Origin of the sequence: Pseudomonas sp. MF4836, from assembly GCF_002018875.1 — a bacterium.
Lineage (GTDB): Bacteria > Pseudomonadota > Gammaproteobacteria > Pseudomonadales > Pseudomonadaceae > Aquipseudomonas.
The window spans coordinates 55,146-108,948 of the sequence record NZ_MVOL01000012.1; the positions used below are offsets into that span (position 1 = coordinate 55,146).

At 64.9% G+C, this 53,803-nt stretch carries 60 protein-coding genes and 1 pseudogene (1 of these 61 running past the window's edge); 34 read left to right on the forward strand and 27 right to left on the reverse strand.

All coding sequences use genetic code 11. From position 1 onward, the window contains the following. Together MF4836_RS25160 and MF4836_RS25165 are read right to left on the reverse strand one after the other, a co-directional pair. Positions 1–1,428, reverse strand: the 5' portion of a protein-coding gene (locus MF4836_RS25160) for a TonB-dependent siderophore receptor (protein WP_078472563.1). Its footprint begins 693 nt before the window's first position; 1,428 of the gene's 2,121 nt are visible here — the first part of the coding sequence; its start codon is at positions 1,426–1,428; its stop codon lies beyond the left edge, outside the window. A 195-nt stretch (positions 1,429–1,623) separates the two neighbouring features. Next, positions 1,624–2,751: a saccharopine dehydrogenase family protein gene (locus MF4836_RS25165; protein ID WP_078472564.1), complete on the reverse strand. Its 1,128-nt coding sequence runs from the start codon at positions 2,749–2,751 to the stop codon at positions 1,624–1,626. Between the two features lie 453 nt (positions 2,752–3,204). On the opposite strand from MF4836_RS25165, the gene MF4836_RS25170 reads away from it, so the two are divergent. Further along, positions 3,205–4,074, forward strand: coding sequence for an isocitrate lyase/PEP mutase family protein (locus tag MF4836_RS25170; RefSeq protein ID WP_020298836.1), 870 nt, complete (start codon positions 3,205–3,207; stop codon positions 4,072–4,074). Here the strand turns inward: MF4836_RS25170 and MF4836_RS25175 are convergent, their stop codons facing one another. Then, positions 4,075–4,482 carry a response regulator gene (locus tag MF4836_RS25175; protein WP_078472565.1) on the reverse strand — a complete coding sequence of 136 codons (408 nt, stop codon included), beginning with the start codon at positions 4,480–4,482 and terminating at the stop codon, positions 4,075–4,077. Positions 4,483–4,885: 403 nt separating this feature from the next. Here MF4836_RS25175 and ppnN point away from each other — a divergent pair, with 403 nt between their 5' ends. Together ppnN and MF4836_RS25185 are read left to right on the forward strand one after the other, a co-directional pair. Next, positions 4,886–6,259, forward strand: a complete 1,374-nt coding sequence (gene ppnN / locus MF4836_RS25180) for a nucleotide 5'-monophosphate nucleosidase PpnN (RefSeq protein WP_078472566.1) — start codon at positions 4,886–4,888, stop codon at positions 6,257–6,259. Positions 6,260–6,469: 210 nt separating this feature from the next. Continuing rightward, a complete protein-coding gene (locus MF4836_RS25185; RefSeq protein WP_078472567.1) occupies positions 6,470–6,844 on the forward strand; it encodes a DUF2784 domain-containing protein in 375 nt (124 codons plus the stop codon). Here the strand turns inward: MF4836_RS25185 and MF4836_RS25190 are convergent. After that, positions 6,841–7,665, reverse strand: coding sequence for a helix-turn-helix domain-containing protein (locus tag MF4836_RS25190; protein WP_078472568.1), 825 nt, complete (start codon positions 7,663–7,665; stop codon positions 6,841–6,843). The two genes, MF4836_RS25185 and MF4836_RS25190, sit on opposite strands and share 4 nt — an antisense overlap. Positions 7,666–7,777: 112 nt before the next feature. Between MF4836_RS25190 and MF4836_RS25195 the strand changes: the two genes are divergently transcribed. From MF4836_RS25195 to MF4836_RS25210, 4 genes are all read left to right on the forward strand, one after another. Beyond that, positions 7,778–8,188, forward strand: coding sequence for a DUF6713 family protein (locus MF4836_RS25195; RefSeq protein ID WP_078472569.1), 411 nt, complete (start codon positions 7,778–7,780; stop codon positions 8,186–8,188). A gap of 1 nt (position 8,189) precedes the next feature. Continuing rightward, positions 8,190–8,498: a DUF2834 domain-containing protein gene (locus tag MF4836_RS25200; protein ID WP_078472570.1), complete on the forward strand. Its 309-nt coding sequence runs from the start codon at positions 8,190–8,192 to the stop codon at positions 8,496–8,498. A gap of 120 nt (positions 8,499–8,618) precedes the next feature. Then, complete coding sequence (locus tag MF4836_RS25205; RefSeq protein ID WP_078472730.1) at positions 8,619–9,557, forward strand: ankyrin repeat domain-containing protein; 939 nt, start codon at positions 8,619–8,621, stop codon at positions 9,555–9,557. A gap of 36 nt (positions 9,558–9,593) precedes the next feature. Then, positions 9,594–10,043 (forward strand): DUF7832 domain-containing protein, encoded by a 450-nt coding sequence (locus tag MF4836_RS25210; protein ID WP_078472571.1) that lies wholly within the window; start codon positions 9,594–9,596, stop codon positions 10,041–10,043. Positions 10,044–10,110: 67 nt separating this feature from the next. On the opposite strand, the gene mntP is transcribed toward MF4836_RS25210, so the two are convergent. Further along, the gene (gene mntP, locus MF4836_RS25215) at positions 10,111–10,680 is read right to left on the reverse strand and encodes a manganese efflux pump MntP (RefSeq protein WP_078472572.1); all 570 of its coding nucleotides are present in this window, start codon (positions 10,678–10,680) and stop codon (positions 10,111–10,113) included. A 273-nt stretch (positions 10,681–10,953) separates the two neighbouring features. Next, the gene (locus MF4836_RS25220; protein ID WP_078472573.1) at positions 10,954–11,676 is read right to left on the reverse strand and encodes a GNAT family N-acetyltransferase; all 723 of its coding nucleotides are present in this window, start codon (positions 11,674–11,676) and stop codon (positions 10,954–10,956) included. A 223-nt stretch (positions 11,677–11,899) separates the two neighbouring features. Between MF4836_RS25220 and MF4836_RS25225 the strand changes: the two genes are divergently transcribed. Next, positions 11,900–12,523 carry a LysE family translocator gene (locus MF4836_RS25225; protein WP_102047943.1) on the forward strand — a complete coding sequence of 208 codons (624 nt, stop codon included), beginning with the start codon at positions 11,900–11,902 and terminating at the stop codon, positions 12,521–12,523. A gap of 9 nt (positions 12,524–12,532) precedes the next feature. On the opposite strand, the gene MF4836_RS25230 is transcribed toward MF4836_RS25225, so the two are convergent. Next, positions 12,533–13,414 carry a LysR family transcriptional regulator gene (locus MF4836_RS25230; RefSeq protein ID WP_078472574.1) on the reverse strand — a complete coding sequence of 294 codons (882 nt, stop codon included), beginning with the start codon at positions 13,412–13,414 and terminating at the stop codon, positions 12,533–12,535. A 200-nt stretch (positions 13,415–13,614) separates the two neighbouring features. Here MF4836_RS25230 and MF4836_RS25235 point away from each other — a divergent pair, with 200 nt between their 5' ends. The 3 genes from MF4836_RS25235 (at position 13,615) to MF4836_RS25245 (ending at position 15,851) form a co-directional block, all read left to right on the forward strand. Next, positions 13,615–14,673 carry an NAD(P)-dependent alcohol dehydrogenase gene (locus MF4836_RS25235; RefSeq protein ID WP_078472575.1) on the forward strand — a complete coding sequence of 353 codons (1,059 nt, stop codon included), beginning with the start codon at positions 13,615–13,617 and terminating at the stop codon, positions 14,671–14,673. Between the two features lie 239 nt (positions 14,674–14,912). Beyond that, the gene (locus MF4836_RS25240; protein WP_020298850.1) at positions 14,913–15,203 is read left to right on the forward strand and encodes a hypothetical protein; all 291 of its coding nucleotides are present in this window, start codon (positions 14,913–14,915) and stop codon (positions 15,201–15,203) included. A 9-nt stretch (positions 15,204–15,212) separates the two neighbouring features. Then, positions 15,213–15,851 (forward strand): hypothetical protein, encoded by a 639-nt coding sequence (locus tag MF4836_RS25245; RefSeq protein ID WP_078472576.1) that lies wholly within the window; start codon positions 15,213–15,215, stop codon positions 15,849–15,851. Positions 15,852–15,910: 59 nt separating this feature from the next. Here the strand turns inward: MF4836_RS25245 and MF4836_RS25250 are convergent, their stop codons facing one another. Together MF4836_RS25250 and MF4836_RS34765 are read right to left on the reverse strand one after the other, a co-directional pair. Beyond that, positions 15,911–16,876, reverse strand: a complete 966-nt coding sequence (locus MF4836_RS25250; protein WP_078472732.1) for a bifunctional helix-turn-helix transcriptional regulator/GNAT family N-acetyltransferase — start codon at positions 16,874–16,876, stop codon at positions 15,911–15,913. A gap of 87 nt (positions 16,877–16,963) precedes the next feature. Next, positions 16,964–17,089: pseudogene (locus MF4836_RS34765) on the reverse strand (LysR family transcriptional regulator); the annotation flags it as partial. 132 nt (positions 17,090–17,221) lie between these two features. Between MF4836_RS34765 and MF4836_RS25255 the strand changes: the two are divergent. Then, complete coding sequence (locus tag MF4836_RS25255) at positions 17,222–18,103, forward strand: alpha/beta fold hydrolase (protein ID WP_078472577.1); 882 nt, start codon at positions 17,222–17,224, stop codon at positions 18,101–18,103. A 21-nt stretch (positions 18,104–18,124) separates the two neighbouring features. Here the strand turns inward: MF4836_RS25255 and MF4836_RS25260 are convergent, their stop codons facing one another. From MF4836_RS25260 to MF4836_RS25275, 4 genes are all read right to left on the reverse strand, one after another. Beyond that, positions 18,125–19,066, reverse strand: coding sequence for a p-hydroxyphenylacetate 3-hydroxylase reductase component (locus tag MF4836_RS25260; protein ID WP_078472578.1), 942 nt, complete (start codon positions 19,064–19,066; stop codon positions 18,125–18,127). Positions 19,067–19,141: 75 nt separating this feature from the next. Further along, positions 19,142–20,311 (reverse strand): p-hydroxyphenylacetate 3-hydroxylase oxygenase component, encoded by a 1,170-nt coding sequence (locus MF4836_RS25265; RefSeq protein ID WP_078472579.1) that lies wholly within the window; start codon positions 20,309–20,311, stop codon positions 19,142–19,144. A 271-nt stretch (positions 20,312–20,582) separates the two neighbouring features. Further along, positions 20,583–21,365: a hypothetical protein gene (locus tag MF4836_RS25270; RefSeq protein ID WP_078472580.1), complete on the reverse strand. Its 783-nt coding sequence runs from the start codon at positions 21,363–21,365 to the stop codon at positions 20,583–20,585. Between the two features lie 61 nt (positions 21,366–21,426). Next, entirely contained in the window at positions 21,427–21,798 is a 372-nt protein-coding gene (locus MF4836_RS25275) for a hypothetical protein (protein ID WP_078472581.1), read from the reverse strand. A 141-nt stretch (positions 21,799–21,939) separates the two neighbouring features. On the opposite strand from MF4836_RS25275, the gene MF4836_RS25280 reads away from it, so the two are divergent. The 7 genes from MF4836_RS25280 to MF4836_RS25310 all read left to right on the forward strand — a co-directional run bounded on the left by MF4836_RS25280 (position 21,940) and on the right by MF4836_RS25310 (position 31,107). Next, on the forward strand, positions 21,940–22,446 hold the full coding sequence (locus tag MF4836_RS25280) for a sigma-70 family RNA polymerase sigma factor (RefSeq protein WP_020298861.1): 507 nt from the start codon (positions 21,940–21,942) through the stop codon (positions 22,444–22,446). Beyond that, complete coding sequence (locus MF4836_RS25285; RefSeq protein WP_078472582.1) at positions 22,443–23,411, forward strand: FecR family protein; 969 nt, start codon at positions 22,443–22,445, stop codon at positions 23,409–23,411. The genes MF4836_RS25280 and MF4836_RS25285 overlap by 4 nt, the downstream gene beginning before the upstream one ends. A gap of 98 nt (positions 23,412–23,509) precedes the next feature. Beyond that, positions 23,510–25,957 carry a TonB-dependent siderophore receptor gene (locus MF4836_RS25290; protein WP_078472583.1) on the forward strand — a complete coding sequence of 816 codons (2,448 nt, stop codon included), beginning with the start codon at positions 23,510–23,512 and terminating at the stop codon, positions 25,955–25,957. A 254-nt stretch (positions 25,958–26,211) separates the two neighbouring features. Beyond that, the gene (locus MF4836_RS25295) at positions 26,212–26,841 is read left to right on the forward strand and encodes a DUF6348 family protein (RefSeq protein ID WP_078472584.1); all 630 of its coding nucleotides are present in this window, start codon (positions 26,212–26,214) and stop codon (positions 26,839–26,841) included. Positions 26,842–27,072: 231 nt separating this feature from the next. Further along, on the forward strand, positions 27,073–27,606 hold the full coding sequence (locus MF4836_RS25300) for an RNA polymerase sigma factor (protein ID WP_078472585.1): 534 nt from the start codon (positions 27,073–27,075) through the stop codon (positions 27,604–27,606). Then, on the forward strand, positions 27,599–28,561 hold the full coding sequence (locus MF4836_RS25305) for a FecR family protein (RefSeq protein WP_078472586.1): 963 nt from the start codon (positions 27,599–27,601) through the stop codon (positions 28,559–28,561). The genes MF4836_RS25300 and MF4836_RS25305 overlap by 8 nt, the downstream gene beginning before the upstream one ends. 104 nt (positions 28,562–28,665) lie before the next feature. After that, on the forward strand, positions 28,666–31,107 hold the full coding sequence (locus MF4836_RS25310; protein WP_078472587.1) for a TonB-dependent siderophore receptor: 2,442 nt from the start codon (positions 28,666–28,668) through the stop codon (positions 31,105–31,107). Positions 31,108–31,122: 15 nt separating this feature from the next. Here the strand turns inward: MF4836_RS25310 and MF4836_RS25315 are convergent, their stop codons facing one another. The 3 genes from MF4836_RS25315 to MF4836_RS25325 form a co-directional block, all read right to left on the reverse strand. Beyond that, a complete protein-coding gene (locus MF4836_RS25315; RefSeq protein WP_078472588.1) occupies positions 31,123–31,641 on the reverse strand; it encodes a GNAT family N-acetyltransferase in 519 nt (172 codons plus the stop codon). A 118-nt stretch (positions 31,642–31,759) separates the two neighbouring features. Further along, on the reverse strand, positions 31,760–32,056 hold the full coding sequence (locus MF4836_RS25320; protein WP_078472589.1) for a hypothetical protein: 297 nt from the start codon (positions 32,054–32,056) through the stop codon (positions 31,760–31,762). Between the two features lie 37 nt (positions 32,057–32,093). Next, on the reverse strand, positions 32,094–33,572 hold the full coding sequence (locus MF4836_RS25325) for a hypothetical protein (RefSeq protein WP_078472590.1): 1,479 nt from the start codon (positions 33,570–33,572) through the stop codon (positions 32,094–32,096). A gap of 346 nt (positions 33,573–33,918) precedes the next feature. Between MF4836_RS25325 and MF4836_RS25330 the strand changes: the two genes are divergently transcribed. Beyond that, a complete protein-coding gene (locus MF4836_RS25330; RefSeq protein WP_078472591.1) occupies positions 33,919–34,413 on the forward strand; it encodes a PaaI family thioesterase in 495 nt (164 codons plus the stop codon). 18 nt (positions 34,414–34,431) lie between these two features. Here MF4836_RS25330 and MF4836_RS25335 read toward each other — a convergent pair whose 3' ends face one another. Together MF4836_RS25335 and MF4836_RS25340 are read right to left on the reverse strand one after the other, a co-directional pair. Further along, positions 34,432–34,770 carry a DUF5713 family protein gene (locus MF4836_RS25335; protein WP_078472592.1) on the reverse strand — a complete coding sequence of 113 codons (339 nt, stop codon included), beginning with the start codon at positions 34,768–34,770 and terminating at the stop codon, positions 34,432–34,434. A gap of 103 nt (positions 34,771–34,873) precedes the next feature. Then, positions 34,874–35,722 (reverse strand): LysR family transcriptional regulator, encoded by an 849-nt coding sequence (locus MF4836_RS25340; RefSeq protein WP_078472593.1) that lies wholly within the window; start codon positions 35,720–35,722, stop codon positions 34,874–34,876. Between the two features lie 96 nt (positions 35,723–35,818). Here MF4836_RS25340 and MF4836_RS25345 point away from each other — a divergent pair, with 96 nt between their 5' ends. Further along, on the forward strand, positions 35,819–36,481 hold the full coding sequence (locus MF4836_RS25345; protein WP_078472594.1) for a glutathione binding-like protein: 663 nt from the start codon (positions 35,819–35,821) through the stop codon (positions 36,479–36,481). A 52-nt stretch (positions 36,482–36,533) separates the two neighbouring features. Beyond that, a complete protein-coding gene (locus MF4836_RS25350) occupies positions 36,534–37,493 on the forward strand; it encodes a 2-hydroxyacid dehydrogenase (RefSeq protein WP_078472595.1) in 960 nt (319 codons plus the stop codon). Here the strand turns inward: MF4836_RS25350 and MF4836_RS25355 are convergent. Beyond that, the gene (locus MF4836_RS25355; protein WP_078472596.1) at positions 37,481–38,110 is read right to left on the reverse strand and encodes a DMP19 family protein; all 630 of its coding nucleotides are present in this window, start codon (positions 38,108–38,110) and stop codon (positions 37,481–37,483) included. The two genes, MF4836_RS25350 and MF4836_RS25355, sit on opposite strands and share 13 nt — an antisense overlap. Positions 38,111–38,279: 169 nt before the next feature. On the opposite strand from MF4836_RS25355, the gene MF4836_RS25360 reads away from it, so the two are divergent. Continuing rightward, the gene (locus MF4836_RS25360) at positions 38,280–38,984 is read left to right on the forward strand and encodes a hypothetical protein (protein ID WP_078472597.1); all 705 of its coding nucleotides are present in this window, start codon (positions 38,280–38,282) and stop codon (positions 38,982–38,984) included. A gap of 6 nt (positions 38,985–38,990) precedes the next feature. Here MF4836_RS25360 and MF4836_RS25365 read toward each other — a convergent pair whose 3' ends face one another. Beyond that, positions 38,991–39,875 carry a LysR family transcriptional regulator gene (locus MF4836_RS25365; protein WP_078472598.1) on the reverse strand — a complete coding sequence of 295 codons (885 nt, stop codon included), beginning with the start codon at positions 39,873–39,875 and terminating at the stop codon, positions 38,991–38,993. A gap of 112 nt (positions 39,876–39,987) precedes the next feature. Here MF4836_RS25365 and argC point away from each other — a divergent pair, with 112 nt between their 5' ends. The 4 genes from argC to MF4836_RS25385 all read left to right on the forward strand — a co-directional run bounded on the left by argC (position 39,988) and on the right by MF4836_RS25385 (position 42,586). Next, the gene (gene argC / locus MF4836_RS25370) at positions 39,988–40,917 is read left to right on the forward strand and encodes an N-acetyl-gamma-glutamyl-phosphate reductase (protein ID WP_078472599.1); all 930 of its coding nucleotides are present in this window, start codon (positions 39,988–39,990) and stop codon (positions 40,915–40,917) included. Positions 40,918–41,037: 120 nt separating this feature from the next. Then, a complete protein-coding gene (locus tag MF4836_RS25375; RefSeq protein WP_078472600.1) occupies positions 41,038–41,469 on the forward strand; it encodes a hypothetical protein in 432 nt (143 codons plus the stop codon). A 384-nt stretch (positions 41,470–41,853) separates the two neighbouring features. Then, positions 41,854–42,150: a cyclic-phosphate processing receiver domain-containing protein gene (locus MF4836_RS25380; protein ID WP_078472601.1), complete on the forward strand. Its 297-nt coding sequence runs from the start codon at positions 41,854–41,856 to the stop codon at positions 42,148–42,150. Positions 42,151–42,184: 34 nt separating this feature from the next. Beyond that, complete coding sequence (locus MF4836_RS25385; protein ID WP_078472602.1) at positions 42,185–42,586, forward strand: hypothetical protein; 402 nt, start codon at positions 42,185–42,187, stop codon at positions 42,584–42,586. Between the two features lie 23 nt (positions 42,587–42,609). On the opposite strand, the gene MF4836_RS25390 is transcribed toward MF4836_RS25385, so the two are convergent. Genes MF4836_RS25390 through MF4836_RS25400 form a run of 3 tightly spaced genes read right to left on the reverse strand, consistent with a single transcriptional unit; the run spans position 42,610 to position 44,558 of the window. After that, the gene (locus MF4836_RS25390) at positions 42,610–43,023 is read right to left on the reverse strand and encodes an NUDIX hydrolase (RefSeq protein WP_078472733.1); all 414 of its coding nucleotides are present in this window, start codon (positions 43,021–43,023) and stop codon (positions 42,610–42,612) included. Positions 43,024–43,030: 7 nt separating this feature from the next. Beyond that, on the reverse strand, positions 43,031–44,254 hold the full coding sequence (locus tag MF4836_RS25395; RefSeq protein WP_078472603.1) for an MFS transporter: 1,224 nt from the start codon (positions 44,252–44,254) through the stop codon (positions 43,031–43,033). Between the two features lie 34 nt (positions 44,255–44,288). Continuing rightward, positions 44,289–44,558, reverse strand: coding sequence for a hypothetical protein (locus tag MF4836_RS25400; RefSeq protein ID WP_078472604.1), 270 nt, complete (start codon positions 44,556–44,558; stop codon positions 44,289–44,291). Here MF4836_RS25400 and MF4836_RS25405 point away from each other — a divergent pair. From MF4836_RS25405 to MF4836_RS25420, 4 genes are all read left to right on the forward strand, one after another. Beyond that, a complete protein-coding gene (locus MF4836_RS25405; protein ID WP_078472605.1) occupies positions 44,557–44,979 on the forward strand; it encodes a YybH family protein in 423 nt (140 codons plus the stop codon). The two genes, MF4836_RS25400 and MF4836_RS25405, sit on opposite strands and share 2 nt — an antisense overlap. A gap of 232 nt (positions 44,980–45,211) precedes the next feature. After that, positions 45,212–45,586: a hypothetical protein gene (locus MF4836_RS25410; RefSeq protein WP_078472606.1), complete on the forward strand. Its 375-nt coding sequence runs from the start codon at positions 45,212–45,214 to the stop codon at positions 45,584–45,586. Continuing rightward, complete coding sequence (locus tag MF4836_RS25415) at positions 45,583–45,789, forward strand: helix-turn-helix transcriptional regulator (RefSeq protein WP_078472607.1); 207 nt, start codon at positions 45,583–45,585, stop codon at positions 45,787–45,789. Before MF4836_RS25410 ends, MF4836_RS25415 begins: the two co-directional genes overlap by 4 nt. Positions 45,790–45,882: 93 nt before the next feature. Then, positions 45,883–46,176, forward strand: coding sequence for a hypothetical protein (locus tag MF4836_RS25420; RefSeq protein ID WP_020298197.1), 294 nt, complete (start codon positions 45,883–45,885; stop codon positions 46,174–46,176). A gap of 138 nt (positions 46,177–46,314) precedes the next feature. On the opposite strand, the gene MF4836_RS25425 is transcribed toward MF4836_RS25420, so the two are convergent. Both MF4836_RS25425 and MF4836_RS25430 read right to left on the reverse strand, forming a co-directional pair. After that, the gene (locus tag MF4836_RS25425; RefSeq protein WP_078472608.1) at positions 46,315–47,250 is read right to left on the reverse strand and encodes a hypothetical protein; all 936 of its coding nucleotides are present in this window, start codon (positions 47,248–47,250) and stop codon (positions 46,315–46,317) included. Between the two features lie 37 nt (positions 47,251–47,287). After that, complete coding sequence (locus MF4836_RS25430) at positions 47,288–47,611, reverse strand: hypothetical protein (RefSeq protein WP_078472609.1); 324 nt, start codon at positions 47,609–47,611, stop codon at positions 47,288–47,290. 224 nt (positions 47,612–47,835) lie between these two features. Between MF4836_RS25430 and MF4836_RS25435 the strand changes: the two genes are divergently transcribed. The 3 genes from MF4836_RS25435 (at position 47,836) to MF4836_RS25445 (ending at position 51,859) form a co-directional block, all read left to right on the forward strand. Then, a complete protein-coding gene (locus tag MF4836_RS25435; protein ID WP_078472610.1) occupies positions 47,836–48,351 on the forward strand; it encodes a sigma-70 family RNA polymerase sigma factor in 516 nt (171 codons plus the stop codon). Beyond that, a complete protein-coding gene (locus MF4836_RS25440) occupies positions 48,338–49,306 on the forward strand; it encodes a FecR domain-containing protein (RefSeq protein ID WP_078472611.1) in 969 nt (322 codons plus the stop codon). The genes MF4836_RS25435 and MF4836_RS25440 overlap by 14 nt, the downstream gene beginning before the upstream one ends. A 93-nt stretch (positions 49,307–49,399) precedes the next feature. Continuing rightward, positions 49,400–51,859 (forward strand): TonB-dependent siderophore receptor, encoded by a 2,460-nt coding sequence (locus tag MF4836_RS25445; protein ID WP_078472612.1) that lies wholly within the window; start codon positions 49,400–49,402, stop codon positions 51,857–51,859. An 86-nt stretch (positions 51,860–51,945) separates the two neighbouring features. Here MF4836_RS25445 and MF4836_RS25450 read toward each other — a convergent pair whose 3' ends face one another. Both MF4836_RS25450 and MF4836_RS25455 read right to left on the reverse strand, forming a co-directional pair. After that, positions 51,946–52,788, reverse strand: coding sequence for an AraC family transcriptional regulator (locus tag MF4836_RS25450; protein WP_078472734.1), 843 nt, complete (start codon positions 52,786–52,788; stop codon positions 51,946–51,948). A 105-nt stretch (positions 52,789–52,893) separates the two neighbouring features. Continuing rightward, positions 52,894–53,799, reverse strand: coding sequence for a LysR substrate-binding domain-containing protein (locus MF4836_RS25455; protein WP_078472613.1), 906 nt, complete (start codon positions 53,797–53,799; stop codon positions 52,894–52,896). Positions 53,800–53,803: the final 4 nt, after the last annotated feature.

The window sequence follows — 53,803 nt, forward strand, 5'->3', positions numbered from 1 at the left end:
CAGGCCGGCGCGCGGGGTCACCGCGTTGTCGCTGTTGGTCCAGCTCGGCGTGCCGGCCAGGTAGCTGTCGTAGTCATGTTCGAAACGCTCGAAACGCGCCCCCACCAGCGCCTTGAGGTTCTCGGTCAGGCTCACTTGGTCCTGGACGAAAGCGGCGTAGGTCTTGAGGTTTTCCTGGTCATGGGTGGTGGTGCGAGTCAGCGTCGGACGGGCCTGGCCGTAGACCGGATCGAAGATATCGATCGGGTAACTGATGCCGCCCGCGGAGCGCTGGATGATCGACTGGTAATCGTAGTCTTCGTACTCGACGCCAGTGAGCAGGGTGTGCTCGAAACCCGCCAGGGAGAAATGCCCGGTGAGGTTCAACTGGTAGTCGCGGTCACGCCACTCCAGCTTGCGGTAGTTGAAGTTGCGCCCCAGGGTGCGCCCGTCGGCGGCAATGCCATTGGCCTCGATGCCGTTGCCGGCCAGCGAGCCGTCGAGGATCTGCGCACCGCCACCCAGGGTCCAGTCGTCGTTGAGAAAATGCTCGAAGCGCAGCTGGCCCATATTGTTGTCGTTGTGCAGCTTGCCGATGTCCTTCTCGCCAAAAAAAGTCTCGCGCGAGGCCACGCCGATCTGCGCCGGATAGCGGGTCACGCCGCGATCCAGGGGCGCATTGTTGCGCATGAAGTCCCCCTCGAAAGTGATCTTGGTACGGTCGTCGACCTGCCAGCTGAGCACCGGGGTCACGCCGTAACGCTCGGTCTCCACATGATCGCGGAAGGTGTCGCCGCCCTCGCCGATGACATTCAGGCGGTAGGCGAAACGCCCTTCCTGGTCCAGCGGCCCCGAGGCGTCCAGGGTGCCACGGCGCATGCCCTGGTCGCTGAGCTGGCTGCCCAGGGTCACCGCCGTCTCTTTCAGCGGCTGCTTGGACACCACATTGAAGGTGCCGCCCGGGTCGCCACGACCATAGAGCATGGTGGCCGGGCCGCGCAGCACTTCCAGGCGCTCGATGGTGTTGGCGTCGGGCATGTTCGGGTAGCCGCGGTTGATCGGGAAGCCGTTGCGGTAGAACTCGCCGGTGGTAAAGCCGCGCACAGTGAAGGTGGTCAGGCCCTGGCCGCCGAAATTGTTCGCCCGGCCCACGCCGCCGGCGTAGTCCAGGGCATCCTGCAGGCGCGTGGCGCCGAGGTCTTCCACGGCGTCGCGGGTGACCACGCTGATGGACTGCGGGGTTTCATGAATCGAGGTGTCGGTGCGGGTGGCGCTGGCGGAACGGGTGGCGCGATAACCCTGGACCGGACCCTGGGCCTGCTCTTCGGTGGTGCCGTTGATATCAATCGCCTGCAGCTCGATTGTCGACCTATCAGTGGCTGCCGATTCAGCCCAGGCGGCCTGGGAAATGGCTTGGATCACACACAGAGAAACCAGAGTTCGACGCATCAACGGACTGCCCTTAAAGAGATGCCGGGCACAACAGGAGCCCGACAAGAATTGGTATCGAATATTATCAATACTCATTCTCAGTTGATACTTTTTATGGTTACTTTGTCCTACAAAAATACCGTTGTGCCATCACTCGAACCCTGATATCGCGCGCCTGCCAAGACCGCTGGCGAGCGTGTCTTGCGCGGCGTCTCAGGCGTTCCCGGCAGAGAACCAGGCCTCGATTTTGAGGTTTTCCGGATCGTTGATGGCGGCCAGGTACTCGTCGAGGGTGACTTCACCGACACAGGCCCGGGCCCCGGGTTGCGGCACGTAGCCGTCGAGCAGTTTGCGGGTCAGGGCCACGGCGGCGCAGCTGGGAATCTGCGGCCCCTTGTCGTTGGCGGCGGTCAGTTGTGCGGTCATGGCCAGGGCTTGGCCGTCGACGCCCTGCCCCTGAACGTCGATATACATCGCGCTCTGGCCGTCGCCGAGTTTTTCGAACCACAGGCCGCACCGGTAGAGCCGGGCCGCCCAGGCTTGGGTCGAACGCACCAGCCCGAACCGCACCGCCTGGGCCAGCAGGGCATTGGCCAGGCCGGCGATCTTCAGCCCGGCGCCGGCCTTGAACACCAGGGTGTGGGCGCCGTAGCGCTCGGCGAACAGGTCCAGGTCCGGCACGTCGACGTTGGCCAGCAAGCGGCTGCCCAGGTACGGCATCTTGCGCAGGGTCAGGCCCTGCCAGGCGATCACCGGGTACGGTCGGCCGTCCTTGAGTTGCTGGATCGGCTTGCCGGCATAGGCCAACACGCCTTCGATGGTCGACAGGCCGGGCATTTTCGCCGAGGAGGAAATACCGTGTTCGATGCGTTCGATACGGGCAAAGCGCGCCCGATGCTGGTCGATGATCGCCGCCGCCAGGGTCGGCACCGAGCTGCAGCCGCTGAGCAGCGTGACCCCGGCCTCGCGCGCCGCCTGGTCCAGCACGCCGATGCCGCCGACAAAGGTCCGGCAGTCGGCCAGGTCGCAGTAATTGACCCCGGCCTCGATACAGGCCCGAGCCACGGTGTAGGGCTGGCCCTGGAAGGGCCCGCCGGTATGGATCACCAGCTTGATGCCCAGGCTGCCCAGGGCCGCCGTGAACTGGGGCCCCATCGCATCGCCGCACCAGCTGCTGCAATCCTGGGCGCCTTGCTGGCGCAGTTCGTCGAGCTGTTGCGCTAGCTTTTGCCGGTTGCGCCCCGCACTCACCAGGCTCACGCCCGGCATCTGGCCCAGATGACGGCAGACGATGCTGCCGAAATTTCCGTAACCACCGATCACCATTACCTTCAACGTCATCTATGACTTCCTTGCATCAGTGGCTCAGACGGTCCCTTTTCTGGCTTGGGGGCCGGCGCGCGGGAGCTTCCCCGATTTATCCGGCAGGGGCAAGCGCAGTCGCCCTCCCGGGCCGGAAAGTGCCCGTTTTTAGCTCGGAAAAATCAGACCGACCTACAAACCGAGAAAAAAATCCAATGCCGCTGCGGCATAATGCTATGCAAACTCGTCATCATCCCGACTTTAAGAGCGTGATAGCCTTCCGCTCCTCTGTGGCTTCGTACAACAAACCTGCCTGTTCGCTTCGAACACCCGCGCAGGATAAAGAAGCCTTGTACATGCTTGCTTCGATCTTCTCTGCCCAGCTCAGCGTTTCACTCTGGGTCTATCCACTACAGACCTTCAGGAAAACCGACAGCAAATATTGACTCGGCCCTAGTGTCGGCACCTTTTCGTTTCAAATTCGGAGCTGTTATGTCCAGGCTTTCCCATCAAGATCTGCGCCGCGCCTTCCGTGAACTCATGGCCTCCAACGCCTGCTACCACACCGCTTCAGTCTTCGACCCGATGTCCGCGCGAATCGCCGCCGACCTGGGTTTTGAAGTGGGGATTCTCGGTGGTTCGGTCGCCTCGCTGCAGGTCCTGGCCGCACCCGACTTTGCCCTGATCACCCTCAGCGAATTTGCCGAACAGGCCACCCGCATCGGCCGCGTCGCCCAACTGCCGGTACTCGCCGACGCCGACCACGGCTATGGCAACGCCCTCAACGTGATGCGCACCGTGGTGGAACTGGAGCGTGCCGGCATCGCCGCCCTGACCATCGAAGACACCCTGCTGCCGGCCCAATTCGGCCGCAAGTCCACCGACCTGATCTCGGTCGCCGAGGGCGTGGGCAAGATCCGTGCGGCACTGGAAGCCCGGGTCGACCCGGAGCTGTCGATCATTGCCCGGACCAACGCGGCGATCCTGCCGATCCAGGAAATCATCAGCCGCACCCAGCATTACCAACGCGCAGGCGCGGATGCCATCTGCATGGTCGGCGTGCGTGACTTCGAACAACTGGAGCAGATCAGTGAACACCTGACTGTGCCACTGATGCTGGTGACCTACGGCAACCCGGCCCTGCGCGACGACGCACGCCTGGCCGAACTCGGTGTGCGCATTGCAGTCGACGGCCACGCCGCCTACTTCGCCGCGATCAAGGCCACTTACGATTGCCTGCGCGAACAGCGCCAGATCTTCACCCAGGCCTCGGACCTGAGCGCAACGGAACTGGCGCACACCTACACCCAGCCCGAGGACTACATCGTCTGGGCCAAGGAGTACATGAGCGTCAAGGAGTAATCAGCGGGCCATTGCCTTGCCGAGTGCACCCTCGACACAATCGACAATCTGGCCAATGGTCCAGGGCTTGCGGATAAACGTCACCGGCTGACGAACCCCGGAACTCTCCGGCGTTTCGTAGCCGGACATCACCACCACCGGCATCGCCGGCCAGTGTTCCCCCACCAGGTTGGCCAGGCTCGCACCGTTGAGCCGGCCGGGCATGGTGATATCCGTCAGCAGCAGGCACACCTCATCGGCGTGCTGTTGAAGAAAATCCCACGCCAGGTCGGCACTGGCGCACGCCTGGGTGGCAAACCCTTCGTCCTGCAGAATCTCGCACAGGAACTCCAGCACCGTCGGCTCGTCCTCCACGATCAGGATCAATCGGCGGGCGGTATCGGCGCGGGTGGACGAGGCTGGATTCATGAGGTTGTTGCTCCCTGACTGCATGGACGACTGAGCGGATGAACGACGCTATCTGCTCTTATGAGCCACGACCGGCGCAGAAATTCATTCTTGATTGTCTGGATTGATACAGCACTGACCAGCGCCCAATGATGCCACTGTGCCATTTAGCCGGCAAAGGCTTCAGCACCCGCGCTTCGACGCCCTCTCTTCTGGCACACTGCGTGCCGCGGCGCATTTCCCTTCCCGGCGAAAAACGCTATACCGAAGTGAGATCCGCCGCGCGACAGATCCCGCGCCGAAGTTTGCTTTCGCGCACCGCCACCGGAGAAAATCCCCGGTGCACGCGGTCAGATTGGATGTGCAACTTTTTTCGCCATCGGCCCCAGCCGGCCCGGTGGCTCCGCTTTCAGGGAATTTTAGAATGCCCCCAAGACAAGTCATCAACGCCTCGGTCAGCCCCAAAGGCAGCCTGGAAACACTCTCCCAACGCGAAGTCCAGCAATTGAGCGCAGCGGGTTCAGGCAGTATCTACACCCTCTTTCGCCAGTGCGCCCTGGCCATCCTCAATACCGGCGCCCACGTCGACAACGCCAAGACCATCCTCGACGCCTATCACGATTTTGAAGTGCGTATTCACCAGCAGGATCGCGGTGTGCGCCTGGAGCTGCTGAACGCGCCCGCCGACGCATTCGTCGACGGCGAAATGATTGCCAGCACCCGGGAAATGCTGTTCAGCGCCCTGCGCGACATCGTCTACACCGAGAACGAACTGGACAGCCAGCGCATCGACCTGAGCGACTCCCAGGGCATCACCGACTACGTGTTCCACCTGCTGCGCAACGCGCGCACCCTGCGTCCCGGCGTCGAGCCGAAGATGGTGGTGTGCTGGGGCGGGCACTCGATCAATACCGACGAATACAAGTACACCAAGAAGGTCGGCCACGAACTGGGCCTGCGCAAACTGGACATCTGCACCGGCTGCGGCCCGGGCGTGATGAAGGGCCCGATGAAGGGCGCCACCATCGCCCACGCCAAGCAGCGCATGAGCGGCGGCCGCTACCTGGGCCTGACCGAGCCGGGCATCATCGCCGCCGAGGCACCGAACCCGATCGTCAATGAACTGGTGATCCTGCCGGATATCGAGAAGCGCCTGGAAGCCTTCGTCCGCGTCGGCCACGGCATCATCATCTTCCCCGGTGGCGCCGGCACCGCTGAAGAGTTCCTGTACCTGCTGGGCATCCTGATGCACCCGGACAACCGCGACCTGCCGTTCCCGGTCATCCTCACCGGCCCGAAAAGCGCCGCGGCCTACCTCGAACAACTGCACGCCTTCGTCGGCGCGACCCTGGGCGATGCCGCCCAGCGCCACTATGAAATCATCATCGACAACCCGGCCGAAGTGGCCCGGCAGATGACCGAAGGGCTCAAGCAGGTCAAACAGTTCCGTCGCGAGCGCAACGATGCGTTCCACTTCAACTGGTTGCTGAAGATCGACGAAAGCCTGCAACGTCCCTTCGACCCGACCCACGCCAACATGGCCGAACTGCAACTGAGCCTCGATCTGCCGCCCCATGAACTGGCAGCCAACCTGCGCCGCGCGTTTTCCGGGATTGTCGCCGGCAACGTCAAGGACAAAGGCATCCGCCTGATTGAGGAGCAAGGCCCGTACAGCATCCACGGCGACCCTGCGATCATGCAGCCGCTGGACAGACTGCTTAAAGCCTTCGTCGAGCAGCACCGGATGAAACTGCCGGGCGGCGCGGCGTATGTGCCGTGCTATCGAGTGGTGAGCTGAGACTGACTGCGCGCTGCCCCTGACCGGGCCAGCGAATAAACAGAGACGCCATGCCCTTTAAGCGGGACATGGCGTTTTTTACCTTGTGGCGAGGGGCAGTGCTGACCCGGTCCCCCTCTTTCACCTGCAACCTCCCGCACGCCCCGGCTCACCCTGTATATTCGCCGCGGCGCTGACGCCAGGGACCCGGATCAGAAAAAAGGAGTCACGATGTTCTACCGATTTGCCGCCGATGGGCTGGTGCTGTTTCACCTGCTGTTCATTCTGTTCGTGCTGTTCGGCGGGCTGCTGGTGCTCAAGTGGCGCGGCGTGATGTGGCTGCATCTGCCGGCGGCGGCCTGGGGGGTGGCGGTGGAGGTGTTTCACCTGACTTGCCCGCTGACCCGCTGGGAAAACCTGCTGCGCCATTACGCCGGGCAGGAGGGGTATGCCGATGGGTTTATCGAGCACTACCTGATCCCGCTGATTTACCCGGCCGGGCTGACCAATGGCATGCAGTTGGTGATGGGCAGCGTGGTGCTGCTGATCAACCTGCTGGTCTACCTGCGCCTGGCTCGCCAGTGGCAGCTGCACAGAGCGGCTTAGGCCTCGACAGTGACCTGGCCGGCACTGGCACGCTCGTAGGCTTCGCCCATGATGCGCCAGGTCGCCGGGTCGGCAGGAATCAGGTGCTCGATACGCAAGGAGGCCACGGTGATATCCAGCGGCATGCCAAAGGTGGTGAAGGTCGACAGAAAGCGCAACTCGCCCACTGTCGACGCCACTCGGGTCAGCAACAGCGGAGCCGACGGGCTGGCGCTCGAAGCCGGATCAACCTCGGCAGCCGAGGGCAGGCTCGCCAACAGCGCAGCCAGGGCCGGACATTTGAGCGCCTCGCGGGATGCACGCTGCCAGGCGACCTGACGGATCTCATCGGCATTGAGCAAGTGGTCACCCAGGCCACCGGGCTCAAGCAACGTGCGCAGCAGATTGAACTCACCCGGGGCCGCACTCGCGGGCAACCCCACCAACCCGAACAGCACCCCGGTCGCGGCATTCGCCGCCAGCACCTGCCAGGCGCTGTCGAGCACAATGGCCGGGGCCGGATTGTTGGCGTGCAGCAAGTGCATCAGCGCGCTGTGCACCGCCTGCATATTCGGATCAGCCAGGGGCAAGGCCTCGTAGCGCGGCGCATAGCCGGCGGCGAGAAAGGCCGCGTTGCACTCTTCCAGGGGCGTGTCCAGGGCGGTCAGCAGGGCATGCAGCATCGCCGGGCTGGGCTTGGCGCGGCCAGTTTCGACGCAGCTTAAATGCCGCTGGGAAATTCCCGATTGCAGGGCCAGCTCCAGCTGGCTGAGCCGCGCCCGCTGGCGCAGGCGGCGCAGTTGCGCACCGACCGGTTGCTGAGGATCAAGGAGTTTTAGCATGGCGCGACTCTGGCAGCTGGTCGCCGGCGTGTCTATGACCTGGGAGGTCATTGAGTGTCGGCGCGCACCCCGGCTAGCCTGTGCTCACCCTTCGCCACGCCAGCCTTGAACCATGAAGAACCTCGTATTCATCACCTGCCTGAGCCTGTTCTTCGGCCATGAACTGGACGCCGTCAGCCAGGCCGAATGGCGACTGTTGTATGGCTTGCGCGAGCTGCAGGCAGACAGCGCCCGGGCACTGTTCGTGGCGCTGCATGTGCCCTTGCTGGGCCTGGTGCTGTGGCTGGGCTGGCACCCGGCAAGGCGCTGGCGCGAATCCAGCCGCAGGCTGCTGGCCGGTTTTGCCGTGGTGCACGCTGGCCTGCACTTCAACCTGCGCCTGCACCCGCTCTACAGCTTCGATTCAGTGCTGTCGCAACTGCTGATTTTCGGCTGCGCGGCCGTGGCAGCGCTGTACCTGCTGCTGACTCTCATGGACCGCCACTCGACCCACCGCCGCCCCCTGACCGCACAAGGAAAGTGAAATGCGCCGCCCCACCCTCGCCCTCGTCACCCTGCTGGCCTTCAGCGCCTACACCCTCTTCACCCTGGCAACCGCCGAGCAGTCGCTGCTGCAATTCGGCCTGCAGCTGATGTCACGCCCCGACACCGCCCAAGTGGTGATCGACCTGTACCTGATGGCGCTGCTGGCCGGCATATGGATGCTGCGCGATGCCCGGGCCCGGGGCCGCTCAATGAGCAGCGTGCTGCCGTACCTGGCGCTGACGGCGCTGTTCGTGTCCATCGGCCCGTTGCTGTACCTGGTGGTCAATGGCGGGCACAAGGGACGCTGAAAACCCGGCGTGGCGAATCAAGGTGCTGCGCAGTTACCATGGGCGCCCTTACAGCGCCACGCACGGATGCAGCTTGTGCGGCAGGCGATTCATTGATTGATCTGCACGAGCGCCCCGACCTTGTCCCACCTATTGGCAAAAGCCGCCGAGAGCGGCAACCTTCCTGCCCTGCTGCGCCTGCTCGAGGGCGGCGCGGACCTTGAATGGACCCACAAGGGCACCGGCCGCACGGCCTTGCTCAGCGCAGTCATCGCCGAGCAATGGGAAGCGACCGTGGCCCTGCTCGATCGCGGCGCCCGTATCGACCATCAATGCACAGCCCTGGGCTACAGCGCCCTGGCCTGGGCCAGCCATGCAGGCAACGCCTCCCTGGCCACGCTGCTGATCGAACGCGGCGCCGCCCTCGACCTGGCGTCCCCGGAACTCAAACGCACGGCGCTGATGTGCGCCGCGCAGGCCGGCCATCCCGCCTTGGTCGCGCTGCTGCTGGATGCCGGCGCCAACGCGCAGCTGCTGGATTTCAAGCAGCAAAGCGCCTGGTCCCTGGCCCAGGACAAAGGCCACCAGGCGGTGCTGCAACGCCTGGAGCAAGCCGGGCTTGGCGCGCCGCCTGCGCCTGCGCCCACCCCGGTCCTGCCGTGGCCGGACCCGGTCGATGACCGCACCGACCCGATCAGCGTCGTGCGCGGCTACACCCTGGCCATGCACGCCTGGGAACAACGGGGCAACGCCCTGAGCGCAGCCGACCCCGGGCACGGCAGTGATGGCAGTTTCTGGGCCGAACAGGAGCAGATCGTCGAGCGTTTTTGCACCCAGCGCCAGCGTGTCTACAAACATCATTCCCACGGCTGGCCCACCACCTACGCGCCCGAGGATCAGTTGCTGGCGTGTGACCCGCTGTCGGCCAACCAGACGGCGGTCATCATCCGCGATCCGGCCGAACGCAGCCTGTGCTACGAGCACCGCTTCCTGCTCAAGCGCACGGCCGGGCAATGGCGCATCGACAGCGTGAAACGCCGCCTGGCCGGCACCGAGAAATGGCAATCGAGCATTCTGTAGCGCCCTGCGCGCCCCTCTCCCCCCAGGACCTGAAACATGAAATATGACGACGCCGCCTGGCACTACGAAGGCGATTATCCCAAGGACCTGCCGGACACCGCAGCGGCGACCCATATCGGTATGTTCCTGGCCTGGATGCTGCTCAACGGTTTGGCCAGCGAGGAATTGCTGGAGGATGCCGACAGTGACATCGACGACGTGCAGGCGCGGCGCATCAGCGGGCCGGCCTTTGTACGACGGGTATTGGACGAGAAGCTCACCGATCAGGAATTCAGCGAGCAAGGCAACGCCTTTACCCTGGCCTATTACAAGGGCCTGGATAACGACAGCCGCTACATCGACGACTACTTCCAGGTGTTCGAGGTCGACGAGGCGTCGCTGTATGGCGTCGAAGACAGTTGGGAAAACTACGAGCGCCTGGCACCGCTGATGGATGCCCGCTTCGCGGCCTGGAAGGCGCAAGGCCAGCCGCTGTATATCGTTTGAAAGCCCGTGTTCGAGTCAAGCCCCGGCGCCTTTGACAGCGTCGGGGCATCAACCCTGCGGCGGCGGGTCAGACCGCGCTCAAGTGCTCATAGAGAATGGTGCCGCCGACGATCATCAACACGATCCCGCCAAGGATCTCGGCGCGCTTGCCCACCAGGCTGCCCAGTACACGCCCGAGCAGGGTGCCCAGGGTCACCATCACCATGGTTGCCAGGCCGATGGCCGCAGCGGCCACCAGGATATTGACCTCGACAAAGGCCAGGCCCACGCCCACCGCCAATGCGTCGATGCTGGTGGCCACGGCGGTGACGGCCAGTACCCAGAACGAGTGCTGGGTCGACTTCTCGCTTTCCTGTTCGTCGTCGGGCTTGAGGCCGGCATAGATCATGTGCAGGCCCAGACCCAGCAGCAGGACGAAGGCGATCCAGTGATCCCACTCGGTGACATAGCTGCTGGCGGCCTGGCCGATGGCCCAGCCGATCACGGGGGTGATGGCTTCGATCACACCGAAGATCAGGCCGGTGCGCAGGGCTTCGCTGAAACGGGGTTTGTTGAGGCTGGAGCCTTTGCCGATGGCCGCCGCAAACGCGTCGGTGGACATGGCAAACGCCAGGAAGATAAGGGCTATTGCATTCACGGTTATGTACCAGTCGGGCCTGAGCAACGACATAGCCCTGCGCGCCCGACTTCAGCACAGGTATGTCGTTGGTCTCGCCAATCCCGACGGATGCTGTGGCCACGGCAGGTTGCCGAGAATGTCGACCAACAGCGCCATCACTCACGTGACGGCCGGCTACTCCCCAAAGAGGTTGCGGAGAATACCAGCCATGCGTGAAAAAAACGTGAAAGTGTTTTTCAGGCTGTTGCAGGCTCGCCCAGAGGGCTGGCGAACCGGGTCACCGGCCCTGCCCTACTGCAGGCGCGGCCCCTGCCCCGGGTTTGGGTCGGCGGCGAGGCCCCGGTGCTCCTGGACAAAACGGGCAGCCTGGCGGGTCATCTGATCCAGTTGCCGGTCGCGTTTTTTCTCGGCCTCGAGCATGGCCTTCCTGCCGTGCTGCGCCAGCAGGTAACTGTGAATCTGCCGCACCTCCAGCGAGCTGTAGATCGGCGCCACGTCCAGCACCGGCAGCAAGCCTTCAGTGCTGTGGTCGCGGGTATTCATCAACACCTGGGGGCCGCGGGCGCCCAGCATCTGAAACCCCAGCGCCTCGAAATACGGAACCTTGGCAACGCTACAGGCCAGCTCCGCGTGGGGGTAGCGCGCGAGCATCTGCGCCAGCATGGCCCGGGCAATGCCCTGGCGCCGATGGCGGGCATGCACGGCCATATAGGGCACTGCGCAAGCCTGAGGATCGTCCTTGACCGGCAGGCACAGCAGGAAGCCCAGCACCGTCTCGGGCTGCTCCGGATCCAGGGCCACGATCAGCTCGACGGCCATGCCGCGCGAGCCGTCCATGGCCGCCAGGTACAGGTGTACCTCGTAGCCGACGCCGTATTGATACAGGTTGTAGAGGGGGTTGCTGGGGGTGATGGCGAGCAGGCTGATATCGCTCAGGTAGTCCACCACCATTTGCAGGATCTGGCTGTTGACCGACTCGGGAGGCGGGGATTGGAAAAGGCTGATAGTGCACATCGAACGTCTGACTCCGGGGGTTGAGGCGTGCCCGCCGCCACAAGGGGCGGCGCCGGGCCGGCCCATCATAACCCGAGCGCGGCCCAGGGCATGCCGCGGCAATCGGTTCGCGGCTTGCAGGCATTTGTGCAAAAGCGCTTTGCATTCCTGGCGATAACCTCGGCCGCGAGGGCGTCTTAGACTGGCCGCCGGTGCAATTCGCACCGCCTCCCGGGAGCGACAGGTGCAGCACATTTTCGACATCAACTGGGCCCTTTGGCTTTCGACCATGGCCCCACTGACCCTCAGCGCCGGCCCCGGCAACCTGATGGTCGCGACCTCCGGCGCGCAGAGTGGCGCACGCCGTTCCCTGGGTTTTATCGCCGGGCTCGACCTGTGTTATTTCCTGCTGGCACTGCTGGTGGGGCTGGGGCTGTCCCACAGCCTGATGAACCAGCCGCAGTTGCTGTGGCTGCTGCGGGTCGCGGGCAGCCTGTACATCCTCTGGCTCGGCCTGCGCCTGTTGTGGCGTGCACTGCCCGCTCCGGGGGCCGAGGCCCGGCAACTGCGCTGGCGTGACGGAGTCATGGTGCAGTTGGGCAATGTGCAGGGCATGGTCATGCTGCTGGTGATGTTCTCGACCTTCATGCCCAGCGGTGACAGCCGCAGCATCGCCCTGGTGCTGGCCCTCAGCGCGGCGCTGATCAGCCTCAACTTCTGCGCGCACCTGATTTGGGTCTCCATGGGCTCGAGCGTGCAACGCCTGCTGCGCACCCGGCCGCGATTGCTGGTGGCCCAGAACAGGCTATTCGGCCTGATGCTGATGGCAGTGGCGGTCTGGATCTTTGTGCGCAGCGGCGCCCACTGAGGGGCGCGGTCAAGGCCGCGGCGCCAGGCTGCGCTGGAACTGCGCCACCAGGTGCTCCACCACCCGGTCCACACGCTCCAGGCCCTGGGTCGCCAGGTTGCGCAGCAACCAGATATCGGCGCCCTGGGGCGGCAGGTCATCCAATACCGGATACAAGCCCTCGCCCTGCCCGACATAGGCCGGCAACGCCGCGATGCCGAGGTTGGCCTGCACCGCCTTGAGCTGGGCCGTGAGGTTGGCGGTGCGCATCCAGGGTGTCTGCCCGCCGCTGATCTGCTCCAGCCATTGCGCCAGCGGCATATGGGCCATGGGCGTGCTCCAGCCGATCAGCGGGTGCTGCGCCAACTCGGCCGCCGAACCCGGCAACCCGTGCCGCGCGGCATAGGCCGGGGAACAGAACAGCCCCTGGGCCAGCCACCCCACCCGGCGCAGGGTGAAGTTGCCCTGGTCCGGACGGTGCAGGCGCACGATGACATCGCTGTGGCTTTGCGTGAGTTTTGCCGAGGACGCGCTGTTGCTGAAGTCGAAACTGATCTGCGGGTACTGCTGACGAAACTCATCGAGCCCCGGAATGATCAGGTGGGTACCCATCAACTCCGGACAATCGATACGCACCTGCCCGGCCAGGCCCGCGCCGGGCTGCGCCAGCTGGCGCTCGATCAGGCGAAAACGCTCCTCGGTCTCCAGGGCCAGGGGCACCAGCGCCGCCCCGGCTTCGCTGAGGAAATAACCATTGGTTTTCTTCACGAACAGCGTGCGGCCCAAGGCCTGTTCGAGGGCGGCGATCCTGCGCGCAACGGTCGAGGCCGAGACCTTGAGCACCGCTCCCGCGTCGGTGAGGCTGCCGGATTGTGCAACGGCAATGAAACACTTCAGATCATCCCAGTTCACTGTTTTACACGCCCCAAAACCCATCCTGTGGCGGGCGATCTTATGCGAATTCACCCAATGACCCAGCAGCTTTTTCCACGGCCCCTCAGCGGCTGGGCCGGGCACGGTGCCCACATCCGCCGTCATGGCGTGCGAAGGCCTTCTATGCTGTGTGCTCGAACTTATGGATCGCTGCCTCCCTCCCTACAGGATCGCCACCGATGAAAACCTTGGGTTATGCCGCACAAAACGCCGGGGCGCCGCTTGCGCCCTTCAACTTCCAGCGCCGCGCACTGCGGCCCAACGATGTGGCGATGCAGATCCTGTATTGCGGGGTCTGCCATTCCGATCTGCACCAGGCCCGCAACGATTGGGGCGCCAGCCGCTACCCCATGGTCCCGGGTCACGAGATTGTCGGTCGGGTGACGGCGGTCGGGGCCGAGGTCACGCGCTACAAGGTCGGTGATGCGGTCGCCGTAGGCTGCATGGTCGACTCTTGCCAGGAGTGCGACCAATGCCGCAAGGGCGAAGAGCAAATGTGCCGCGAGCACAACACCCAGACCTACAACGGCGTTGACCGCATTAGTAAGGAAGCGACCCAGGGCGGCTACTCCAAGCACCTGGTGGTCCGCGAAGAGTTTGTGCTGCGGGTGCCGGATGGCCTGGACCTGTCCAAGGCCGCGCCGCTGTTGTGCGCCGGGATCACTACCTACTCGCCGCTGCGCACCTGGAATGTCGGCCCCGGCAGCCGGGTCGGCGTCATCGGCCTCGGCGGCCTGGGGCATATGGCGGTCAAGCTGGCCGTGGGCCTGGGGGCGATTGTCAGCGTGCTCAGCCGCAGTGCCGACAAGACCGCCGACGCCCTGGCCCTGGGCGCCGACCGGTTGATCGTGTCCAGCGATCCGGCGGCCATGGCCAAGGCCCAGTCGAGCTTCGACCTGATCATCGACACCATCCCGGTACGCCACGACGTATCGCCGTACATGCCGCTGCTGGACGTGGACTGCACCCTGGTGATCGTCGGCCAGGTCGGCCCGATCGATGAACAACTGACCCTGCCCATGCTGCTGGGTCGGCGGCGGCTGGCCGGGTCGCCCATCGGCGGGATCGCCCAGACCCAGGAAATGCTCGATTTCTGCGCCCGAAAAAACATCCTGCCGGACTGCGAGATGATCGCCATGCAAGACATCAACCACGCCTTCGAACGCATGGAGCGCGCCGATGTGCGCTACCGCTTCGTGATCGACATGGCGTCCCTGGCGGCCCCGGCCGAAGCCTGAGTCGCTGGCCTCAAGCCGCCCGTCGCTTGCGCGCCGGGCGGCTTTTTTGCGCCTGACGCCCCCATGAGCAGTCAAAAATCTTCGCCGATCACGAGCCGAAAAAACCTGAAACCTATGCCTTGAAGGCCTGCGTGGACAGATCGGCGATCATCTGCGGTCCGGGTCAAGTACCTGGCTAATAACGCGACTGAAGGTCGCCTTGACAATGTACGATTACTTTCGTACAAATGGAGGCCAACATGGAAAGAGGCTTCAGACAAGCAAAGCGCGACCTGATCGCGGCATTGCAAACCGGCAACTATCTGCACGCGGTGCGTGGTTCGATCGAGGTCAAGAACCTGCTGGCCACCGCCGAAGTCTCCGTGCCGGAGCTGATCGAGATCATCGAGCAATGCACGGGCCGGCATCACAGCAGCAGCCCACACCATGCAGCGCCGCAGATCGAGGTCCATGTGCTGGCCAGAAGGCCGTGGTACATCAAGTTCTATTTCATCGAACCGGATGCCTGGTTTATCAGCGTCCACCAGTGAGGGCAGCCCATGAAACTTCTCTTCGAAGGCGATCACGGCCAGGCGCTGTGCGAGCCATGCCAACAACTGGTCGCCACGACCTATGTCCGTCGTGACGTGCCATTCAGTGACGGCCACGGCGAGGCCAAGGATATTCTGGTGGGGGTCTGCCAGGTGTGTGACACGGTGGTGGCCATCCCTGCCCAATCCACGCCGGCGATCAAGGAGTCACGCAAGCTGCCGCAGACCTCGATCGAGGCGCGCCTGCCGGCGATCTACCTCGATGCCCTGGATGCCGCGATGCATTCGGTCACCGCAGAGGCCGGCGTGCATATTCGCAAGCTGTTCTTCAGCTACTACTTCCACGAACTGGCAGGGCACGTGGCCACCGCCGCCGCGAACTTGCAACGGGTGCACGAAGCCTTCAGCCAAGCCCTCGCCGAGCAGCTCAGCGCACGCCAGCTGCCGCCTTCGCCGTCGATGAAGCGCTTGTCGATGAAGGTCAATCCCCATGTGGCCGAGGACTTTACCCGGCTGTTGCAGGCCACCCGCATGAGCCAGACCGAGTTGCTCAAATCGGTGATCTCGCAGATCCAGGCCGACGTACTCGAAGCCAGAAATCCCAGCGTCATCGACGCGTTGCAACGGCTGACCCGGGTCGCCCTGTAACCATCAGGGCCCAATCGGCCGGGGTGTTGTTGGCCCTTGGCCGACTCGCCCAGTCACGTTCACACGCCTGCGCCAGCCCGCGCTTCGCGAACAAAATACTGCTCGATCACCGGCCCGCCCCACTGCTGGCCCGTCTCTTCACGGGCCAGGGTAAACCCGCAGTCTTCATAGAGTTTGCGCGCCACATCCAGGCCCTTGAAGGTCCACAGGCGAGTCCGGGCGAACCCCCAGCCGTCACAAAAATCCATGGCCTCTGCCAGCAGGCGTTTGCCGGCGCCCCGCCCTCGCGCCGCTTCGTCGAGAATAAAACAGCGCAACGTCGCCTGGTTGTCTTCGCCTTCACCGTCGATGGCGATCGAGCCGACAATCCTTTCGCCGTCCATCGCCGCCCAGACCTGGTTGCGCGGGTTGTGCAGACGCCCCATCAACTCGGCCATATCGGTGGCCACCAGGCTTTCAAATGGCTGGCCGAACCGAGCATGGTCGGCGTAATAGCGGGCGTGCATTTCAACGATGCGGCCGATGATCCCGGGCTGATAGCCCGCAACAATCCGCAGGGGCGCCAGCACCGCTGCCGAGGCGCCCAGGCGCTGGGTTTGCAGAGCGCTGGCATAGTGGGCCAGGCCTGCACCGACGGTTTGTTGCTGCTCCGGGCCCAGGTGGGCGATGGCGTTGCCCACCTGCCCGGCAGCAAAGCGATCGATGGCGCGCACGGTCTTGCGCCCCCGCGCCGTGAGCCGCAATGGCTTGGCGCGCCCGTCCTGGGTGCTGGTCAGTTCCTCGATCTCGCCGGCGTCGATCAGTTTGCGCACCATGCGGCTGACGCTGGATTTTTCCAGGCCCAGCAATTGCGCCAGCTCCGCACCGGTCAGGGCCCCGTGCTGGCCCAGCTCCACCAGGCTGTGCACCGCCGAGGGCGGATAGTCGGTGGCGGCCAGGGTCCCATTCATAAAGCCAAGCTCACGCACCATCAGGCGTGAGGCCGAACGAATCTGCTGAATCAGCGCAACGGGAGATGAGCTCATGGCCAGGCCCTCGAAATCCACGAAAACATAGTTGTATCGCGCAACCATAATCCCGTCAATCGGTGCTTGACCCGCTGCGCCTCGACCTCATTCCGAAAACACCTCGAACATCAATTGCCGCAGCCAGCGATTGGCCGGGGCCTTGGGATATTTGGCGGGCCAGAACAGGTTGATGACAATTTCCGGCAACGCCACCGGGTGTGGCAGCACGGCGTGCTGGCGATGCTGGTGTTCAGCGGGGCTTTTGTTTTCGCCGGCCAAGGCGATTAATATCGCGGCCGGTCCAGGCCCGGTTCGCGGACTGGTGGCCGACCTGATTGATCACCCCTTTGCCCAAGAGGCCCAATGCAACTGATTCCCTGGTCTTACGCCTGCCCTGAAGGTTTTACCCTGCGCGGCTGGCGCTGCCCGCCTTCGGGCAAACCGCTGTTGCACTTTCTCCACGGCAACGGCTTTTGCTCCCTGGCCTACCGGCCGATGCTGGCGCTCCTGGCCGAGTCCTTCGACCTGTGGCTGTGCGATATCCAGGGCCATGGCGAAACCGAACATGGCGGCCGCTTTGTTGGCTGGAACCGCAGCGCCGAGCTGGCCGCCGACGCGTTCGAAGCCGGCATCGCGGCCTATGGCGATGTACCGCGCCATGCCTTGGGCCACAGCTTCGGCGGCGTGCTGACCTGCCTGATCGTGGCGCAGCGGCCGCAGCTGTTTGCCAGGGCGGTGATGCTCGATCCGGTGATCTTCCCGCCGTCGATGCTGCGCATGCTCGGCGCGCTGTCGCTGGTGGGCCTCAACCGCCGTCACGCCCTGGCGCGCAAGACGGCGGCGCGCCGTCACAGCTGGCCGGACCGCGCCACCGCAAGCACCGCACTGGCCAATCGGGGGATCTTCAAGGGCTGGTGCGACGAAGCGCTGCAGGCTTATGTCGAGCACGGGCTGAAAGACGTTGCCCACGGCGTGACCTTGAGGTGCCTGCCGGAACGGGAGGTCGATATCTACAGCTCGTTCCCGCGCCGGCTGTGGCAGTCCCTGCGTGCCGTGCAGACCCCGAGCCTGGTGCTGCACGGCCGCGACAGCTACCCCTATGTGGCGCATTCGGTCAGGCGCTGGGCCGCGCTCAACCCGCACCTGCGCACCCAGGTCATCGACGGGCAGCACTGCTTCATGCAGGAAAACCCGGCAGCCAGCGCCCAGGCCGTCAGGCACTTTCTGCTCGAAGAGAACGCCTGACGCCGCCAGCGCATAGCCCCATCAAGCGTCCTGGATCACGCCCTTGAGCACATTTTTGAAATGCTCGATCTGCCCCGGGGCGAACTGACTGAAGACCTTGTCCTGCTGCTCCTGAGCAATGCTCCACAAGCCTTCGGTTTCATCGATGCCTTTGGCCGTCAGGCGCACCCGGCCGCCGTCGTCACTCACCAGGCCCTTGCGCCGCAGGTTGGCCACCGCCTCCTCGATCTCGCGAATCGGCATGGCGACTTCCCGTTGCAGGTCGGCCAGGTCCAGCCCGGCATCGCTCTCCAGCACCATCAACATGCGCGCCTCGCTGGTGCGCAGGCCGGTGGACAATTGCCGAGGCTGGTAACTGGCCTGGTAGGCCCGCAGCGCCTGGGTCATCAGGTAATACAAGTTGTGGCTCAGGCGCCCCTGGAAGTGGCTGCTGGGCAACTGCCCTTCTTCGCGCCGGGTCATGCGGGTGTGGGGCAATACCATGGAGTAGGCGCCCTGGTGATAGAGCAACGGCGAGCGGCCGAAATCATCAAAGGCCACCACCTTGCCGATCATGATCCAGTGATCGCCGCCATCGACCTGCTGGTACTTTTCACAGTGAAAACGCGCTGCGCAATCGGCCAGCACCGGCGCGCCACCGGCACCGGCGTCGAATGCGATCTCGGCAAAGCGGTCTTCCCGGGGCCGGGCGAAGTTGTTCGAGGTGTCGATCTGGTCGGCCGCCAGCACGTTCACCGCAAAATGGCTGGCGGCCTCGAACACCTCATGGCTGCTGGAGCGCTTGTCGATGCTCCACAACACCAGGGGTGGGTCCAGGGACACCGAATTGAAGCTGTTGGCGGTCACCCCGACCCGGCGCCCATCTTCGGCCGCGGCTGTGACCACGGTAACGCCGGTGGCAAAGTTGCCCAGGGCCCGGCGAAAGGCGCGGGTGTCGAAGGCGATTTCAGAAAGGTCAGGCATGCAAGACTCCTGGGCCGGCGCAGTGGTCGGCCTCGATTTGTTGTTATGTGCAAGGGCTGCCCGCAGCGGGGCGGATCAAACCATGGTCGGGTCGGGCTCCAGGCCCATCAGCTCGCGACCGAGAATTTGCGCGCACACGTCATAGTCGGTGTAGGCATGGGCACCGGTCAGGTGGGCGTCGCGAAACAGCCGTTGCAGCTCGTTGCTCTCGAACCAGGCACCGCCACCCGCCGCTTCCATCAACCGATCCACGGCCTGGATGCACATCTTGGTCGCGTAGCCCTGGTTGGTGCGCCAGAAGGCCAGGGTCTCGCGGCTCGGGTACTCATGGCGCGCGCTGTGGTCGGCGTGTTCTTCCCAGGTCTTTTCCAGGAAGGCCCGCGCCGCCGCCACCTGGTGGGTGGACTCGGCGAGGCGCATCAGGGCCGGCGTCGCGGCCCCCACGGCAGCGCCGGTGTAGGCGCGCACGCGGTTGCGGGTTTTCTCGCGGAACACCTCGAGCATGCGCTCGGCCACCCCCAGGCTGACGGTGGAGAAGCCGCTGGCGAAATAAGGGCGATACGGTGAATAGAAAATCTTGCTGTCGGGGTACAGGCCAAAGCCGCCGGAGGTGCCCTCCATCATGTCCCGGGCTTTCTGGATGCGGTGCTCAGGAACAAACGCCTGGTCGATGATCAGGGTCTTGCTGCCGCTGCCGCGCATGCCCACCGCGTACCAGTCATCGCGGATCTGGTAGTCGCTGCGCGGCAGCACGGCAAAGCAATAGTCCTGGGTGCCTTCGGCGTTCTTGCGCCGGAATCCGACAATCGCCCACTCGGCATGGTCGCAACCGCTGCTCCAGCCCATCTCGCCACTGAATGTCACCCCACCCTCGACTTCCTCGGTACGGCCGAAGGGCGCGATGCTGCTGCTGGCCGTGGCGTCGGGGTCGTCGCCCCAGATTTCCTGCTGGGTTCTGGCCGGGAACATCGCCAACTGATGGCTGTGGGTGCAGAGCAGGCTCATGGCCCAGGCGGTGCTGGCGCAGGAGCCCGCCAGCAGGGCGATGCAGTCGGCGAACTGAGGCAGGGAAATTTCCATCCCGCCGAATTTCTTCGGCTGGAAGGCGCGGTGCATGCCGATGCTTTTCAGCAGCGCGATGTTCTCGGCGGGCAGCGTGCGGTCCTGTTCCGCCCGAAAGGCGTTGGCGGCAATGGCGGGCAAGATCGACTTCAGGTCTTCAAGCAGCGGGTTGGGCTTTTTCATGGACTGACTCTTTTATTATTGGCGTCTGCTGATCTCGCCTCAGCGCGTCGTGCAAGGCAGCCGACAGCGGAGCAATGGCGAAGATCAATGATCTGTGCCGAGTCAGTATGGGTAAGCGCAGGGCGATGAAAAATGCACGTTCCACCTGGAAGATTGCACTTTTCATAGGCAGGAGCCTGGCGCGAGCCGCCGTCCATTGCAGACGGCGGCCGAGGTCGAAAAGGACCTCAGGCCTGCTCCCCCGAAGCGTTGCGCAGTTGCTCTGCAGGCCTTACTCCACGTAGCGCAGCCACAGGTACGTCCGCCCGAGCACGGCCTGGGCCACGGTGTCTGCCAGCCCTTCGCGCTGCTCATCGGTGACGTTGTACAGCGCGCAAAAATCCGCGGCGACGGCGCGGGCGGTCTCCGGGTCGGCAGCGGTGGCCCGAAGAAACCCGAGGTAGGCCGCGCCGACCCCGATCAGTTGATAACCATGGCGCTGCGCCAGATGGCGCGCCACCGCGAAGTTGTGCACCGGCCCCAGGTCGCAGCTGAAGTAACCGTTGGGAAAGGCCGCCAGGGCCTCGCAGGCTTGCGCGACCGGCACCACCAGGGCCGAAAGCGGTTGATCGAGCAGCGCCAGCGGCTCCTGCTGATAGCCGACCCACTCCGCCAACCCCTCGGCATCCAGGGTCAAGCCATGGCTACAGGCGTCGCTGAACGACGCCCCGGCGGTGAGTGCGGCGAAGTTGCGCACACAGATCGGGAACTCGGCCTTGGTGGTCATAAAGCCCACGTACTCGCCGTCCTCGAAGCACTCGGGCGGCAGGCCCGCGAGGTCGAGTTCGGTCACCTGGTCGAGGTCGATGCTCTGACGCGCATGGCCCGAGGTGTAACGGGCCTGGGGCAGATCATCCAGCGACACCAGCGGCCGGCAGCCCGGGTGCCTGGCGAGGATCTGTGCGCAGGCCGCGAACAGCTCGTCGATATGGGTCATGGTGCTCAAGCGGTACTCGTCGCACAGTCCTTCGGAGGGGTTGCCCGGGGTGGCATTGCCGCAAAACTGCATGTCCATCGGATCGTCCTGTTCTCAATGTGATCGCCCACTCGGGGCTGGAGGGTTATACCGGTGCGCTTCAGCCGCGCAACAGGCGCTTGCGCGCCAAACGTTGCTGCCAGTTGCCGGCGTTGGACCGGGCGCATTGCTCTTCGTTGTCGAACTGCACATGGGCGGCCACCGCACTGACCTGCACCTGGGCCGCATCCAGGGCCTGGGCCGTCAGCTCGACCAGCCGTGCGCCCTGCCCGTCAACCAGGGCCTGGTCCTGGCTGGCCTGGGTGTCGAACACCCACAGCACCAGCAGGCTGGAGGCGAATGCCGCGTAATCGACCTTGTGGGTCAACCAGCAAAAACCCGGCACTTCGGCCTTGGCGGTTTCGCAGGCCTCGGTCAGGGTCGCTGCCAGGCGCCGTTCGGTGCGGGCCTGCTCGCGCTTGCTCAAGAGCATGGGTCGGTCCTTGAAGGGCAAAAAAAGACGCCAATCATACCCGAGCTCCCGACCATGGCGACGCCAGAGGCCGATTGCGGTGGTGATCCCGGGCCGGTTACTATTGCGAACGATTCACACTCACACCTGGAAAGCCAACCGGTGCAACCAACTTCAACCAGCAAGCTGGGGTTCTTTTTCAGCGACCATCACCGGTGGCTGCTGCAGCATATCCACAAGCGCCTGCGCAACCGCGCGGACGCCGAGGACACGGCTGCCGATACCTTCTGCCAACTGCTGGCGGCCCAGGTCGACCCCGACAGCATCGAGCAGCCGCGGGCCTACCTGTCGACCATCGCGCGCCGACTGATGTTCGATCGGCACCGGCGGCGGCAGTTGGAGCTGGCCTACCTGGAGCGCCTGTCACTGCTGCCCGAGCCGCTGGCGCCCTCCCCCGAGGAACAACTGCTGCTGCTCGAAGCCCTGGTGACCATCGACCGCGTCCTCGACGGCTTGCCGCACGTGGTCAAGGCCACTTTCCTCTACAGCCAACTGGACGGCCTGAGCTACGTGGCCATCGCGCAAAAGCTCGGGCTCTCGGAGCGCACCGTCAGCCGCTATATGAAGCAGGCCCTGTGCCAGTGCTACCTCAGCGAACTGACGCCATGAGCAAGGTGCGCCTGGACCCGGCCGCCGAACAAGCCATTGACTGGATGGTGCGCCTGCGCGCCGGCACCGCCGACAGTCGGCTGCAGGAGCGCTTCACCCTGTGGCTGAACGCCGACCCGAGCCATGCCCTGGCCTGGGAACGCTTGCAGCAGCGGCTCGGCGGCGCCTATCAGACGGTGCGCAGCCTGGATCGGCGCCTGCCGGGCCAGGCCGGTGAGGCGCGCCAGGTCCTGCTCCAGCCCCAGGGTTCACGACGCGACGTGCTGCGCGCAATGGCCGGCCTGGGGCTGCTCGGGGGTGGCCTGTGGCTGGGGGCTCGCAGCCCGCTGGGCGACTCATTGCTGGCCGATTTGCACGCCGGCCGCGGCCAGCGCCAGGACTTCACCCTGGCCGACGGCAGCCGCCTGAGCCTGAATGCCGACAGTGCCGTGGACCTGCGCTTCGACGCCCGGCAACGGCTGGTGATCCTGCGCCATGGCGAACTGGTGATCCAGGTCGCGCCCGACCCGCAACGGCCCCTGCGGGTACGCACCGCCCAAGGCGAAGTGCAGGCCCTGGGCACACGTTTTCTGGTCAACCAGGAAGCCGCCGCCAGCCGCGTGGTGGTGCTTGAGCACTCGGTGCGTGTGCAGCTGTTCGGTGGCGCCGAACGCACGCTGCAACAAGGCCAGGCGGCCCTGCTCTACCCGGACCGCATCGCTCCCCTGAACGACGACCAGCGCTACCGCGCCGACTGGCTCAGCGGTCGGCTCAACGTGCTGGATGACTCCCTGGACCACGTGGTGGAGGCCTTGCGTCCCTACAGCCGAGGGTTTGTCCGGGTCGCCCCCGAGGTGCGCAACCTGCGGGTGCAAGGGGTATTCCCGCTCAACGATCCGGATCGGGCGCTGTTGGCCATGACCGAGACCCTGCCGATCCGGGTCGATCACTACGGTCCGTGGCTGACCCTGATTCGCGGTAAGTGACGCGGCAACTATTTTTTGAAAATCTTTCTTATTTGTGTCTGGTTTTCATTTCTCGTCCCACCTATCTCCTGACGAGTTCAAACAATCAGGAGAATGCCGTGCTCAACCCTTGGCCTAAAGCCCTTTGCGTCGCCGTTGCCCTGGCGACCCTGGCCAGCCCTGCCCTGGCGCAGGAACAACGCTTGCCGTTCAACCTGCCGGCCGGCCCGCTGGCGGCCACGCTGAATGCCATCGCCAGCCAGAGCGGGCGCATTGTGTCCCTGGAACCGGCGCTGGTGCAGGACAAGCAGGCCTCGGCCGTGATCGGCCAGATGAGCCCCGACCAGGCCATGCACACCGCACTGACGGGCACTGGGCTGCAGCTACGGGTGACCGAACAGGGCAACTTCAGTGTCGAACCGGCTGCCGACAGCGCTACCAGCCTGCAACTGGGGGCGACCCACATCGTCGAACACAGCGTGGACGACCCCAGCATCACCGAAGGCTCGGGTTCCTATGCGGCCAAGGCCGTGACCATCGGCAAGGGCAGCCACAGCCTCAAGGAAATCCCGCAGTCGATCAGCGTCATGACCCGCAAGCAAATGGATGACCAGGGCCTGACCGACCTCAAGGACGCAGCCAACCAGACCACCGGCCTGGTGGGCGTGCAGGGCATCGGCAAGGGCATGATCCTGACCTCCCGCGGCTTCCAGATCGATGACTGGCAATACGACGGCGTGCCGATCCCGCGCAATATCTACGCCCTGGGCAACTGGGCGACCCAGGACCTGATTTTCTTCGACCGCATGGAAGTCCTGCGCGGCGCCTCGGGCCTGCTGCAAGGCACTGGCAGCCCAGGCGGCGCGATCAACCTGGTGCGCAAGCGCGGCCAGGCCAAGCCCACCGTGACCCTCACCGGCAAGGCCGGCTCCTGGGACCACTACGGCCTGCAACTGGACGCCGGCGGCCCGTTGAACGACAGCGGCACCGTACGCGGCCGCATGGTGGCCGATGAAGACCAGAGCCATTCGTTTATCGACTACGAGTGGAGCAAGACCCACTCGCTGTACGGCTCGCTGGACTTCGACCTGAGCGACGCCACCACCCTGGGCCTGGCCGTCAGCCGCACCGAGGCCGAGTCTCGGCCCATGGTGCGTGGCCTGCCGCGCTTTACCGACGGCAGCCCGTTGAACCTGCCGCGTTCCACCTACAGCGGCGCCACCTGGAACCATTCGCAGATCAATGTCACCACGCTGCAGGCCGATATCGAGCATCACTTCAACGACGACTGGGCCCTCAAGGTCGGCGCCGTGCGCATGAGCGAAGACAATGAATCGACCCACCAGCGAGTGCAATCCACGGCTCAAGGACTCAAGGCGGACGGCACCGGCATGACCTATGCCGACTGGTACACCGATTTCAACCACGAGAAGTTTGGCCTCGACATGAACCTCACCGGTCGCTTCGAAGCCTTGTCCATGGCCCAGGAAATCACCCTGGGCGGCAACTACTCCAAGCTGACTACCGACGACCGTTACGCCAGGACCTTCAACAACAGCAGCGATAGTGTCTTCGACATCGACCACCACCGCCCCGCAGTCAGTTTCGGCGGGCTGCTGGAAACCGCAGGCGGCCGCGCCACTTACGCCGAGTACGAAGTCCGGCAGAAAGGTCTGTACGGCAGCTGGCGGGTCAAGCCCATCGATCGCCTGACGCTGGTCCTGGGGTCGCGGGTCAGCTGGTTTGACTACTCCTACAAAGACGCCAACGAGCAGGCCATCACCCACGCCTACACCGTCAACGAACCGAGCACCATGACCGAAACCGGCGAGGTCACCCCCTACGCCGGCGTGGTCTACGACCTGAGCCAGGAATGGGCGGTATACGCCAGCTACACCGACGTCTTCGAGCCACAGACCGCGCGTACCGCCAGCGGCACCGCACTCAAGCCGGTGATCGGCAGCAACTATGAAGTCGGCCTCAAGGGTGAGCTGCTGGATGGCCGGGTCAACACCTCGGTGGCGCTGTTTCGCTACGACCAGGAAAACCGCGCCATCGAAGACCCCAACACCAATGGCGCCTGCGGCGGCGGCAACTGCTCCGTGGCGTCGGGCAAGGTCCGCAGCCAGGGGGTGGAAGCGGAGATCAGCGGCGAGGTGCTCGATGGCCTGCAACTGTCCGCCGGCTACACCTACAACACCACCAAGTACCTCGCAGACCCGCAAAACAAAGGCAAGGTGTTCAGCCTCTGGACGCCCAAGCACATGCTGCGGGTCTGGGGCGACTATCAGTTCAGCGGCGACTGGAGCCGGGTCAGCACCGGCCTGGGCTTTACCAGCCAGAGCCACACCCTGGGTTATGAACGCACCTTCGACGTGCCGGGCAGCACCCTTTGGAACGCCCGCCTGGCCTACCAGTTGAGCCCGGAAGTGGGCCTGGCGCTGAACGCCAACAACCTGTTCGACAAGCACTACTACGTCCCCGGCTACAACCAGCTCAATGGCAGCAACAGCTTCGGCGACCCGCGCAATTTCATGCTCAGCGTGAAGTACACCCCGCAGTTCTAAGCATCTGTTCACGCTCTGACGGGCGAGGCTCAGCATTGTTGACGCCCCATGAGCCAAGCGCAGCAGCGCGTGAACAGGCTCCAGGCCCTCGCCCCCGGCCGGGGTAATGGCAGGCGTCGAGTTGCCCCGGTCCTGTGGTGCGCGCGTGATCTGAACACGCGAGCACCACTTCCCGTCGAAAGGATCGTGCCGACCCCGTAGACTTGCACGCCCTGATCGTCGCCGAGCGACGTCGCCACTGGCCTGGAGTGCCCATGATTGACCCCGCCGAAACCCTGCTCGAACTCATCACCAGCCATGGCCTGGAGTGCGCCACCGAGGACGAGTGGGTCCTGCCCTATGGCGAGCTGCCCGCGATCCGCGCCAGCTGGTATCCCCAGGAGACACTAGGGCGCCTGTCGATCGATGTGCTGGTTGAAGCCGGCGTGCTGATCAATGAAAGTTTTGCAGGCCTGGGCGAGGGCGAAAAAGGCCTGGCCGATGCCTGGGCCAACTTTATGCGCAACTCGTTGCATGTGTTTCTGTCGGCCTTCTGGGACCAGACCGATGAAGAGCAGGTGCAACGTGCGGACATCACGGTCGCGGGCCAACCCCATCGGCTGTACCTGGGCAACATTGGCGTGCGGACCTCAGCCGGGGTCGACGTCTCGCCGCCCCCAATGCTGTTCGACCTGATCCAGCGCACCCTTGAACAGCAGACCAGCGCCAGCCGGGTAACGGCGTGCCGGGTGCTCTATGTCAATGTGAAGGGCGAGCCGACGTACGAGGCGCTGCTCAACAACCAGCCGTGGCCCCAGGCCCTGGAGGCGCTGCAACAGGCGCAGTGGCCGGAAACCGAAGGCTTCTACAGCTTCCGCCATTTTGCGCTGTGCATTGCACAATGATCTGAGCCAGCACGGTAGCCGCTGCCGAGCAAGGCGAGGCTGCGCTGACCGTCCCCAGCGCAGCCCCTGCCCCTGATATGCCCCGACGCCCTCGGCGGACCAGCGTCCAGCCTGCGCCAGCCGCTACGCCGGTTCGCAGGCCCTGGGCGATTAAGCTGGTAATGATAGGGATTCTCATTAGAATACCGCCGGTCATGCAGATGACGCATCAGGTCATGGGGGCAGAGGGTCATGGACACCGGGGACAATCAGCAAGAACTCAGCGTGCTGTTTATCGATCAGCGCGGGGCGTTGATTCGCATGCTGTCGCGGGTGGTCGGCTGCGCCAGCCTGGCCGAGGACCTGGCCCAGGAAACCTACCTCAAGGTGGCCAAGGCCCTGGGCACCCGGCCCATCGAACACTTGCGGCCGTTTCTGTACCAGACCGCCCAGTACCTGGCGTTCGACCACCTGCGCAACCAGCGCAGCAAGCGCCGCTTCGAATGCTCCTACAGCGATGAAGATCGGGTTGCCGAAGTTCCCACCACGGCTCCGGGCCCGGAAAGCCACGCCCAGGGCCAGCAGCAATTACAGCGTTTCCAGCAGGTGCTCGGGACCCTGCCCAAACGCCAGCAACAAATCCTCGTTTTGCATAAACTCCAGGGCCTGGCGCAAAGCGAGATTGCCCAGCGCCTGCAGGTTTCCCTGAGCACCGTGGAAAAAGACCTGCGCCACGCCCTTGAGGCCTGCCTCAAAGCCACCGACCTGCAGAGCCCCCATGACTGAACAGCGCCCCCATGCCCCGCCCAGCGCAGCGCTGCGAGCACAGGCCAGCCACTGGTTCAGCCAACGCGAGGCCATGGCCCACAACCCGCTGCTGCGTCAACGCTTCGAACAGTGGCACGCAGCCGACCCGCAACATGCCGCGGCCTATGCCGAGCTGCAAGCCCTGTGGAATGCCAGCGCGTTCGAGCAGGCCCTGCAACACCTGGCCCTCGACCTGGAACTGCCTCCGGCCCGCCCCCGGGTGCGCCACCACCGCCGTTGGCTGGCCAGCGCAGCGGCGCTGGTGTTGATGCTGGGCGCCGGCTGGATGGCCGATGTGCCCTTGCGCTTGCAAGCCGATCACCTGACCGCCGTGGCCCAGGTGCAGCGCCTGGAGCTGGCCGACGGCTCCCATGTCGTGCTCGGGGGCGACAGCGCCATCAGCAGCGAGATCAACGACAGACAGCGCCACATCCGCCTGTTGCGCGGCGAGTTGTACGTCGAAGCCTTCCACGACACCACGCGCCCGCTGACCATCGAGGCCGGCGAATCCACAGTGACCGTGGTCGGCACCCAGTTCAGCGTCAGTCGGCGTGAACAAGGGGTGACGGTGGCGGTGCGTGAAGGCCGGGTGCGCTTTGCCAACCACGGCGGCCAGCAGGCGCTGTTGCAGGCCGGCAACTGGCAGCAACTCAGGGACGGGCAGCTGCAAGCCTTGAACCTTGAGGGCGGCGAACGGCAGATGGCCTGGGTCAATGGCCGCCTGTCCTTCCAGGACCGGCCCCTGGCCGAGGTGCTGGGGGAGCTGCGGCACTATTACCCGGCGCCGATCCTGGTGCTCGACGACCGCGTGGCCCAGAGCCGGGTCAGCGGCAATTACCAGCTGGACGACCCGCTGGCGGTCGCCCAGGCCTTGAGCAAGGTGGCCTCGGCTCAACTCACCCGCCTGCCGGGTGGGATCCTGGTGATCCGCTGAAAAAGCCGGCCGTGAAATTCCTGAAAAAAGTTTTACGGCTTTGGTGATGCCAACCCGTCAAGGAGTTTGCTTTTGCAAATAATTCTTATTAGCACGGTGTCCGCATGCACTTCCCAACACTCAAGCCCAGCTACGCCACCTCCACTTTGGCCCTGGCCATCTGCCTGGCCTGCGCCCAGGCTGCGGCCGTCGAGCCGGCGACCGCCACATCGGACGATCAGGTGCTCAGCACCCATGCCTTCGCCATTGCCCGCCAGCCGCTGGCCAATGCCCTCGACCAGTTGAGCGAGCAGAGCGGGCTGCAGATTGCCTATGCGTCAGGCATGGCCCAGGGCATCGAGTCGCCGGGGGTCAATGGCCGCATGAGCACCCAGCAGGCCCTGCAAGAACTGCTGGCCGGCAGCCGCCTGGGCTTTGAGCGCAATGGCCCGAATGCGGTGCTGCTGACCCCCCTGCCCGAAGGCAGCGGCAGCCTGGAACTGGGCGCCACCAATATCGTCAGCAACCAGCTGGGCACCGTCACCGAGGGCAGCGGCTCCTACACCCCCGGCACCATCGCCACCGCCACCCGGCTGGTGCTCACGCCCCGGCAAACCCCGCAGTCGATCACCGTGATCACCCGTCAGCACATGGACGACTTCGGCCTCAACAACGTCGACGACGTGATGCGCCACACCCCGGGCATCACCGTCTCGGCCTTCGACAGCGACCGCACCAACTACTACGCCCGCGGTTTCTCGATCAACAATTTCCAGTACGACGGGATTCCTTCCACCGTGCGCAACGTGGCCTACTCGGCGGGCAACACCCTGAGCGACATGGCGATCTACGACCGGGTCGAGGTGCTCAAGGGCGCCACCGGCCTGCTCAGCGGCGCAGGCTCCCTGGGCGCCACCATCAACCTGGTGCGCAAGAAGCCCAGTGCCGACTTCCAGGGCCACGCCACCCTGGGCATGGGCTCCTGGGACAACTACCGCAGCGAGCTGGACCTGGGCGGCCCCCTGACCGAAACCGGCAATGTCCGCGGGCGTGCCGTGGCGGCCTATCAGGACAAGAACTCGTTCATGGACCACTACTCGCGCAACAGCTCGGTGTACTACGGCATCCTTGAATTCGACCTCTCGCCCGACACCCTGCTGACCGTCGGCGGCGACTACCAGGACACCAACCCCAAGGGCTCAAGCTGGTCCGGCAGCTTCCCGCTGATCAACTCCAGCGGCGGCCACAACGAAGTCTCGCGCTCGTTCAACAACGCCACCGACTGGAGCCGCTGGGAGCAATACACTCGCACCGCCTTCGCCACCCTGGAGCACGACCTGGGCGATGGCTGGATCACCAAGCTGCAACTGGACCACAAGATCAACGGCTACCACGCGGTGCTCGGCTCGATCCAGGGCGACCTGCCCAATGCCGACGGCACGGCCAAGATCACCCCGGGCAAATACATCGGCGAAACCATCAGCGACTCCGGCGACCTGTATGTCAGCGGCCCGTTCACCCTGTTCGGGCGCGAACACGAACTGGTGCTCGGCGGCTCCATCGGCACCTCGCACTGGACCGGCAAGAGCTACTGGGACGTCACCTACCAAAACGGCAACGTGGTGGATTTCAACCACTGGAACGGCAAACTTGCGGAGCCGGACTGGGGCCCGCTGCAATACCGCATCGACGAAGTGGTGCGCCAGACCGGGGCCTACATGAGCACCCGGCTCAACCTCAGCGACGACCTGAAACTGCTGCTGGGCGGGCGCGTGGTCAATTACCACCTGACCGGCCTGACCCCGTCCTACCGCGAGTCGGGGCGCTTCGTGCCTTACGTCGGTGCGGTCTATGACCTCAACGACACCTATTCGCTGTATGCCAGCTACACCGACATCTTCATGCCCCAGGAAAGCTGGAACAAAGACCGCGACGACAAGATCCTCGAACCCGACGAAGGTCAGAACTACGAACTGGGCCTCAAGGGCGAGTATTTCGAAGGCCGCCTCAACACCAGCCTGGCCTATTTCGAGATCCACGAAACCAACCGCGCGATGCCCGACGACGACTACAACAACCTGCGGCCCCAGCCGACCAACTACGCGTTCAAGGGCACCAAGGCCACGACCAAGGGCTATGAGCTGGAGCTTTCCGGCGAACTGACCCCGAACTGGCAGGTCCAGGCCGGCTACACCCACAAGGTCGTGCGCGACGAGAACGACGCCAAGATTTCCACCTTCGAACCAGAAGACCAGGTCAGCCTCTACACCAGCTACAAATTGCGCGGCCGCCTGGACGGCTTGACCGTGGGCGGTGGCGTGCGCTGGCAGAGCGTGGGCTGGCAGCCGATCTACAACGCGCCACTGGGCAAGTACGAAGATGTGTCCCAGGACGCCTACTGGCTGGTGGACCTGATGACCCGCTACCAGATCAGCAAAAACCTCTCGGCGACCCTCAACGTCAACAACATCTTCGACAAGTCGTACTACACCAACATCGGCTTCTATAACTCCGCCGCCTACGGCGAGCCGCGCAATTTCATGCTCAGCACCCGCTGGGACTTCTGAAGGCCCGGCTCGCCCTCAGCGACTCCACGCCTGCCGCTGCAAACGGTACAGCCGCACCGGCCGGGCGTGGAACTCCAGCGCCTCGAACTCGCTGAAACCGACCTTCTCGGCCACCCGCTGCGAGGCGCCGTGGGCCGGCTCGATAATCGCCACCAAGGACTCGACCTGCCCGGCGGCAAACACGTGATCGATCACGCCCCGCGCCGCCTCGGACGCCAGCCCCCGGTTCCAGTAGCGGGTGGCCAGGCGATAACCCAGCCCGGCCTCCTCGACCCCGGCCACGGTTTCCGGGGCCACTCCGCAAAATCCCACCAACTCGGTGCTTGCCTTGTCTTCCAGGGCCCAGGGGCCCATGCCATGGCTCGCATAACACCCCAGGCACCAATCGATAAACTGCGCCGTGGCCTGCTCATCGCACACGCCACGGATCGAATACTGCATCACCTGCGGGTCACTCAGAATCGCGGTCAATGCCGGCAGGTCATGGTGCGACAGCGAGCGGACGATCAATCTCGGGGTTTCAAAAACAGGCACAGTGGGCTCCTTGTGCACCAGGTCGGTGGGGGGCAAAGACTAGCAACTTCAGGCTGCATTGGCCGACCCCGGCGTTGCACAAACAGCCAGGCCCGTCGGTATCCGGCGCCCGGCCCGCTCAGTGCCAGTCGCGCAGGCAATGCATGCATTGCCGGGCGCGCCAGGTTCGCAACGGCCCGGCGCAAAATGCGCAGAAGGCGACTTTGACCCGGCAGGTGGGCTGCATGCGATGGTCGTAGTACTGGGTCAGGGTCGGCAAATCCACCCCTTCCCATTCGATAATCTTGGCCAGCACCGCGTCCCGGCCCTGGTCCAGAAAAGCGCCGATGGCGGAAAACGTCTGCACCGAAGGGCAGTAAGCGGTGATCTGCTGGCCGCAGCGATCGCAGGTACGCTGGCCGTAATCGCGGGTCATCCCGCCTTGTCCGACGCCTGGTAACACCGCCTCGCCCTCACTGCAAACCGTAGGAATAGATCCCGAGGTCGTTGCTGTTGTACCAGTTGCCCTTGGCCCAGATCACCCGGTCCTCGGCCCCCTGGAAACCCAGGGTGCCCAGATAGCCGTCGATGGCCAAACGCTGCCAGGACTGACCCCAATCCTTGGAGTAGAAGGTCGCGCTGGCGGAAATGCTGGCGTCCGACCACCCGTAAAGCCAGCGCGGCGGCCGGTGTTCGCTCCAGGTGTTGACCACCAGGCTGTTGCGTCCGACCCAGAAGTTGCCGCCCCGCAGGTGACTGTCCGAGGCCAGGGGCGCAAACACACTGGGCAGCTCGCTCAGCACGCGCCAGGCAAAGGTGGTGGTGTCCAGCTCGGCCACCCGATCGCGGCTCCCGGTCCCCTGGTCGATCACGCCGACGATCCGGCCGGCGCCGTTATCTTCCAGGGCGTCGACGTACAGGCCGTCTTCGCGCTGCAGCGACGTCACCTGCCAGTGCCCGCCGCTGCGTTGTAACTGGGCGCGGGTGGTGACAGTGGCCGCGATGTGGTCGCTGACGCCGTCCGGGTGGCTGCCCCAGAAACGTTGGGAAACCCAGAGCACCGCGCGCTGGGCATCGAGCTGCACGACATGGTTGCGGATCTCGCCATAGGGGTCGCCGCTGTGCCACTCCCGCACTTCGGGCCGCGTACCGTGGGCGTACTCGGCGGGCACCAGCAGCGACTCGGCGGCGACGATGGGCGTGCTGCTGGCCCCGCGATCGGCCGAGTAGAACAGCCCGGTGGCAATGGCACCGGGGCGGTCGGTGCCATCTTCGTTGTCCAGGCCGCTGGGGGTGCCCAGGGCCCAGATCTCATCCGGGCCATGGAAATACGGCCTGAGGTTCTCAGCCAGTGATTCGACCTGGGGAAACAGCCCCTGGCGCAGCCAGGTCCAGCTTTTGCCCTGATCGTCGCTGCGCAGGACCACGGTCTGGCTGATTGCATCGTCGCGGCCAGCGGTCTGCGGCCGTTTCAGGCCGGTCAGCAGAAACACACTGCTGCCGTCCGGGCTGGCCACCAGGCACGCCACCTCGCCGACCTGGGCAATTCGCTGAAACTGCCCGTTGGCGTCGAGCCGGGAGATAAAGGAAACCTCCTTTTCGCGGGGCTGCATCAAACTCGCAAAAGCCCCCGAGCCCTCCTCTTCCTGGGGCTCGCCGACCTTGCCGTAGACCAGCGCATCCAGGTCGAGCGCCTCGGGTGCAGCCGGCAACAGGTTGGAGCGCGCCTCAACCCGCCCCACCAGCCAGGTGCCCTGGGGCGTGGCGACCACGCCGGTGCAGTACTGGGTCATGGCGCGCTGCTGGGGGTCCTGCACGCGGCCCAGGGTTTGCCGGTCGGGGCTGGCGCCGCCCAGCTCAAGCCTGGCGCTGACGAGCATCCACACGTACCACAGCGCCGCGGCGCCGATCAGCACGACAGACAGGGTGACCAACAGTTTTGATCGAGGCATGGGGCGTCCGTATCCAGGGGGGGATCCCGAGGGTGGGGTCTCGGTCGAGTCAGGGCCGGTCAATATTCACGGCGCATCGGATGATAGGCCCCAAGCGCCACCGACGCGATCTGTCTTCAGCGAAATTGCGACCTGCTCGCCGATTCCCCGCGCGGATTCGTGGCGCAATCAGCCGGTAGGCTGGCGGGCCGCCTGTCCGCTGCGCTGATTATTTGCAGGCATGGGCAGCGCCAGGCCAATCGAACAATTATCATCCCCGACTCAAGGGCGCTCAGCGCGAACGCGCGACTCGCCGGCCCCGGCTCAAGGCCGAGGCAACCCTTTCCAAAAACAACAAGGTGCATCCATGGACGATCTCCCCCTGCAAGACAGCGCCGCGCCTGAAGGCGTCTGCTACGGCTGCGGCAGCAGCAACCCCCACGGGCTGCACATCAAGAGCCACTGGCACGAGGACGGGGTGCACGTGCTGGCCGAACATACCCCCGAAGCCAAATATTGCGGCTGGCCCGACCTGGTGTATGGCGGGCTGATTGCGATGCTGGTGGACTGCCATTCGAACTGGACCGCCATGGCTTACCACTACCGTGCGCAAAACCGTGAGCCCGGCAGCCTGCCGCGCATCGACTGCGTCACCGGCAACCTGGGCATCAAGTTCATCAAGCCGACGCCGATGGGCGTCGCCCTGACCTTGCGCGCCCGGGTCGACGGCCCGGTCGGGCGCAAGAGCAGGGTGATCTGCGAGGTCTACGCCGGCGACGTGCTGACGGCCATCGGCGACTCGGTGTTCGTGCGGGTCGATACCAGCCAGTTGGCGGCAAACGCCCATGGCCGGGAGGAGTGAGGCGCGGTCAGTGCCGGCTCACCAGTCGCGCGGGCTGATCAGCTCTTCAATGTCGGCATCGAAACCGTAGGCCGTGGCAATCGCCGCGACGTCGGCGCCGATGCACTCACGGGCGACGGTCTCGATCTCGCTGCCTTGCTCGTCGAACGCTTCGGCGAGGCTGTTGAACTGCTCGGTGGTGGCGTGAGTGAGGGCGTACAAGGCGTCCAGGTCCTTCGGGGCCTGGGCTTCGATGCTGGCGCACAGGGCCGCCAGCAGTTGCTGGCCCTTGGCGACCAGATGCGGCGGGTAGTACGAGTCCCCGGCCATCTCGGCCAGGAACGGATAGTGCTGCAGTGCCGGGTTGCTGATGCTCATGGCGGGCGCCTCTCCCTGGAGTTGAAACAGTACGGTCAAAGGGTGCCGGCGCACGTTAAACGCCCGGCTCCGTCCTGCCAAGAAAATAAGCGCCGTAACGCCCTCACAACTGCCCGAACGTGGCGATCAGATGATCCATCACCACCCGCACCGCCGGTGTTTTGCGGATGTCGGCGTGCACCGACAGCCACAACGTGCGCGTCAGCGGCGCGGCATCGACCTGGAGCCGGACCAGTTGCTCGTCCGCATCGCCCAGCAGGCAGGGCAACAGCCCCAGGCCGAGCCCGGATTTCACCGCCTGGTATTGGGTCTGCACATCGTTGCTGCGCAGCACAAAGGGCCGCGCGCCCGCGACGTCCAGTAGCCAGCGCTGCTGGGCAATGTGCTCCAGGCTGCGCTCGAAACCGATAAACACCCAGTCCTCGGGCGCGGTGCCGGCATGGCCCACATGCCCATAAAGGGCCAATGGCAACTGGCCCACCTTGCGCACGACACGGCCTTGCGCCTCGGGCCGCACCAGGCCCAGCGACAGGTCGGCCTCGCCCCGTTCAAGGGACGCCAGGGCCGGGGTCGCACTGAGCACCACCTGCAATTGCGGGTGGCTGCAACGCAAGCGCGCCAGGCTGGGGGCGATCACCAGGGACGCCAGGAGTGGCAGCGCGCTGATCACCACCGTGCCGCAAATGCCCGGGCCCTGGCCGCGCACATGCCGCTGCACATCGTTGGCGATAACGGCCATCGGCGCCGCCGCCCGCACCAGGGCCAGCCCCTGTTCGGTGAGCCGGGTGCTGCGCGGCAAGCGGTCGATCAACTTGAGCCCGGTACCGGACTCAAGGCTCGCCACCCGCCGGCTGATGGTGGTGTGATCAACCCCCAGCGCCTGTGCTGCCGCGGACAGCGAGCCGTGTTCGGCCACCGCCAGAAAATACTGAAGATCCTGCCAGTTCAACATGGCTGCATTTGCGCACGCTTGGTCTGCGTTTTCACGGGATTCACCGGATCCAGAGGTTTGAGAAGATGCGGCTCTGATGACTTGAGGAGCACCACGATGCTGAATTTATTCTATGCCGCCGGCGCCAGTTCCATGGCCGCGCATATTCTGCTGCATGAAGCCGGCGTGCCGTTTCGCGCCGAGCGGGTCGACCTGGCCAGCAAGACCTGGGCCCAGGGCGACTACCACCTGATCAATCCGAAATCCTGCGTGCCCGCACTGACCCTGGACGACGGCGACCGGTTGACGGAGTGCCTGGCCATCCTGACCTGGATCGCCGACCAGGCCCCCGAGAAAAACCTGCTGGCAGCCGCCGGCGAGCGGCGACGTTATCACGAACTGGAATGGCTCAGCTTTATCGCCACCGACCTGCACAAAAACTTCATCACCCCCGAGCGCCACAACGGGGTCGCCGCCAACTTCCTGTCCAGGACCGCCGAGGGCCAGGCCCAGACGCGGGTCCATGTGGCGCCGCGCCTGGCCTATGTCGACCGGCATCTGCAGGGCCGGCAGTTCCTGATGGGCGATGCCTTCACCGCGCCGGACGCCTACCTGTTCGTGATGCTGACCTGGGCCCGGCGCATCGGCCTGGATCTGGCGCCCTGGGCCCACCTCCAGGCCTTCGCCGCCCGGGTGGCCGCCAGGAGCTCGGTGCAGCAGACCGTCGCCGTCGAGGGGCCGCCTCATTCTTTGCACGTGGCGGGTGACACGTGCGTCTGATCGTCTAGGGTAAATAGGCCGTCCCCCCTCCCCCGACCCAGAGCGCACCGCCATGACCCGAGACCTTCTGGTTCTGATTGAATTGGCGCCACCCAGCCTTGCCCGCCTCGAGGCGGCGGGCTTCACCCTGCACCTGGCGCTCACTGCCCGGGAGCGGGCCCAGGCCATCAGGACCCTGGGGCCGAAGGTCCAGGGCGTATTGACCAACGGCTCCACCGGGCTTGCCGCGGCGGAAATCGAGGCACTGCCGAACCTGGGCATCATCTGTGCCCAGGGCGCCGGTTATGAACAGATCGATCTGCCCGCCGCTCGCGCACGCGGGATCCAGGTCAGTCACGGCCCGGGGACCAACGATGAGTCGGTGGCCGACCATGCCATCGCGCTGCTGATGGCCCTGGTGCGCGGCATTGTCCAGGCCGACGCGGCGGTGCGCCACGGCCTGTGGAGCCAATCGCGCCAGCCGCGGCCGCTGCTGTCGCGCAAGAACCTGGGGATCCTCGGCCTGGGCAATATCGGCCAGCAGATTGCCCGGCGCGGCGCCGGCGGGTTCGCCATGGCAGTGGCCTATCACAGCCGGCATCCACGGCCGGATTCAACCTTGCAGTACTTCCCGACGCCGCAGGCGCTGGCGGCCTGGGCCGACTTCCTGATCGTCGCCACCCCCGGTGGCGCCGGGACCTTGCACCTGGTGGATGCGGCGGTGCTGCAGGCCCTGGGGCCGGAGGGTTACCTGGTCAACATCGCCCGGGGCAGCGTGGTCGACAGCAGCGCCCTGGCCCAGGCCCTGCAGCAGCGGCAGATTGCCGGCGCGGCCCTGGATGTGGTCGAAGGCGAACCCGAAGTACCGAGCTCGCTGCTGGGCCTGGATAACCTGATCCTGACCCCGCACATCGCCGGGCGCTCGCCCGAGGCGGTCAGCGCCACCCTGCATTTGGTGATCGACAACCTGGAGGCGTTTTTTGCCGGTCGGCCGTTGCTGACGCCGGTGCCGGAGCAGGTTCAGCCCGGGTAGAAATGCCGCACCGCCAGGGCCGGGATTTCCATGGCGACGTCCCACAGCTTCGCGTCCAGTTCGACGCTGATCAACTCGTGCTCGTCATCGCTGAGCAGCCCCGGAATGTCCCACAGTTCCTTGAGTTGCGGATGGCCATCGAGGTGATCGATCAGTTGCCGCTGGCGGCTCACCAGCTCCCGGGTGCGCTCGGCGCCAATGGCCTGCAAGGCCGCCACGGCCAGGTCGTAGGTCTGGTCGCCCCAGTTGCAGAAAAACTGCAGAAAACCGCCGTTGTAGCCATCGGCCTCCAGGCGCCAGAGGGCGACGATCGCCTGATCCTTGGCACTCACCTGGTCCAGGTGCCACTCCAGGGCATGCAAACGCCCCAGGGCCTGGTTGCACAGGTGCTCCCAGATCCAGTCGATGCCATCGATGGTCACGCCGTCGGTAGCCAGGTGCGGCCAAACCACCGAAGTGCCCTCGTCAATAATCTGAAAATCGGCGCGCTGTGCGGCGCTGGCTTCTCGCAAGCGGTCGAAACGGGTCAGGTGCTGGCGCAATTCCAGGCCATCGGCCCAGCCCACGCAGAGCATGGTGTCGTCGAAGGTGATGCGGGTGATGGGGTTGTGGGGCATAAGGCAAATCCTGACGGGCATTGAAGGGGCTGTGGTGACGGGGTTGAGCGCGGGTACTATAGCGCGGCCCCAAGGGGCAGGCGCCTCTCGGATAGGCGCGCACCAGGCGGCCATGGCGGCGCGCCGAAGGAGAATCGCACACGGGCCGGCCCTGTGTCTGGAGACTGCAATGTATTGGAACCAACCGAACTTCGAAGGGCTGCTGACGCTGGCGGCGCACTTTGAGGCCCAGCCCGGACTGCAAGCGCTGGCGCAGTATTGCCGCATGCGCGAAAAAGGCCTGCGGCGTGAAGCGTTCAGCGCGCTGGAACAGTTCCTCGCGAGCGTATCGTCGTTCGACACCGCCACCCAGCGTGCTCTGGCCGTGGACATTTTCGAAGCCAACGCCCGGACCCACGAGGCGCATCATCTCCTGAACCAGCCGCTGATGAGCCGGTTCCTGCTGCCCACGCTCCAGGCCTGGGTCGACGAGCAACCCAACGCCCAGGTGCCGTTGCGCTGGCTCGGCTTGCAGCGCAATGAGCATGAACTGCTGCTCAGGGCCCTGGCCCTGAATCCGGCCGATACCCCGGTGCGCATGCGCCTGATCGACCATCACTTGTCCAGCGCCGACCATGCCACCCACCACCTCGATGAAAGCCATTTCATCGGCGAGGTCCAGTACGCGCTGGATGAGCTGGCCCGCGCCCAGGCCCTGATAACCGGCGCCACCGAGCCCGAGCGCTTGCAGCACCTGCACACCGAACTGCTGGCGTACCAGGACCTGATCGCCGACTGGATCGCCTACTCCAGGGCGCCGAGCGGCAGCTTCCCCCAGTGGTGCGCCGATCAGGGGCGCACCTACACCTACCCCGCCAAGTACTACTACCGCTGAGGCGCCCTACCCGGCACTCAGGCCGCGCAAGACGTGCAGCACGTGCTGGGTCGAGCGCTCGATGTCCTGGTCGCGGTGGGCGATTCCCAGTTGCCGCCAGAGCAAGGGCTGCAAGGGCCGCATGGCAATCCGGGTGTCCGGCAGCGGCGTGCTGGCCTCGTGGGGCAACAACGTGGCGCCGTAGCCGGCCACCACCAGGCTCTTGATCGCATCGTTGTAGTTGAGCTGGATCCGCGGCGTGGGCTGGGCCGCGCTGCTGGCGAACCAATCCGCGGTCAGGCGCGCCAGGCGGGTGCTGTGGTCATTCAGAATCAACGGCTGGGTGCACAGCCATTCGGGGGTGACCACGGCCGGCAATTCCCAGCGCGCCGGCAAAAAGGCCATGACCGGGTCGCGGCGCCAGGGCTCGATCAGCAAGCCTTTGACCGCGGTCTGCGGCAGCGCCACCAGGCCGATTTCCAATGAGCCCGCGGCCAGTTCCTGCAAACTTTCCTGGGAGGTCAGGACCCGCACCTGCACGTCGATATCCGGGTGACACTGGCTCAGGGTTTCCAGGGCCTGGGGCAGCAACTGGGCGATGGCCCCGGTGGAGGCCCCCAGGCGGACCCGGCCACTGAGGCCCTGGATCTGCCGCTCCACTTCCTGTAACGCCTGCTCGGCATCAGCCAGCAGCCGGCGCGCGCGCTCCACCAGGGTGGCGCCGATCACCGACGGCTGGACCTGCCCCCGGGTGCGCGACAGCAGCTTGCCCCCCAGCCGCGCCTCAAGGTCGGCGATATGCAGGCTGACGGTGGGCGGCGCCAGGTTCAGCACCCGCGCCGCTTCGGCAAAGGAACCCAGATCGGCAATTGCCACCAGGGTGCGCAGCCGGTCGAGGCTGATCTCACGCATGACCCGCTCCTCATTCAGAAAAACTGAATCTTATCGTTATTAAATTCAACTTTTCCTATCTTACCCGCTGACTGACCATGGGCGCCTCTCCTCTCCACTGTCCGAGAACCCCATGAGCACTCCACTGGTATTTATCGACGGCGACCAAGGCACCACCGGTTTGCAGATCCAGCAACGCCTGCACTCGCGCCGCGATCTGCAGCTGGTGACCCTGGCGCCTGAGCACCGCAAGGACCCGCAGCACCGCGCCGAGGCGATCAACGCCTGCGACATCGCCCTGCTGTGCCTGCCCGACGCCGCCGCGCGCGACGCCGTGGCCTCGATTGCAAACCCGGCGGTGCGCGTGATCGATGCCAGCTCGGCCCACCGCACGCATCCGGACTGGACCTACGGGTTCGCCGAAATGCACCCGCAACAGGCGCAGCGCATTGCCCGCTCGCGGCGGGTCAGCAACCCCGGCTGCTACCCCACTGGCGCCATTGCCCTGCTGCGTCCGCTGATCGAGGCCGGGCTGCTGCCCCGGGATTACCCGGTCACGATCAATGCGGTGTCGGGTTATTCCGGCCAGGGCCGGGCCGGCGTCGAGGCCTATGAAGGACCGAACGCGGCCCAGGCCACGCCGTTCCAGGTCTACGGCGTGCAACTGACCCACAAGCACGTGCCGGAGATCGAGCAACACAGCGGCCTCAGCCAGCAGCCACTGTTCGTGCCGGCCTACGGTGCGTTTCGCCAGGGCATTGTGCTGACCATCCCTCTGCAACTGCGGTTGCTGGCACCGGGGGTCGACGCCCCGCACTTGCAGGCCTGCCTGGATACCTACTACGCCGAGACACGCCACGTGCAGGTACTGCCCGCTGCCGAGGCGCAGGCCTTGACCCACCTCGATCCCCAGGCGCTGAACGGCACCGACGATGTGCGGCTGATGGTCTGCGGCGACGAACAGAGCGGCCAGGTGGTGCTGGCGGCGGTGTTCGACAACCTGGGCAAGGGCGCGGCTGGCGCGGCGGTGCAGAACCTGGATTTGATGCTGGGCGCCCTTTGATCGGCTCCGGCGTGCGCTTGTCGGCGCACGCCGGACGGGCAAAAAATACCCGCGTCATCGATCCGGCTGCTATTGTGCCGCGCTGTAAAAATCAGCCGCATGACTGTGAGGAAATGGACGTTGAGTAATGACGAAAAAATGACCGGGGATCTGTTCGAAGTCGATAAACGCCTGGCACTCAAGCCGGTGGTGGACTTCAACACCTATCTGCGTACAGCGTTCGGCAACGGCCCTTGCACCTGCAGCCGCTGCCTGGCCAGCGCCGGCGACGAAACCGGTTACGAGCACGCGCACAGCTTCAACTTCGACGGGCAGCAGGCCAACCGCCGCTTCGCCTCCACCGCCGGCAGCGACGTGTTGCAGGCCCTGAAGAAGGCCTGGTTGTCCTACACCAAGGCCGAGCTGGAAGTCAGCGGCGAACTGGCCCTGGACACGGTCAAGGAATTTGTCCAACCCGAGCTGCACAAGCGCCTCAAGCCCTTGTTCGTGGCCAGTGGCCTGGTCAAGGACGTGGATGGCAGCCTGCAGTTGCAGGCCCAGGCCGCCGCCTGATCCGCTTGGCATGGGCGGCGCCGTGACTCTGCGCCGCGAGGCGCAAAGCTGAGGCAAAAAAGGCCGATGCAGCGCCTGCTGCCAGCGCAGTCAGGGCTGCAACCCGCGCACGGCCTAGACCGGAGAAATGGTCGCCAGCATCCCGATCAGGATGGTTAAAGCCAGAAATCCACCGAGGAACATCGCCATCTTGAACATTGGGCATCCTAAATTATCAGTGCGGGTGACGGCGGCTGCGAGGCCGCGAAAGTTCGCGCTAGTGTGAGGCGATGGCTGTACTGATTACAGACGCAGATAGCCCGCAAAAATACGGATCAGATTGAAAAATACGGATCAGGCTGCAGACAAAACGCCGTCGATCAACCAGGGAGTGATCAGCCACCGATGAAAATCTACCTCGACGATGAGCGCCAGACCCCCGAGGGCTGGGTGCGGACCTACTGGCCGGACGAAGTCATCGCGCTGCTCAAGGCCGGCGGCGTGACCGAGATCAGCCTCGACCATGACCTGGGGGATGATGAGCGGGGCACCGGCTACGACGTGATCCTGTGGATCGAGGAAGCTGTGGCCCTCGACGGTTTTTGCCCACCGCTGATTCACGTGCATTCCGCCAACGCCTCGGCCGTGGAAAAAATGCGTGCCGGCGTCGGCTCGATTCTGCGCCTGGCCAAACAGAACTGAAGGCCCGCGAGGTTTCCCCAATGCGCTACCGCTCATGAGCAGCATCCTGTATGGGTTCATCCATTGCTTCAGCCGCGCGGAAGACGCTCAAGCCCATAACCAGGCGGTGCTCGACCGTTTGCCGGTATCCGGCGCACGGCTGACCAGGCCGCTCTTCGCCCTGACGCCGAACGCACGAGGCCAGTGCTACTACGGCCATCTGCTGCATTTCGCCGCCTATTACAAGGACGCCTGGCGTTTCGAGGATGACTGGCTGGTTGAGTTCGAAAGCCTGCTGCAACAGCTGTTCTGGGACAGCGCCGAAGTGATCCACACCTACAGCGGCGAACGCCGCAGCTGGCAGTCGCCAGGCACCCAGGCGCACTCCGGCGCCTGCGCGCTAACCGTCCAGCACCGACAACGGTTCGCCTCCTATCACCCGCCGGACGCGAGCTAAATAGCAGGCGGGCGCCTGCGAGCCTAGATGGGCCCCAGGCGCTGACGCAGAAAGGCCAAGGCGCCCTGGAACAAGGGATGCCACTGCGCAGACGGCTCACTGGCCAGGGGATGCCAAAAGAATCTGAATTCATGGCCACCGTCGTCTGCGGCAAAGTGCGTCCAGGTGTCAGGCAGGTCAGGTGCAACCCGACACTGATGGAACGCCCAGCGCTGGCCGGTCTGGGGGGCAACCCAGAGTCCCAGGTCAGCGATCACTTCGCCCTTTATCCCCGCCTCCTCGGCCAGCTCCCGGACCGCCGCGACCGCACTGGCTTCGCCCGGTTCGAGGCTGCCCTTGACCAGCTGCAAGCCCGCCAGGGGGTGGGCAAAGGCCAGGACCTGCAACGCCGCGGCATGCCGCAGCACCACGGGGCAGGCTTTATCTATTCGTGACATGCACACCTCAAGCCCGCGCCCCATCCCGATCCAGACCGCGCTGCACGAACCACGACAGCGGCCGCGTCAGCAGCAAGGTCGCCGCCAGCAGCATCACCGCATCCGGCACACCGGTCAGGTCGCCCAGCCTGCCAAACAGCACCGGTGCCAGCGCCCCGCCGCCGATGGTGCCGGTGTAGAAAATCGCGAACGCCTGCTCGCGCTTGCCGGCGCCCGCCAGGTCCGGCACCGCGCCGTACAGCACCGACGAGGTGCCATTGAGCGCCAGCCCGAGCAACGGCAGCATCAGCATCAGGCCAAACAGCGGCAGGTACACCGCGAGCACGATCAACAGCGCGGTGCTGAACTCGGTGAGCCACACGGTTTTCATCATGCCGATGCGCGCCCCCAGGTAACCGCACAGCAACTTGCCGAAGGCACCGCCGACAAACAGCAGGGTCAGCGCCAGCCCGATGCCCGCGGTGCCGGCGCCCTTGGCTTGCAGCAAAAATGGCAGGAAGGTCAGGAAACCCATGCGCACCGCACTGTCCAGGGTGCCGGTGAGAATCAGCGCCCGCAGCCCGCTGGCCGAGCCCTGGCCGACGACCGTCTTCGGCACCTTGGCCGCCATGGAGGACGTGGCCGCCCGGGACGGAATCAGCCACCACAACAGGCCGGCGGCAGCCAGGCCCAGCAGGCCCATCAGCGTGACGCTCGCGCGCCAGCTGAGCACCGTCAGCAACAGGCCGACCAGTCCCGGGATCAGGGTCTTGCCGATGTCGCCGGCGAAGTTGTATTGCGACAACGCTTCCTTGACCCCACCGCCCGCTTCATGGGTATCGGTGATCAGCGACGACGCCAGGGGGTGCTGGGTACTCGCCCCCAGCCCGCCCAGCAGCAAGGCCAGAAACAACACGCTCAAGCCCCCGGCCTGCCCCGCCAGCAGATAGGCCAGACCGGCCAGGGCCGTGCCGCCCACCAGCATCCGCTCACGGCCCCAACGTCGCGCCGCGCGACTGGCCAGCAACTGAAAGCCGGCCATCATCCCCGAGTAGGCACCGCGCAACAGCCCGACCTGGGCGAAGCTCAGGCCGAATTGCGCCTGCCAGATCGGCAGCAGGACATAGATCAGATCAGTGAGACCATCGTGCACCGCGTGGGCACCGCAGCCGGCGAACAATGAGCGGCGACGCACCGCTGCATCCGTGGAGGGCGGCTCGCCGGCAGCGACTTGGGCTTGGGAATTATTCATGGCGGGGAAGCGCTGTATTGAAAGGGCTGCGGCATTAAATCAGTAAATATCGACCCTCGCCTAGATCGACCGATGGTCTTTGCTGGGCCTGCGCGCGGAGAAATAAAGTGAGCGGGTGGTTGATCTCTGCTGCCGTGTCTGCCAAGTTTCGGCCATGAATTTTCAACGCCCAGCTGTACACCGCCTGATTATTACCACCGCTGACCAGTCGGTGGGATAGCGCTTTAATCAGCACCAGACCCGCCTCCCCAGGCGGGTTTTTCATTCCTGCCTGGCCCGGCGTCCACCCCAGGAGAGCAAGCATGAACAGCACCCAGCACCTGTTGCAGCAAACCATCGAAGCCGCCGACCGGGCGATCAACGCCGAAGACTTCGACGCCCTGATGGACTTCTACGCCGACGACGCCACCCTGGTGGTCAAGCCCGGCCTCAACGTCACCGGCAAAGAATCTATCCGCCGGGCCTTTGTCGCCATCGCCGAGCACTTCAACCACAGCATCCACGTGACCCAGGGCCAGATGCAGGTGATCGAAGGCGGCGACGTGGCGCTGGTGATCATGGAAACCCTGCTGCACACCACCGACCCGGCAGGGGCCAGCAGCGAAATCACCCGGCGCGCGACCTATGTGTTCCGCCACATCGCGGGCCGGTGGCTGTGCGTGGTCGACAACTCCTACGGCACCGACCTGCTGGGCGGAGAAAGCAGCCCAAGCGACGCTCTCTGACTGAGGGTTGTCGATACAGCTGCGCGGGCTGTCCACGTAGCTGTATCGGTAACTCAGTCAGTCGCAGCGTGCGGCCGGCCTGATGCTCCCCTTATACGATTGCAGCCACCGCCCCGGCGGGCTGTCCGCCTCGCGAGCATCTCGCTCCTGAAACGCCCATGTAAAGCGAGCTTTACATCCGCACAAAACTGCATAATCATGTAAAGGACGTTTTACATACAGGAGTACACGGATGAAACGCTACTACTACGAAATGGCCGCCTCCCTGGGCCTCTATGCGCTGGCATTGGTCAGTTCGCTGATCCTGCTGCGGCGCCCCGAGGACTTCAGCATGGCGCTGCGCATCATCATCACCCTGACCCCGGTGGTGCCGGCCGGGCTGATGTGCTGGGCGATCGTGCGCCAGTTGCGGCGCCTGGACGAAATGCACCTGCGGATCCAGTTCGAAGCCCTGGGCTTTGCCTTTGCCGCCTCCGCGCTGCTGACCTTCAGCTATGGGTTTCTGGAAAATGTCGGTTTCCCGCACATCTCCTGGCTGTGGGTGTGGCCGGTAATGGGCGTGATGTGGATGGTAGGCCTGCGCCTCGCCAGCCATCGCTATCAATGAAAAACCAACTCAAGGAACTGCGCGCCGAGCGCAAGTGGTCACAGGCCGACCTGGCCGAACTGCTGGACGTCTCGCGGCAAACCATCAACTCCATCGAAAACGGCCGCTACGATCCGAGCCTGCCATTGGCGTTCCAGATTGCACGGGTATTTCAGTTGCCGATCGAAACTATTTTCGATGATGGCTTTCAGAGTCAGGATTGATTTTGCCCGCGGGCCTAAACTGCCCACCGCTACAGGATCAACGCGCTCAACCTTCGTTGAGCGCACCTCGCCCCTGCAAGGACGCCACACCCCATGAAAACCCTCGCCAACCTGGCTTTCGATTACATCTGGCACCTGATGTTTACCGACGACGACTACCTCGACCCGGACTTCGCCATCCGCCTGCAGGAGTCCATGCCCGACTACTTCGCGATCATGTCCGACGCGGAAAAAGCCGCGCTGGCGCAAGTCGCCGAAGAAACCCAGGCACGCCTGCTCGCGCCCCCCGACGAACACGGCTATTCCCCACGCAGCCTGGTGACGGCCGATCAGAAGCAGTTTTTGCAGGACCTGATCTCCGGCGAGTTTTTTACCCAGTTCGATTGAACGCCATCAACGGTTGCGCCGTCCGGAATAGGCACCGCGATCCATCGCAGGATAGTGAGCGGTTGCAAGGGACTGCGCAGCGTCACGGGCTCGGCAGCGGCTACGGGTCTTCTGTAGCCGCTGCCGTAGGCTTGATCCTCAGCGTTGCCCCGGATCCGCTTGCACCAGGTGCCGCCAAGGGAAGACATCCCGGGCGAAATGGCTGACATAGCCACCATGGGTCGCCTGTACCACCTGGAATTGCAGATTCGGCCGCAAGGCGTTGAGGGCCTGCAACTGCTCCAGGCTCAAGCAACTGTTGCGCAGCACCAGGACTCGCAGCACGTCGCAGACCGGGCTGGCAAATAATGCCTGATAGGACGAAAAGCGGGTCACCAGGCCATCCTCGCGCACGTCGGCCCAGGTACTTTGCAGTTCGGTGGATTCGGTGAAGTCGAGCAACCGCAGATTGGGCAGATTGCTTGAGGCTGCCAGGTTGTCGATGAATTGCTGGGTGTCGAAATTACCGCCGATCCGCAACGTCGCCAACTGCGGCAACGGCACCTGGAAAAAATCGCGGTTGGGCGAGTTGGGCAGCACCAGCTGGGTCAGGTTCGGCGCCTTGGCGCAAAAGCGCGCGACTTCGCCGCCCTCCTCCATGATGCTGCCGGCGCGCTGGATCAGTGACGCGTTATGGTGCTGCGGCTCGGTCGGGCTGATGACCAGGGAGCGCAACGCGGGAAAGCGCACATCGCTGTTGAGCAAGGACGTGAATTCCCATTCACGGGTGCCATTGGCGCCCGAGTCGGGGCCGGTGAAGGTCAGGGACACCAGGGTATCCGCCACCTCTTGTCGGCTCAGGCACTCCAGCGTCCAGAACAGGGGCTCGTCATACACCTCGCCATAAAACTCGACGTGCAGCCCTCCGTGCAGCGGGGCCAGGGCCAGGTATTGCAGGGTGCCGACGTAAAGCGGTGTGTCGTGGCGGGCAAAATCGGCCTCCAGTTCTTCGGCGGCAGCCACCGTGAATTGATGGATTCGCTGCTGCAATTGCAGAAGTTGCTGATAACCGCGAGTCGCAAGCTGAGCTGACATTTTCAGGGCTCCTGTGTGATCGGTGACGGCCTTCGCCTCAATACGCTTCGCCTTCGTCGCCCTCGACCCGGGCACCGAGGGCGCGGGCAATGTCCTTGGCCTTGATGATCAGTTCATCGTCATGCACAAACGAAATGCGCCCGCGGCGATAGTCGAACAGGTACTCATCACCGCTCACCGGAGACCGCCAGGACGCCGCATCGGTCTCACCGAGAACGATGGTTTCACCGGTGCGCGGGTTGATTCCGACCAGTTGCTCCTGCAGCTCCAGCGAGGGGTCGGCGGCACATAGCGCGTGCCACTCTTGCAGACTGATCTCGCCCGCGTCGGCGGTTCTGAGGATATGAATTTCGTAGGCCATCGAGGGGTCGTCCTTGGGTCGGCGCGGGTGGGCGGAGAATAACTGGCGGCGACATTAGCAGAAAGCAGCCGCTCTGCGAGCCTCTGGCCCGCGCCCGCGAAGTCGACCAATGGTCAGCCAAACAGCGAAATAGCGAACGATTGCTAATTGCGTTATCGGGCAGCGAACGCATAAGATGAGAACGATTTTCAATAACAACCCCCTGGGGCAGGACCCGATCCACGATGCACACGAGAGACACCCTGAATTCCTCTGAAGTGGACCTGCTCTATCGCTCCCACCATTCCTGGCTCACGACCTGGTTGCGCCGTCGCGTCGGCTGCCATGCCAATGCCGCGGACCTGGCCCAGGACACCTTTGTGCGCCTGCTCAAGGCGAGCCATGCGCACCCGCTCAAGGAGCCCCGGGCGTACCTGAGCAGCATCGCTCGCGGGCTGATGATCGATCAGTACCGGCGCCGTGCCCTGGAGCAGGCCTACCTCGAAAGCCTGGCGCTGATGCCGCCCAGCGAAGCGCCGTCGGAAGAACAGCGCTGGGTGATCCTCGACACCCTGGAGCGTCTCGATCAACTGCTGATGCTGCTCAAGCCACGGGTGCGCCAGGTGTTCCTGCATGCCCAACTCGATGACATGAGCTGCAAGACCATCGCCGAGCACCTGGGCATCTCCCGCGCCACCGTCGAGCGCGACCTGGCCAAGGCCATGGCAACCTGCTACCGGTGGCGCTATGCACAGTCCTGAAATCACCCCGGGCCAGGCCCACGTCGAACAGGCCATCGAATGGCTGGTGCAACGGCGCTACAACCCACCCAGCGCCGAAACCGAACAAGGGTTCCAGCACTGGTTGCAGCAGCACCCGCATAACGCCCTGGCCTGGACCCAAGTTGAGGCCATGTGCGATGAGTTCAGCGGCCTGCCCCGCGACCTCAGCCGGCGTACCCTGGAAGGCACCCAGCGCCATCACACCAGCCACCACACCAGCCGCCGACACAGCCTCAAGCTGCTGGGCGTGCTGTGCGCCGTCGGCAGCCTGGGCTGGGTCGGACGCGAACAGCTCGGGCTGCCCTCGTTGCTGGCCGACCGTCACACCGCCACCGGCGAACGCCGCACCTACCACACCGCCGACGGTGCAAAAATCCAGCTCAACACCGCCAGCGCCATCGACCTGCGCTTTGACAAACAGTTGCGCAACCTGAGCCTGGTCCAGGGCGAAGTGGCGATCGACACCGGCAAGGATCCGCGTCCGTTGCGGGTGATCACCCGCGACGGCATGCTCCAGGCCCTGAATGCCCACCTGCTGGTGCGCCAACGGGGCGAAGACACGGTGCTCGCCGTGCGTCGCGGCGATGTGATGCTGTATGCCCCCAGCGGCCGCGCCCTGCGCATCGCCGCCCCCGGCGAACAGTTGCTGCTCAGCGCCAGCGGCCAGGTGCGGCCGGCGATCACCCATGGCGATCCCTGGGGCTGGAGCGAAGGCGTGCTGAGCGTGCAGCAGATGCCCCTGGGCGAGTTCATCGCCGAACTCTCGCGTTATCGCCCGGGCTTGCTGCGCTGCGCCGAAGAGGTCGCCAGGGTGAAGGTGTCCGGCACCTATCAACTGGCCGACACCGACCAGATCCTCGCCCTGATCGCGAAAACCCTGCCGGTCCGGGTCGACTACCGCACCCGCTATTGGGTCAGTGTTTCAGCGAGTTGAAATTTTTCACAGATAAATGAGGTACTTTCTCATTCGCGTTCGGCCTGTAGGAATAAAGGCAATTTTCGCCCCCTTCTTCCGCAGGAGTTCCGAATGATTCACCCAAGCGTTGCTCAACCCGACCCGCTGCAGCGTGCCATTCGTGGCGCCCTGTTCGGCCTGGCCATGGCCAGCGCCGGCCTGCCCGCGCTGGCACGTGCCGAGCAACCCGCAACCGCGCAACAGGCCCGCACCTGGAACATCGCCCCCGGTCCCCTGGACCAGGCCCTGGAACAACTGGCGCGCCAGGGCGGGCTGAACCTGTCCTATGACGCCGCGAGCCTGCAAGGCAAACAGACCCGGGGCGTCAGCGGCGCCCACGACAGTGCCCAGGCGCTGTCGCTGCTGTTGCAGGGCAGTGGCGTGCAGATCCAGCAGCAGTCGGCCAACAGCTTTATCCTCGTGCCAGCCACCACCAGCGGCGGCGCCCTGGAACTGGGCGCGACCACCATCTCCAGCGAGCTCCTGGGCGCCACCACCGAGCACTCCGGCTCCTACACCACCGGCGCCGTGACCATCGGCAAGATGCCGCAAACCCTGCGCCACACGCCGCAATCGGTATCGGTGCTGACCCGCCAGCGCCTGGACGACCAGAACATCACCAACCTGACGAGCATGATGGAGCAGACCCCGGGCATCGTCGTCGACTACACCGACAGCGAGCGGGTCACCTACTACTCGCGCGGCTACCAGATCGACGCCATCCAGTACGACGGCGCCACCGTGGTCCAGGGCAGCGGCGGCGGTTCGTTTATCCAGAGCGACTCGGCGATCATCGACCGCGCCGAAATCCTGCGCGGCGCCACCGGCATGCTGCGTGGCGCGGGCAACCCGTCGGGTACGGTGAACCTGGTGCGCAAGCGCCCCACTCGCGACTTCCAGGCCTCGGCCACGGTCACTGCCGGCTCCTGGGATGCGCAACGCTACGTCGCCGACCTCTCCGGCCCGCTCACCGACAACGGCGCAATCCGGGGACGGATGATTGCCGTGCACGACGACAAGGACTCGTTCCAGGACAGCCGCATGGAACGCAAGAACGTGTTCTACGGCGCCCTGGCCGCCGACCTCGACGAGCGCACCACCTTCACTACCGGCATCGAATACACCGAGCTTGAGGCCACAGGGTCCTGGGGCGGCCTGCCGGCCAACTTCGACGGCTCGCCGCTGAAGCTGTCGCGCAGCACTTACCTGGGCGCCGACTGGAACCGCTGGAACCGCAGCAACCTGCAGACCTTTGGCGAGCTGGAGCACAACTTCGACAACGACTGGACCCTCAAGCTGTCGGCCACCCGCACCCAGTTCGAGCTGGACGACAACGGCTTCAAGCAGACCTATTTCACCCGCGCCAGCACCACCAACCCCTACCTGATGAACTACCAGGTCACCGAAGGCGACGGCGGCGAAAGCCAGCAGACCAACCTCAGCGCCACCCTCAACGGCCCCTTCGAACTGCTGGGCCGCGAGCACGAGCTGATGGTCGGTGTCGAACGCATCCGCAACGACTCCTATGCCTCGGCCACCAACTTCGTCACCTCCGGGGTCTTCGACATCCGCCAGTGGGACCCGAAAACCAGCCTGGCCGAGCCCTCGATCAATATCACCGCGCACCCGGTGCGCACCCGCACCACCCAGGAAGCGGCCCACGCCACCTGGCGCATTTCCCTGGCCGACCCGCTGACCGCAATCATCGGCGCGCGCCTGAACTGGTACGACTACGAGCAGGAAAACAACACCAAGAGTTCCGGCCAATACAGTGTCGATCAGCAAGTGGTGCCTTACGCGGCGCTGATCTACGACCTGAACCGGAACTTCAGCCTGTACGGCAGCTACACCGAAATCTTCAACCCGCAAAGCGCCACCGACGCCGCCGGCTCAGTGCTCGAACCGGTCACCGGCGAAGCCTATGAAATGGGGCTCAAGGGCGAGTTCTACGGCGGCCGCCTGAACACCTCGCTCGCGGTGTTCCGCATCAACCAGGTGGGCAATGCCCTGGACGACCTGAGCAGCCCCAACCCCTGCCCGCCCAACTACACCGCCGGCTATTGCAAGGTCGCCGCCGGCAAGAACCGCAGCGACGGCGTCGAGCTGGAAGTGTCCGGCGAAGTGCTGCCCGGCTGGCAGGTCAGCGGCGGCTACACCTACACCACCACCGAGTACCTCAAGGACACCGTCGGCAACACCGGTAACGTCCTGCGCTCCACCGACCCCAAGCGCCAGCTGAAGCTGTTCTCCAGCTACCGCCTGCCGGGGGAATACGCCGCCTGGACCGTCGGTGGCGGGGTCAGCGCACAAAGCGACATCTACTCGCGCAACGGCAGCGCCGAGGCCACTCAAAGCGGCTATGCGGTGTACAACGCGCTGCTGGGCTACCGCTTCAACGAGCAGTACTCGCTGCAACTCAACGCCAACAATATCTTCGACAAGCACTACTACAAGAAGGTGGCCGCGACCGCGACCGGTTACTACTACGGCGACCCGCGCAACGTCGCAGTGACCCTGCGCGGCACCTTCTAAAACCGTTGGCACCGGTGGCCGGACGCGAACCGCGTCTGCCGCCGGCCCATGGCCGCCGTGCCGAAAGCGGCCTCATCCCATCAGGATCAGGACCGCAGCACGATCCCCGGCACGCTGGCAGCCTCGCCTGCCGGCTCGGCCGTAGCCATCCGCTCGAACAGGTAACGCGCCGGTGGCTTGCCGAGGGCTTTGCGAAACATGGTGACAAAACCGCTCGCACTCTCGTAGCCAAGCTCCAGGGCTACGCTCTGCACGCTGTCGCCCCGGGTCAGGCGCTGCAAGGCCAGGATGATGTGCAACTGCCGGCGCCAGCGGCCGAAGCTCATGCCGACCTGCTGTATCAGCAGCCGGCTCATGCTGCGCTCGCTCAGGCCAATGCGCTTGGCCCAATCGCCGAGGGTCGCCTTGCAAGACGGGTCGGCCAGAAGCAGCTGCGCCAGCTGGCGCAGCCGCCGGTCCTGGGGCATCGGCAGGTGCAGGTCTTCGACCGGGGCCTCGCACAACTCGTCGAGCAAGGTGCCGATCAGGCGCGCCTCCCGGCCCTGGGTCGGATACAACTGGGGAAAGCCCGCGGCCTTGAGCAGCAACTCGCGCAGCAGCGGCGACACCGAGATCGTGCAGCAGGCCTGGGGCAGGCCGGCGACCGCAGCGGGCTCGACGAACAGGCAATAGCAGTGGGTCTCACCCGAGCCGCGTACCGAATGCTCCAGCCCGCCAGGGATCCAGACCGCGCAGTGCGGGGGCACGATCCACACCCCTCCGTCCACCTCGCACTTGAGCACCCCCCGCAGCGAATACAGCAACTGAGCCTTGCGATGTCGATGGCTGGCGTGCTCCCAGTCCCTGGACACCAGGGACGCACTCAGGGCACTGACCGGGCGCGGGATGTTGTCCACGTCCCAGGACGGTGCTAGGTCAGGGGAAACCATGATGACCACGAACGAAGCACCTCATCTTGAGAACCATGGGTTTGGCCGAAGCGAAAAATATCGTGCGAGGGTTGCTCAATCTCGTCAAGCACCCGCGCCCGGCGCTTATCGAGCGCGCCAGTCACGCAGCAACTGGATGAAGTGCCGGGCCGCTTCCGAGAGCGGGCGATCGGTGGGTGTGGTCAAGCCTACCGGGGCCCGCAGCAGCGGGCTGGCAAACGGCAGCGCGCGGACCACGCCCAGGCGCAGGTCAAGGTCGACCACCCCGCGCTGCACGAACCAGACCGCGTCGTAATCCTGCAGGTAGACCCGGGAAAAGGTTTCGCTCAGGGATTCGAGCATCTGGAAGCCACTCGCGGCGCCGCTGGACAGCAGGAAATTATCCACGCTGATGCGCACCAGGGTGCCTTGGGGCGAGGCCAGCAGCACATAGGGCAGCAGGTCATCCAGCACCAGGTGTTCCCGTTTGGCCAGGGGATGGTCGTGGCGTACCACCAGCAGCAGGTCTTCTTCGTACAGCGCTTCAAAGGCCACGCCGAGCATGTCGCGACCAATCAGGCGCCCGACGATCAGGTCGATGTCATGGGTGCGCAACTTGCCCACCAGAAAATCGTAGACCCCGGACAGCACCTGGATCCGCACCTGGGGATAGCGCTCGCGCATCTGCGCCACCACCGGCGCCAGCATGTAGCCGGCCGCCGTGGGCAACGCCCCGACCCGCAGCAGTTGCGGGGCCTGGGTGTCGACCCGGGTCGGGTCCATGGCCTGGTTGAAACTGGCCAGGGTCTGCGCCGCGTGTTTATGGAAGGCCTCCCCGGCTTCGGTGAAGCGCACCCCCTTGCGCCCCCGCACCAGCAACTGCACCCCCAACTCCTGCTCGAGCTCCTTGAGGCTCTTGGACACGGCGGAAAGGGTGATGTGCAGCAGTTTCGAGGCGGTGACCAGGCTGCCGGAGCTGACCACAGCGGTAAAGACACGCAGATGACGCAGGTTGATCGAGGATTGGCTCACGGCG

Excerpts from the sequence above, each read along its gene's own strand:
- MF4836_RS25165 (WP_078472564.1), bottom strand. The coding sequence starts at position 2,751 with ATGACGTTGAAGGTAATGGTGATCGGTGGTTACGGAAATTTCGGCAGC.
- MF4836_RS25170 (WP_020298836.1), top strand. The coding sequence starts at position 3,205 with ATGTCCAGGCTTTCCCATCAAGATCTGCGCCGCGCCTTCCGTGAACTC.
- MF4836_RS25175 (WP_078472565.1), bottom strand. The coding sequence starts at position 4,482 with ATGAATCCAGCCTCGTCCACCCGCGCCGATACCGCCCGCCGATTGATC.
- ppnN (WP_078472566.1), top strand. The coding sequence starts at position 4,886 with ATGCCCCCAAGACAAGTCATCAACGCCTCGGTCAGCCCCAAAGGCAGC.
- MF4836_RS25185 (WP_078472567.1), top strand. The coding sequence starts at position 6,470 with ATGTTCTACCGATTTGCCGCCGATGGGCTGGTGCTGTTTCACCTGCTG.
- MF4836_RS25190 (WP_078472568.1), bottom strand. The coding sequence starts at position 7,665 with ATGCTAAAACTCCTTGATCCTCAGCAACCGGTCGGTGCGCAACTGCGC.
- MF4836_RS25195 (WP_078472569.1), top strand. The coding sequence starts at position 7,778 with ATGAAGAACCTCGTATTCATCACCTGCCTGAGCCTGTTCTTCGGCCAT.
- MF4836_RS25200 (WP_078472570.1), top strand. The coding sequence starts at position 8,190 with ATGCGCCGCCCCACCCTCGCCCTCGTCACCCTGCTGGCCTTCAGCGCC.
- MF4836_RS25210 (WP_078472571.1), top strand. The coding sequence starts at position 9,594 with ATGAAATATGACGACGCCGCCTGGCACTACGAAGGCGATTATCCCAAG.
- MF4836_RS25220 (WP_078472573.1), bottom strand. The coding sequence starts at position 11,676 with ATGTGCACTATCAGCCTTTTCCAATCCCCGCCTCCCGAGTCGGTCAAC.
- MF4836_RS25235 (WP_078472575.1), top strand. The coding sequence starts at position 13,615 with ATGAAAACCTTGGGTTATGCCGCACAAAACGCCGGGGCGCCGCTTGCG.
- MF4836_RS25240 (WP_020298850.1), top strand. The coding sequence starts at position 14,913 with ATGGAAAGAGGCTTCAGACAAGCAAAGCGCGACCTGATCGCGGCATTG.
- MF4836_RS25245 (WP_078472576.1), top strand. The coding sequence starts at position 15,213 with ATGAAACTTCTCTTCGAAGGCGATCACGGCCAGGCGCTGTGCGAGCCA.
- MF4836_RS25250 (WP_078472732.1), bottom strand. The coding sequence starts at position 16,876 with ATGAGCTCATCTCCCGTTGCGCTGATTCAGCAGATTCGTTCGGCCTCA.
- MF4836_RS25255 (WP_078472577.1), top strand. The coding sequence starts at position 17,222 with ATGCAACTGATTCCCTGGTCTTACGCCTGCCCTGAAGGTTTTACCCTG.
- MF4836_RS25260 (WP_078472578.1), bottom strand. The coding sequence starts at position 19,066 with ATGCCTGACCTTTCTGAAATCGCCTTCGACACCCGCGCCTTTCGCCGG.
- MF4836_RS25265 (WP_078472579.1), bottom strand. The coding sequence starts at position 20,311 with ATGAAAAAGCCCAACCCGCTGCTTGAAGACCTGAAGTCGATCTTGCCC.
- MF4836_RS25270 (WP_078472580.1), bottom strand. The coding sequence starts at position 21,365 with ATGGACATGCAGTTTTGCGGCAATGCCACCCCGGGCAACCCCTCCGAA.
- MF4836_RS25275 (WP_078472581.1), bottom strand. The coding sequence starts at position 21,798 with ATGCTCTTGAGCAAGCGCGAGCAGGCCCGCACCGAACGGCGCCTGGCA.
- MF4836_RS25285 (WP_078472582.1), top strand. The coding sequence starts at position 22,443 with ATGAGCAAGGTGCGCCTGGACCCGGCCGCCGAACAAGCCATTGACTGG.
- MF4836_RS25295 (WP_078472584.1), top strand. The coding sequence starts at position 26,212 with ATGATTGACCCCGCCGAAACCCTGCTCGAACTCATCACCAGCCATGGC.
- MF4836_RS25300 (WP_078472585.1), top strand. The coding sequence starts at position 27,073 with ATGGACACCGGGGACAATCAGCAAGAACTCAGCGTGCTGTTTATCGAT.
- MF4836_RS25305 (WP_078472586.1), top strand. The coding sequence starts at position 27,599 with ATGACTGAACAGCGCCCCCATGCCCCGCCCAGCGCAGCGCTGCGAGCA.
- MF4836_RS25310 (WP_078472587.1), top strand. The coding sequence starts at position 28,666 with ATGCACTTCCCAACACTCAAGCCCAGCTACGCCACCTCCACTTTGGCC.
- MF4836_RS25320 (WP_078472589.1), bottom strand. The coding sequence starts at position 32,056 with ATGACCCGCGATTACGGCCAGCGTACCTGCGATCGCTGCGGCCAGCAG.
- MF4836_RS25325 (WP_078472590.1), bottom strand. The coding sequence starts at position 33,572 with ATGCCTCGATCAAAACTGTTGGTCACCCTGTCTGTCGTGCTGATCGGC.
- MF4836_RS25330 (WP_078472591.1), top strand. The coding sequence starts at position 33,919 with ATGGACGATCTCCCCCTGCAAGACAGCGCCGCGCCTGAAGGCGTCTGC.
- MF4836_RS25335 (WP_078472592.1), bottom strand. The coding sequence starts at position 34,770 with ATGAGCATCAGCAACCCGGCACTGCAGCACTATCCGTTCCTGGCCGAG.
- MF4836_RS25340 (WP_078472593.1), bottom strand. The coding sequence starts at position 35,722 with ATGTTGAACTGGCAGGATCTTCAGTATTTTCTGGCGGTGGCCGAACAC.
- MF4836_RS25345 (WP_078472594.1), top strand. The coding sequence starts at position 35,819 with ATGCTGAATTTATTCTATGCCGCCGGCGCCAGTTCCATGGCCGCGCAT.
- MF4836_RS25350 (WP_078472595.1), top strand. The coding sequence starts at position 36,534 with ATGACCCGAGACCTTCTGGTTCTGATTGAATTGGCGCCACCCAGCCTT.
- MF4836_RS25355 (WP_078472596.1), bottom strand. The coding sequence starts at position 38,110 with ATGCCCCACAACCCCATCACCCGCATCACCTTCGACGACACCATGCTC.
- MF4836_RS25360 (WP_078472597.1), top strand. The coding sequence starts at position 38,280 with ATGTATTGGAACCAACCGAACTTCGAAGGGCTGCTGACGCTGGCGGCG.
- MF4836_RS25365 (WP_078472598.1), bottom strand. The coding sequence starts at position 39,875 with ATGCGTGAGATCAGCCTCGACCGGCTGCGCACCCTGGTGGCAATTGCC.
- argC (WP_078472599.1), top strand. The coding sequence starts at position 39,988 with ATGAGCACTCCACTGGTATTTATCGACGGCGACCAAGGCACCACCGGT.
- MF4836_RS25380 (WP_078472601.1), top strand. The coding sequence starts at position 41,854 with ATGAAAATCTACCTCGACGATGAGCGCCAGACCCCCGAGGGCTGGGTG.
- MF4836_RS25385 (WP_078472602.1), top strand. The coding sequence starts at position 42,185 with ATGAGCAGCATCCTGTATGGGTTCATCCATTGCTTCAGCCGCGCGGAA.
- MF4836_RS25390 (WP_078472733.1), bottom strand. The coding sequence starts at position 43,023 with ATGTCACGAATAGATAAAGCCTGCCCCGTGGTGCTGCGGCATGCCGCG.
- MF4836_RS25395 (WP_078472603.1), bottom strand. The coding sequence starts at position 44,254 with ATGAATAATTCCCAAGCCCAAGTCGCTGCCGGCGAGCCGCCCTCCACG.
- MF4836_RS25405 (WP_078472605.1), top strand. The coding sequence starts at position 44,557 with ATGAACAGCACCCAGCACCTGTTGCAGCAAACCATCGAAGCCGCCGAC.
- MF4836_RS25400 (WP_078472604.1), bottom strand. The coding sequence starts at position 44,558 with ATGCTTGCTCTCCTGGGGTGGACGCCGGGCCAGGCAGGAATGAAAAAC.
- MF4836_RS25410 (WP_078472606.1), top strand. The coding sequence starts at position 45,212 with ATGAAACGCTACTACTACGAAATGGCCGCCTCCCTGGGCCTCTATGCG.
- MF4836_RS25415 (WP_078472607.1), top strand. The coding sequence starts at position 45,583 with ATGAAAAACCAACTCAAGGAACTGCGCGCCGAGCGCAAGTGGTCACAG.
- MF4836_RS25420 (WP_020298197.1), top strand. The coding sequence starts at position 45,883 with ATGAAAACCCTCGCCAACCTGGCTTTCGATTACATCTGGCACCTGATG.
- MF4836_RS25425 (WP_078472608.1), bottom strand. The coding sequence starts at position 47,250 with ATGTCAGCTCAGCTTGCGACTCGCGGTTATCAGCAACTTCTGCAATTG.
- MF4836_RS25430 (WP_078472609.1), bottom strand. The coding sequence starts at position 47,611 with ATGGCCTACGAAATTCATATCCTCAGAACCGCCGACGCGGGCGAGATC.
- MF4836_RS25435 (WP_078472610.1), top strand. The coding sequence starts at position 47,836 with ATGCACACGAGAGACACCCTGAATTCCTCTGAAGTGGACCTGCTCTAT.
- MF4836_RS25440 (WP_078472611.1), top strand. The coding sequence starts at position 48,338 with ATGCACAGTCCTGAAATCACCCCGGGCCAGGCCCACGTCGAACAGGCC.
- MF4836_RS25445 (WP_078472612.1), top strand. The coding sequence starts at position 49,400 with ATGATTCACCCAAGCGTTGCTCAACCCGACCCGCTGCAGCGTGCCATT.
- MF4836_RS25450 (WP_078472734.1), bottom strand. The coding sequence starts at position 52,788 with ATGGTTTCCCCTGACCTAGCACCGTCCTGGGACGTGGACAACATCCCG.